Genomic DNA, 57,440 nt, shown 5'->3' with positions numbered 1-57,440 from the left:
GACCGTCGGTGGCCTCGCCGCCGAGATGGGCGTCGCCCAGCCGGTGGCCAGCCGGACCGTCGCCGCCTGCATAGACGACGGGCTGCTGCGCCGGGCGGCGTCCCAGTCCGATGGACGCCGCACCGTGCTCGAACTCACCGAGCACGGCGAGGCCGAACGCAACCGCTTCGCCGCTGAACAGCGAAAGGCGTTCGAGGAGATCACCGCTGCCTGGTCACCGGAGGAGCGGGTTCAGTTCGCACGCCTCCTGGCCCGATACGGGGCCGACGCCACCGCATGGTCCAGGGAAAGGGCCGCGAGCCGCGGCTGAGCGAAGTCGGCGGCGGCGCGTCCGGCATGGGGCTCAGGGGCCGGTCCGGACGTGACGCGGGTGATTCCGTCCATCATGTGGCCCGGTTCCACGCGGGTGACCAAGAACAAGCCCCGCCATACCTCCCGACTCGGGGGTGTGGCGGGGCGTTTGCCGTCGTCGTGGTGTGCCTCGGGACCGCTGGGTGCCGGACCGGACGGTCAGATGGTGTCGAACTCTCCGGCCTTGACGCCCGCGACGAAGGATACGAACGCGTCGGCGGGGATCGTCAGCACCGGCCCGAGCGGGTCCTTCGAGTCGCGGACGGGGACTATGCCGGTGGCGGACGCGTGCGCCGGGGCCCACTCGACGCAGGAACCGCCACTGCCGCTGTAGGAGGACTTGAACCAGAGGAAGGAGGGAGCGTCGGTCATCACAGGGTGCCCTTTCGTGCCTCGTTGATCACGGCCACGGACGGCGCCTGGGAGAGCGCTTCGGCCTGTAGCTGATGGTAGGACCTCACCAGCGGCAGTACGGAAGTGATCTCCCTGTCCAGGTGCCCGTTGGTTTGGGACTCAACGTAGGACATCACGGAGCGGTCGGGCAGGGTCAGCAGGTTCACCAGCCGGTTGAACGGCCGGTGCTCACCCATGGTGTAGGGCGCCAACTGGAGCACGGTGTTGGGCCGTTCGGCGAACTCGATCAGATGGGCCAACTGGCGCTCCATGACCCCGGTGCCTCCGATCACGCGACGGATGCAACTCTCGTCCAGGACCACGATCACCATGGGCGGGACGCGCCGCACCAGTGCCGCTTGGCGTTCCGCCAGGGACTCGACCCGCTCAGCAGCTTGTCCGGGGGTGACCGTGCCCCGCTTCACGTGGCCCTCTTCGATGGCTGTCGCGTACTCCAGCGTCTGGAGCAGTCCGGGAATCACCCCTACGTCGAACAGTCGGATCTCTGCCGCGCGGGCCTCCTGGGCCAGGTACTCCGGAAAGCCTTCCAACAGGCTGCCGTTCCGGATCTCCCCCCAGGCTCGCTCGAACGACTCTGCGGTGCCGGTGAGTCCGAGGGCGGTATCCAGGCTGCGCGAAAAACGGAGAGTCGGCGGCTTGCGGCCGGTTTCCACTGCTGAGATGTGTCTGCCCGAGTAACCGACCAGCTCGGCCAGCTCGTCCTGTAACCAATCGCGTGCCTCGCGTGCGCTGCGCAGGCGTGCGCCGAAGGCCGCTCGTGGGCCGGCTTCGGGGTTCAACTCCTTGCGGTTCACCAAGATGCCCTCCGTTGCTGGAACGTTGAAGACGGCTCGACTCTACGTCAGGCTGAACACCCTTGGTGGTGGAATGGCTACAGAGAGGAGTTGTTGTGTCCGGAGGAAGCGTCCCCCTGAACGGGGAGAGGACAAGGCCTGTTCCGGCCCCCGGAACGCTGATGGTGGACACCAGGCGTGACAGAACGGGGGAGTTCCGCGGGCTCGCCGGCCCGTACTGGTCCTTGCGCCCGGTCAACGGCGGGGCGGAGTGGGAAGCGGACCCGGAGCACGTCCGGGCACTGACGCCGGGCGAACGGCTGCGTGCCGAGAACGCGCGGCAGAACGCCCGGAGCCGTGGCGACGCGCACGCCGCCGTGTTCACCGCCGCTCTCGGTCCCGTCCTGACGCTTGACGGCGGGGCGGCCTCGGGGCGCCGCCACGGATTCGTCGACTGGACCATCGCGCCGAACCGTACGGGCGAGCCGCCCACACTCCACACCTTCCGGTGTACGGCCGAGACCGGCGGCGGGAAGCGGTGCGGCGCGGAATCCCCCACGTCGGATCTGTTCGAGACCGCGAGGGGCTGGACGTTCACCCACGTACGAGACCACCCGGAGCACACGGGCTACGTGGAAGTGACCCAGCGCCCATGGACGCTCCGCGCGGAGAGTGCGTCGTGAGTCCGGCTTTCCGGCACGTCGCACCACGTACCGGCCGGCACGCGACCCCCGGACCCGCCCGGATGGACGACGGCAACGACTGGACGTGGGCGGCATGCTGGGGCTGGTGCGAGCGGTCATGGGTCCGAGTGCTGTGGGTGGGCACGGCTACCACAGAGGGGCACCGGATCGCGGACCTCTACTACTGCGGCTCATGTATCCGCCATATGCATCGCCGAGTTGAGAGCCGACCCTCATGAAGTCCGTTCAGCAGGTGGGATGGTGGCTGTTCGTGTCGGGCGCCACCATCATCGTGTGCCTGGCCGCGCTGTGCTTCCTGATCACTGGTCTGGCCGTGCACGGCTACCTGTAGCCCCCATGAGCCCCGTACCGGCTACCGCATGATCGGCGGCGGACGGTTGGCCGGTGCGGGGAACCGCCCGGCCGTCGGCCCACGGCCGGGCGGGCGGGCGACCAGGGCGTGCAGCCCTCTACCTCGTTGTCGCGGCTCGGGCTCTGTCCCGCTGCTACCTCACCGTTCCCGGATCTACGGGTGCCCGGCCCGCCAGGGGCCCGTCACCGCGAAGGTGGTGCCCGGGTTGTAGCAGTTCACGTACATGGTCCGGCCGTCCGGCGAGAAGGTGACCCCGGCGAACTCGCCCCATTCGGGGTCGTCCGGCGTGCCCACGTTCTGGGCGCCGCGCGCCACGGCGTACACCTCGCCCTTGCGCGTCACCCCGAACACGTGCTGGGCGCCGCCGCCGTCCTCGCAGACCATCAGGCCGCCGCCGGGCGCCAGGCAGATGTTGTCGGGGGACTCCCCGGGCAGCTGGACGTCCGCGTCCGGCCCGAAGACGATCACCAGCGTGAGCCGGCGCCGGTGCGGGTCGTACCGCCACACCTGTCCGAAGTGGTCCGCCGCCGAGCCGGCCGAGCGGTGCGCGAAGCTGGAGACGAAGTAGACGCAGCGGCCGCCCCAGTAGCAGCCCTCCAGCTTCTGCGCGTGGGTGATGCCCCCGGCGCCGAAGTCCTGGAAACGGATGGGCGTCTCCTTGGCCAGCGGGTCCGGCACCGGGACCCATTCGATCCGGTCGAAGGTCGCCCCCGTCTCCTGGACGGTCGACAGGTCGGGCACGCCCGGCACCCGCATCGCCTCCAGCGTGCCGCCCGCGCGCAGCGAGCCGATCCCGCCGCGCGGCTTGTTCGGCAGGAAGCGGTAGAAGAGCCCGAAGGGCTTGTCGAACGCGTCCTCCGTCTCGTACACCGTGCCGTTGCCGGGGTCGATCGCGACCGCCTCGTGCTGGAAGCGGCCCATGGCGGTCAGCGGCACGGCTCCGGTACGGCGCGGATCGGAGCCGTCGACCTCGAAGACGAAACCGTGGTCCTTGGTGTAGCCGTTGGTGCCGGCTCTGTCCTCGGTCTCCTCGCAGGTGAGCCAGGTGCCCCAGGGGGTGGGGCCGCCGGCGCAGTTGACGGCGGTGCCGGCGATGGCGACGCGCTCGCCGAGGACCCGGTCGCGGCCGTCCAGTTCGAGCGCGGTACAGCCGCCCTTGCCCATCGGATCGTAGGTGAGGCCGGGGACGACCGGGACGGGGCGGGGCGCGGTGGCGCGGTTCTCGTGGTTGCGCACGAGGTGCAGCCGGCCGCGGCGGCCGGCGAAGGCGGCCATGCCGTCGTGGTTGCCCGGGACCGGCCCCTCCCCGGAACGGAGCGGGTCACCCTCGCGGGACAGGACCCGGTAGCCGAACCCCTCGGGAAGGTCGAGCAGGCCGTCCGGGTCGGGGACGAGCGGACCGTAGCCGCCGCCGTGGCCGAGCTGTGCGGCGTCGGCGGTGCCCGTGAAGAGCTCCGAGACGGCCCCGCTGAAGGCGATACCCGCGGCGGTCGCGCCGGTGCGGGCGAGGATCTGACGTCGTGTTGCGGACATGAGGCAACTCCCTGCTGGCGGACAGGAGACGTGACCGCATGTGTGTACCACGTGATCCGTGACACGTGAACCACGCGGGCCGTCGCCCGCCTCTGGTGTCGCCGCGCCCGCACCGGGTGTTCGCGTGGGGCCGTGCCCGTACGCCCGGCTTCGTACGGCAGGGGCCCGTACCGCACGGAACCGTGCGGTACGGGCCCCAGGGCCGTGGGTCGGGGCCGGAGCCCGGAGCACCGGAGCCCGGACTCAGGCGAGCGACGCGTCCAGCGTGATCGTCGTTCCCGCGAGCGCCTGGCTGACCGGGCAGTTCGCCTTTGCGTCCTCGGCCGCCTTGGCGAAGCCCGCCGCGTCCAGCCCGGGCACCTCGCCGCGCACGGTGAGGTGGATGCCGGTGATGCCCGTGCCGGGCTGGAAGGTGACCTCGGCCTGGGTGTTCAGCCGGGTCGGCGGGGTGCCGCCCTGGGCGAGCCCGTTGGACAGCGCCATCGAGAAGCAGCTGGAGTGGGCGGCCGCGATCAGCTCCTCGGGGCTGGTCTTCCCGTTCGCCGCCTCCGCCCGGGACGGCCACGAGACCGCCTGGTCGGGGATGCCGGAGGAGTCGAAGGAGACGGTGCCCGTGCCCTGGAGGAGATTGCCCTCCCAGACCGTGTGCGCCTGACGCTTGGTGGCCATGGTGGAACCCTTCTGATCGGTGTGCCCGCCGGCTGCAGGCCGGCGGGCGCTTGCTGGTCGGTCCGTTCGCGTATGCCGCCGGGGCGGGCCCTGCGTGCCGCGTGCCCCCTGAGCCGTACGCGATCAACGAACTCGACGAACCTACTGCGCCACGAGACCCTTCGCGTCACGTGCCAGTGCCGTGAGCCGCGAGATGGCCCGGAAGTATTTCTTCCGGTAGCCGCCGTTCAGCATCTCCTCGCTGAACAGCCGGTCGAACGGCAGCCCGGAGGCGAGCACCGGGACCTCCCGGTCGTACAGCCGGTCGGCCAGGACGACCAGCCGGAGCGCGGTGGACTGGTCCGGCACCGCCGAGACGTCCGTCAGGCAGACGGCCCGGAGCCCGTCCGTCAGCGCCCCGTACCGGCTCGGATGGACCCTGGCCAGATGCTCCAGCAGCCCGGGGAAGTCGTCCAGGCTGGCGCCTTCGGTGGCGTAGGCGGCCTTGGTCACCTGTTCGTCGGAGTACGGGGCCGGGGCCTCGGGCAGCCCTCGGTGGCGGTAGTCCTCGCCGTCGATCCGCAGCGGCCGGAAGTGGGCGGCGAGGCCCTGGATCTCCCGGAGGAAGTCGGCCGCGGCGAACCGGCCCTCGCCGAGCTTGCCGGGCAGGGTGTTGGACGTGGCGGCCAGCGCCACGCCCGCCTCGACCAGCCGGCTGAGCAGGCTGGAGACGAGGACGGTGTCGCCCGGGTCGTCCAGTTCGAACTCGTCGATGCACAGCAGCCGGTGGCCGCTGAGGGTCCGTACGGTCTCCTGGAAGCCGAGCGCGCCCACCAGGTTCGTCAGCTCCACGAACGTGCCGAACGCCTTCAGCTCGGGAGCGGCGGGCGTGGCGTGCCACAGGGACGCCAGCAGGTGCGTCTTGCCGACGCCGTACCCGCCGTCCAGGTAGACGCCGCGCGGGCCGGCGGGCGCCGCGGGCTTCTTGCCGAACCAGCGGCGCATGAGAGGGGCGCGCCCCGAACCGCCGCCTTGGCCCCCGGCGTGCGCCCCGCCGAGCCCGGCCGCGAAGGCGCGCAGGGCCGTGACCGCCTCGGACTGACTCGGCTGGTTCGGGTCGGGGACGTACGTGTCGAAACGTACGGAGTCGAAACGCGGCGGCGGCACCATCTCCGCGACCAGCCGGTCGGCGGGGACGCGCGGCTCACGGGCGCGGAGGGAGGCGGGGGCCGTGGCGGAGACCTGCGGCTGACCGGAGGCGGCGGTGGAGTAGGACACAACTCTTCACTTTAAAGGCCGTGCCAGACTGCTCGGCATGCGACGCCTGTTCCCTGTGACCGACCAGACAGCCTCCGGTGCGGACCGTGAGTGGACGCTCGACGAACTGGCCGAGGCGTACGCCTATCCGGCCTCGGCGAGGCGGGACGACGAGGGGGGAACCGGCGGTGCGGCGGGGACCGGCGGGACGGAGATCGGTGACGTGGCGGGCGGCCGGGGCGCCGCGGCCCCGGCGGGCGGCTGCCGGGCGGCCTGGCTGCGGGCCAACATGGTCGCCAGCCTCGACGGGGCCGCCCACCACGGGGGCCGGTCCGAGCCCCTCTCCTCCGCCGCCGACATGCGGATCTTCGGGATGCTGCGGGGGCTGGCGGACGCCATCGTGGTGGGCGCGGAGACGGTACGGCGGGAGGGCTACCGGCCGGCCCGCGCCCGGGAGGCCCTGGCCGCGCGGCGGAAGGCGGCGGGCCAGGGGCCCGCGCCGGTGATCGCCGTGGTCACCGCGAGCCTGGACCTGGACTTCTCCCTGCCGCTGTTCACCGCCCCCCTCGTCCCGACGATCGTCCTGACCGGTGCCGCGGCGCTCCCGGAACGGGTGCGGGCCGCCGAGAAGGCCGGCGCGGAGGTGATCGTCGCCGGGGACGGGCCGGGCGTCGAGCCCGGCCGCGCCGTGCGCGCGCTGGCCGACCGGGGGCTCGTCCGGCTGCTCACCGAGGGCGGACCGAGGCTGCTCGGCCAGTTCGTGGCGGCCGGGGTGCTGGACGAACTGTGCCTGACCATGTCTCCGACGCTCACTTCCGGGTACGCGCAGCGCATCGCGGGCGGGCCGGCTCTCGCCGTACCCGAACGCTTTGCCCTGGCGGCGCTGCTGGAGGAGGACGGATTCCTGTTCACACGGTACCGGCGAGTGTGACGACCGGTGCGGGCGGGCGTGAGGCGCGCGTGCGTGAGGTACGTGGCCGAAGCGCGGGTGTGAGGCACGCGCGCGAGACGCGTCCGGCGCGCACCGGACGCGCGTCTGACAATCGGTGGAATTCCTCGTTCCGGTTAGCTTCCGCTGGGCAGACTTAACTTCGCAGACCCCGTGCGAGCACGGGGAAGGATGGTTTCCGCACCGGGCCGGACACCGGCCGGCCCGGGTAGCCGAAGGGCGCCCGTCGTGTTCACCAGCGTATTGATGATCGAGAAGCCCCTGACGTCGGAGGACGTGGAGTTCGTCACCACTCTCCACGGCGACGAGACGGTCTCCTTCGTCGTGCTCATGCAGCCCCGCGGCGACCAGGCCGACGTGCTGCTGCGCGCCATCGACGACGTCGCGATCGGGGAGCTGAAGGAGGCCGTCAGGGAGGCGGACGAGCCGGAGGGGGCCGAGGCGAGACAGCCGGCCCGGCTCGCCCTCGAACACTCCCTGACCGCACTGCGCGCGCACGGCTCCGAGGCCACCGGGCAGGTGGTGGAGGAGCATCCGCTGGACCGGCTCAAGGAGGTCGTGGACGAGATCGGGGCGGACGAGGTGATCGTGCTGACCGAACCGCATTACGTGGAGGAGTTCTTCCACCGGGACTGGGCCTCCCGGGCGCGCCACAAGGTGGGCGTACCGGTGCTGAAGCTCTTCGCGCACAACGCATAGGGTGGGTGAGCGTCAGGACCGTGGACCTTTCGGGGCTCCCGGGGGCGGCCCGCCCCCGGGAGCCCCGACCATCGCGCCGCAACGCGCGCTCGCACCGTGGGAGAAGAAACGCATGGCACCGGAACCCGGTATCCCCGCCGCCCTGGAACGGCCGCACTTCATCGGTATCGGCGGCGCCGGAATGTCGGGTATCGCCAAGATCCTCGCCCAGCGCGGAGCCAAGGTGGCGGGAAGCGACGCGAAGGAGTCGGCGACGGCCGAGTCCCTGCGCGCGCTCGGCGCCACCGTGCACATCGGCCACGCGGCGGGGCACCTCGCGGACGACGCCTCGTGCGTGGTCGTCTCCAGCGCCATCCGTCCCGACAACCCCGAGCTGGTCCGGGCGGGCGAGCTGTCCGTGCCGGTCGTCCACCGCTCGGACGCGCTGGCCTCGCTGATGGGGGGCGCGCGGCCGATCGCGGTCGCCGGCACCCACGGCAAGACCACCACGACCTCCATGCTCGCCGTGGCCCTCACCGAGCTGGGCCTGGACCCGTCGTACGCGATCGGCGGCGACCTGGCGGGGCCGGGCACGAACGCCCGGCACGGCGGGGGCGAGATCTTCGTCGCCGAGGCCGACGAGAGCGACCGCAGCTTCCAGAAGTACGACCCCGAGGTCGCGATCGTCCTCAACGTCGAGCTGGACCACCACGCCAACTACGCGTCGATGGAAGAGATCTACGAGTCCTTCGAGGCCTTCGTCGCGAAGATCGTTCCCGGCGGCACGCTGGTGATCTCCGCCGACCAGTCCGGCGCGGTGGAGCTGGCGGAGCGGGTCCGTGGCCGCACCACGGCGAAGGTCGTCACCTACGGGTCGGCCGACGGCGCGGACGTACGCGTCCACAAGGTCACCGCGCGCGGCCTGACCAGCGAGGTCACCATCCTGCTCGACGGACGGCTGCTCACCTTCACCGTCTCCGTGCCCGGCCGGCACTACGCGCTCAACGCGGTCGCGGCCCTGGCCGCCGGGGTCGCGCTCGGCGTCCCGGCGCACAACCTGGCCTCCGCCCTCGGCGCGTACACCGGCGTCAAGCGCCGCCTCCAGCTCAAGGGCGAGACGGCCGGCGTCCAGGTCGTCGACTCCTACGCGCACCACCCGACCGAGATGACCGCCGACCTGGAGGCGATGCGCGCGGCCGCCGCCGACGCCCGGCTGCTGGTGGTCTTCCAGCCGCATCTTTACTCCCGTACGCGGGAGCTGGCCACGGAGATGGGCCAGGCCCTCGCGCTCGCGGACGCCTCGCTGGTGCTGGACATCTACCCGGCCCGCGAGGACCCGATCCCCGGCGTCACCAGCGCCCTGATCACGGACGCCGCCGAGGCCGCGGGAGCCACGGTCACGGCGGTCCACGACAAGGACGCGGTCGCCGACGTGGTGGCGGGAATGGCGCGCCCCGGCGATCTCGTTCTCACCATGGGCGCGGGCGACGTGACGGACCTCGGACCGAGGATCCTGGCCCGCCTCGGCGAAGCAAGTGAGTGACCGAACAAGCGACCGAACGGGCGACCGGCCGGGCGAGCGGGTCGTCGGACCGGCGTGTGGCCGGTCGGCGGCCCGGCGGCGGCTGTAGCGAGCGAGTGTAGGGAGAGCGCATGTCGTACGACATCGAGAAGCCGGACGAGCAGTGGCGCGCGGAGCTGTCCCCCGCGGAGTACCGGGTGCTGCGCGAGGCGGGCACGGAGCCGGCGTTCACCGGTGAGTACACGGACACCAAGACCGAGGGTGTCTACTCCTGCCGCGCCTGTGGCGCCGAACTCTTCCGATCCGGCACGAAGTTCGAGTCGCACTGCGGCTGGCCGTCCTTCTACGACCCGAAGGACTCGGACGCGGTCGAACTGCTGGAGGACCGCTCGCACGGCATGGTGCGGGTGGAGGTCCGCTGCGCGCGCTGCGGCTCGCACCTCGGGCACGTCTTCGAGGGCGAGGGCTACCCGACGCCGACGGACCAGCGGTACTGCATCAACTCGATCTCCCTGCGGCTGACCCCGGACACGCCCTGAGGTGAGAGGCCGGCGGGCCCGGCGGCAGGGGGCCGGCGGCAGGAGCCCGGCTCACGGTGTGCGGAGTTCGTCGTGCGGGGCCCGCGGGACGCGGGCCATGAGCGCCTCGGGGCCGAAGTCCGGTGTCGGCCGCTGTCGGCTTTGACCGCACGCATGGGCGACGGCAGGCTGCGGATCATGACCTTCTTCCGACGCGGGGCGGGCGTCGTCGCCCCTGCCGCCGCCCTCACCACCCCTGTCCTGCTGATCACGGCCCTGCTGAGCGGGTGCTCCGGGAACAGCGCCGAAACGTCCGCCGCGCCCGCCGCCGCCACCGTCTCGACCACGTCGACCGGCCCGGCCCCGGCGTCCTCGTCCCGCGAGCGGGGAACCAAGGCCCTCGCCGACGTCGAGCGCCGGTTCGACGCCCGGCTCGGGGTGTACGTGCTCGACACCGGAACCGGCCGGACGGTGACCTACCGGGCGGACGAACGGTTCGCCCACGCCTCGACGTTCAAGGCGCTCCTCGCCGGAGTCGTGCTGAAGCGCACCTCGGACGCCCGGCTCGACCACACGGTCACCTACAGTGCCGAGGACGTGGAACGCGCCGGGCACACGCCGATCACCTCGCAGCACGTGGACGAGGGCATGACGATCCGCGCCCTCGCCGACGCCACCGTGCGCTACAGCGACAACGCCGCCGCGAACCTTCTCCTGGAGGAACTCGGCGGTCCCGCCGAACTCCAGGCCGCACTCCGCGAGCTGGGCAACAGGACGACGAACATCAACCGATGGGAGCCCGAACTGAACGAGGCGGTCCCCGGCGACGTCCGGGACACCAGCACCTCGCGCGCACTGGGCACCGACCTGCGGCGCTTCGTCCTCGGGGACGTGCTGCCCGAGGACCGGCGTGAGCTCCTCACGGACTGGCTCGTGCGCAACACGACCGGTGACCCCTTCATCCGGGCGGGGGTGCCCGACGGCTGGAAGGTCGGAGACAAGACCGGCAGGGGCGAGTACGGCACGCGCAACGACATCGCGATCGCCTGGCCGCCCGGCCCGGTACACACGCCCGTCCGGTACACACGCCCGTCCGGTACACACGCCCGTCCGGTACACACGCCCGTCCGGTACACACGCCCGTCCGGTACACACGGCGAGGGCACGGCCGGCGAGGAGCCGGCCGTGCCCTCGCGTCGCCACCCCGGGGCGAGGCTCACGCGGCGCCGAGGCTCACCCGGCGGTGTCGAAGCGGGGCCGTTCCCCGAGCAGCGCGCTCAGATCGTGCCCCGGCCGGATCTCCGCCGGCTCGGCGCCCCCGCGGAAGACGACGGCGCCCGCCTCGATGCCGCCCAGCGTCAGCCGGTCCGCCTCGCGCCGCAGCCAGGTGCCCTCCCGCAGGCCCACCACCGGCACGTCGTTCTCCTCCAGGAACTGTTCCAGCCGCTGCGCCCGGGTCTCGCCCATGTGCGCCGTGTCCGGCCTGGCGTCCAGGTAGTGCGGGTTGATCTGGAACGGCACCAGCCCCAGCGCCTCGAACGACGGCGGCTGGACGATGGGCATGTCGTTCGTGGTCCGCAGGGTGGGGCAGGCCATGTTCGTGCCCGCGCTCGACCCCATGTAGAGGGCGCCCGCGCCGGCCCGCTCGCGGATCGCGGCCACCACGTCGTGCGCGTACAGCGCCTTCAGCAGCCGGAAGCTGTTGCCGCCCCCGACGAAGACCGCCCCGGCGTCCCGTATCAGCGCGGCCGGGTCCCCGGCCGTGTGCGCGCCGGTCACCTCGACCCCGAGCGGGGCCAGCGCCTCCGCGACCTGGGCGGTGTAGCCGTCGTGGTCGGCCAGCGCGTACGGCACGAAGACCAGCCGGCGGACACCGCCGAGCGCGTCGTCGATCTCCGCGAGGGCGTGTTCGAGGTAGCCGCGGCCGGGCGCGGTGGAGTTCGAGAGCAGCAGCAGACGCATGGTGGCCTTTCGTCGGCATGGCGGGAGCGGGAAATGAAATGGCGCGGTGCGCGGCGCGCGGTACGCCGGGCGGGGATGTACGGCGCGGTCAGCGTCTGCCCGGAGCGCCGGATCCGCGCGGACGCAGCGGGGTCAGCAGCTTGCCCAGGTCCGCCGCCGCCTGGAGCAGCGGGGCGACCAGGTCCGCCTTACGGGGCCTGAGCGCGTCGAGGGGACCCGCCACGGACAGCGTGCCGACCGCGCGCCTGCCCACCAGCACGGGGGCGGCGAGCGCCGCGGTCTCGGGATCGTACTCACCCTCGGAGTACGCGTAGCCGTTGCGCCGCACCTCGGCGAAGCGTTCCTCCAGCAGGGCGGGATCCGTCAGCGTACGGTCGCTGAACCGCGCCATGGGCCGACCGTACAGCAGTGCCGCCCGGTCACCCGGCGGGAGCATACCGAAGTAGGCCCGGGAGGTCGCCCCGGCGTGGGCCGGGTACAGCTCGCCGGCCAGGCCGTAGATCCGCAGCGGTCCACTCGCCCCGTCCACCGCCGTCACACAGCGCATGTGCACCCCGTCCGGCACGGCGAACAGCGCGCCAACCCCCACCGCCTCCGCCATCGCCCGCAGCGTGGGCCGCACCAGGCTGGCCATGCCGCCGTCCCGCTCCCAGACCCGGGACAGGTGCCAGACGGCGGGACCGAGCCGGTAGCGCCGGGTGCGCGGGTCGGACACCAGGAACCCCCGGTAGGCGAGGGCGGCCAGCAGCCGCTGCGCCACGGACTTGTCCAGGCCGAACTCCGCCGCGACGTCGGAGACTCCCCACTCGGGGTGCTCCCGGTCGAAGGAGAGCAGCAGGCTCAGGACGCGGTCAGCGGTCTGGAGCGGGGGAGGAGCGCCCTGCGCGGGCGTTACGGAAGCACTGTCGGACATACCGGAAGCGTAAACAATCTCGAATATAGAGAAAACATTGCGCTCAGTGCGGCGCGAGGCGGATTCTGGGCCACGTTGGCGTGAAACCACCGCGAACGGGACCCTCTCCGGGCGAGCAGGCGCCTGCACGGCCTCCGTGCTCCTCCGGCGTTCCCGTACCGGTCCGCCCGGCCCGGCTTCGTCCGTCCGATCCGCCCGGCCGGCCGGTGGCGGGTCCGCCCGGTTCGTCGGTCGCCGTACAGGACACCCCCGTACGGGACCGGGACCGGTCCACCGCCGGGCGCGGTCGTGGTGACGCCGGCCGACCGTCGCGCGGAACCCCCCGGCGAGGCGAAGACGCCCCCGGGACGATCTCCGCGCGGCCGTACCCACTGCCCGTCCGGTCGGGCCGCCGCACCGGCCCGACCCCACCGTGAGAGGCACTCTCTTGCTCAAGTACGTCCTCGATGTCATCGAACTCCTCGACCGTCCCCAGACGAGCGGCGAGCTGCTGGCCGAGCACCTGCGCTCCGTACAGGCCGCGGCGGGTGCCGACCCGGCGACGGCGCCGCGCGTCGAGGTCCGTACGGTCACCGGCGACAAGGGCAGCACGGACTTCGTCTCCGTGACCGTGCCCGGCAGGCGGGGACGCGCCAACGGCGGTGACGCGCCGACCCTCGGCATCCTCGGCCGGCTCGGCGGGGTGGGCGCCCGCCCCGAGCGCATCGGACTGGTCTCGGACGCCGACGGCGCGGTGGCCGCGCTCTCCGCCGCCGCGAAGCTGCTCGACATGCACGCCCGCGGCGATGTGCTGGACGGCGATGTGACGCTCTCCACCCACGTGTGCGGCTGGGCGCCGACGCAGCCGCACGATCCCGTACCCTTCATGGATTCCCCCGTGGACACGCTGGTGTGCAACCGCGAGGAGGTCTCCGCCGAGATGGACGCGGTGGTCTCCATCGACACCACCAAGGGCAACCGGCTGCTCAGCCATCGGGGGATCGCCCTGTCGCCGACCATCTGCCAGGGCTGGATCCTGCGGGTCAGCGAGGACCTGCTGTCCGTGCTGGAGACGGTGACGGGCGAGCCCGCGCGTGTCCTGCCCGTCACGACGCAGGACATCACGCCGTACGGCAACGGCGTGCACCACATCAACTCCATCCTGCAGCCGGCCGTCGCCACCACCGCCCCGGTCGTCGGCCTCGCGATCACGGCCGCCACGCCGGTGGCCGGCTGCGCCACCGGTGCCAGCCACGAGACCGACATCGCGGCGGCGGCACGGTTCGCGATCGAGACGGCGAAGGAGTTCGGGCGCGGGGGTGCCCGGTTCCTGGACCGGGAGGAGTTCGACCGCCTGGTGGAGCTGTACGGGCCGATGACCCGACTCCAGGCCCTCGAAGCCTGAACGTGCCGGACCGCCGGGCCCGGTGACCCGCCGGGGCCCGGTGACCCGCCGGACCGGCCCGCCACCACCCTGACCGCCGCCTCTTGACCGCCTCTTGACCGCCCCTGACCGCCCGTGGCCCCGCCCTGATCGCACCGTCCTGCTCCGCGATCGCGTCGTGACCGCACCGTAAGCCCGTGGCCGACCCCCGGCCACGTCCGTCACCCCGTGGCCGCCGCACCGCGCCGTCCCCCTGGCCCACTGGAGTCCCCTTGAACCCGAGAGCCTCGACCAGCCCGTCGAGCACACCGGCCTCGTCCTCCGCGCCGGAGGCGACACCGGCCAGGCATCCCCGGGCCCTCGAACCCATCACGCTGATCATCACGCTCGTGATGTCGGTACTCGGCGCGCTGATCGGCATCGTGCTGATCACCACGCTCGGCGTGTCCCCCAACACGGCGGTGATCGGCGCGCTGATCGCGATGCTGATCGGCCGGATCCCGATCGGCATGCTGACGCGGATGCGCTCCCAGCACCGGCAGAACCTGGTGCAGTCCGCGATCTCGGGTTCCACCTTCGCGGCGGCCAACTCGCTGCTGACGCCCATCGCGGTGCCGTTCGCCCTGGGGCGTACGGACCTGGTCTGGCCCATGCTGGCCGGTGCCGCCATCGGGCTGGCCGTGGACAGCTGGGTGCTGTTCCGGGTGTTCGACTCCAGCCTGCTGCCCGCCAGCAACTCGTGGCCCGCGGGCGTCGCGGCGGCCGAGACCATCAAGGCGGGCGACACCGGCGGGAAGAAGGCGGCGGTGCTCGGCGTCGGCGCGCTCGTCGGCCTGGTCGGGGCGCTGTTCAAGCTCCCCACCAGTGCGGCGGGCGTCGGGTTCCTGGGGAACATCTGGGCGCTGCTGATGTTCGGCATCGGCTTGACAGTCGCCGAGTACGCGCCCGACGTACTGCACACCGACCTCTCCGCCGCCCATGTGCCGCACGGCCTGATGATCGGCGCGGGGCTCGTGGCGCTGGTGCAGGCGCTGCTGCTGATGCGGAACCGCAAGGGCGGCGGCAAGGGTGCCGGAGACGGCGGAGACCGCGGATACGGCGCCGTCCCCGGGGACACGCCCGGCGAGGTCCGGGCCGACGAGCCCGGTCGTACCGTCGGCTCCGAGCGACTGCGCCGCGGCCTGCTGGAGGGCATGGCGCTGTTCCTGGGCGGCGCGGTCGTGGTCGCCGTAGCGGGCGGCGTGGCCGGCGGGCTGTCCGTGCCCGCTCTGATCGGCTGGGTGCTGCTGGCCGCCGTCGCCGCGATCGTGCACCAGCTGATCGTGGGGCTGGCGGCGATGCACTCCGGGTGGTTCCCGGCCTTCGCCGTCACCCTGATCGTGCTGATCGTCGGCCTGGTGCTGCACATCCCGACGGTGCCGCTCGCCCTGCTGGTCGGCTACACCGCCTCCACCGGCCCCGCCTTCGCCGACCTCGGCTACGACTTCAAGGCGGGCTGGCTGCTGCGCCGCGACGCCACGCCGTGGCACGTCTTCGAACTGGACGGGCGGCGCCAGCAGTACCTGGCGCAGCTGGTCGGCTTCGGCGTGGCGCTGGTCGTGGTCGCCCTGGCCTGGAAGTCGTTCTTCTCCGACGGACGCGTGCCGCCGGTCTCCGAGGTGTACGTCACGACGATCAAGACGGGCCTGGACCCCGGCACCATGCAGACGATGCTGCTGTGGGCGATCCCGGGAGCGCTGATCCAGTTCCTGGGCGGCTCCTCCCGCCAGATGGGCGTGCTGCTGGCCACCGGCCTGCTCGTCGCCACTCCGCACGCAGGCTGGATGGTGCTCGGCGCGCTGGTGATCCGCCAGGGCTACACGGTGTGGCGCCGGCGCGGGCTGACTGACCCGGTGGCCCGCAAGAAGTCCGACGAGCAGTCCGAGAACGACCTGTCGCTCGTCGGCGCGGGACTGGTCGCGGGCAGCTCGCTGAACGACGTGGGACAGCTGACGAAGGCGCTGTGACCCGAGGGGCCGGGTACGGAGCCGGGTGGCGGGGCGAGACGACCAGGACCCCGCCCCGCCCCTCCGGTCCGGCTCCGGCCCGCCCGGCCCGCCTCCGGCCGGGCCCGGTCTCCCTGTCCGTCCATCTCCATGACGCCGCGCACGCGCGGCGTACGCGCGACGATTCGAAGGAGAACGCTGTGCACGCCCCTGAAACCCCCGCTCTCGGTCTGGTCACCATCGGCCAGGCGCCCCGTTCCGACCTGCGGCCCGACGCCGAGCCGCTGCTGCCGGGCGTACGGCTGGTCGAGCACGGCGCGCTGGACGACGAGCGGTTCGACGGCGAGGCCGGAAGCGTGACCCGCCGGCGGCTGGCGCCGGAACCGGGGGAGGCCCCGCTCGTCTCCCGGCTGCGCGACGGCGGTTCCGTGGTGCTCGGGCACGCGGCGGTCGTCCCCCGGATGGCCCGGGCCGTCGCCCGCGCCGAGCGTGACGGCGCCGCCGCGACCCTGCTCCTGTGCACCGGCCACTTCCCCGCCGTCGAGGCCACCCGGCCGCTGCTGTTCGCCGAACCGCTGGTGCAGCGGGCCGTCGCGGCCGTCGTCGGCGACGATCCGGTGGGTGTCGTCTGCCCCCATCCCGACCAGGCCGAGGACGTGGCCGGCCGCTGGTCGGACGTCCTGCCCGGCACGGTCCGCGCCGCCGGCGCCGACCCGTACGCGCCCCGGGAGCGCGCCTTGGCGGAGGTGGCCGAGGCGGCCCGCGCGCTGACCGGCGCGGGCAGCTCCTGGCTGGTGCTCGACTGCATCGGCTACACGGAGGAGATGCGGCGCACGGCCGCCCGGGCGGCGGACCGGCCCGTCCTGCTGGCGCGCGCCCTGGCGGTGCGGATGGCGGCCGAGGTGGTGGCGGCCTTCGGCTGACGTGCCGTCAGCTCCTTTGAGCCGCAACGGGTCGCACCACAGCTGATGGCCTCGTACACCCGTCACCCCTGAGAGCCGCCCCCGAAACGTGTTGGTCCCGGCCCGGGCGCCCCGCCTACGATTCCGGTTCGTCGGAGGAGACAAGGGGAGGCGAGGCATCTGTGAGCCGGACCGGCCGGACCCGCCGGGCGGACCAGACCGAGCAGGTCGTCCGCCTGGTCCATGACGTCCTCGGCACGGACGTCGTGGGGGTCTACGCGCACGGCTCCGCCGTGCGGGGCGGCCTGCGCCCGCACAGCGACATCGATGTGCTCGCCGTCGTACGGAGCCGTACGACGGCCGCACTGCGCCGGGCCCTGGTCGACGGCCTGCTGACGCTCTCCGGCGGCGGCGCCGACACCGTCGGCGGGGCGGGCGGCGGCGGGGCGGGCGGCGCGCGGCCCGTCGAACTCACCGTCGTCGTCGCCTCCGACGTACGGCCCTGGCGGTACCCGCCGCTGTGCGAGTTCCAGTACGGGGAGTGGCTGCGTGAGGCGTACGAGCGCGGCGAGACGCCCGCACCGGGGCCCGACCCCGACCTCGCCGTGCTGATCACGGCCGCGCTGCGGGGCGACGCGCCGCTGGCCGGCCCGCCGCCGGCCGAGGTGCTGGACCCCGTACCGCACGACGACCTGCGCCGCGCGGTGGCCGACGGTGTCCCGGAGCTGCTCGCCGAACTCGCCTCCGACACACGGAACGTCCTCCTGACGCTCGCCCGGATCTGGCTGACCCTCACGACCGGCGAGATCCGGCCCAAGGACGCCGCCGCGGACTGGGCGCTCACCCGGCTGCCCGCCGAACACCGGGCGGTGCTGGCCCATGCGCGGGCCGTCTACCTCGGTGCGGAGACGGAGCGCTGGGACGGCCTCCTGCCGCGGGTGCGCGCGCACGCCGCGTACGTCGTCACGGAGATCGAACGGCGGCGACCGCGACCGCGGTGAGCCATGTGTTCCCCGGCCGGGCGCGTTGGCGAACCGTCCTCATTCGTCAGGGTGGTGTGATCCTCCGAAAACGCGGCACGCCCACGCCGCCCCGGCATGGTGCACCAGCATGCGAGGCGTGACGAACCGGAGGGCAGGAAGCCCGGCACAGCGCCCGTACCGGTCAACATGCCGCGCGCCGGGCCGGCTTGACCTGCCAGAGGTCCAGACCGGGAGGCGCTTTCTTTCTTTGCCGAGTGATTCTTGGCATGCCCCTGTCGGGCCGTCAGCATAGGAGCGCGCTACGCGCGTCATCCTCGCCACGGCCACGGATTTCGGGAGACCCCCATGGAACTCCAGCGCCCCACCCCGTCCCGCCGCGCCCTCCTCCGCTCGGGCGCGTACCTCGGTGCCGCCGCCCTCGGACTCGCCGCCACGGCCACCACCGTGCCCGCCCACGCCTCGGACCGCCGTGCCGTCGGCACCGCCCGCCGCGCCGCCGTCGCCTACCCGCCCACCCACTGGATCCCGGCCAGCACCTCCAACTACACGGTGGCCACCCGGCCCACGCAGTACCCGGTCGAATTCGTCGTCGTCCATGTCACCCAGGAGACGTTCCAGGACGCGATGAAGATCTTCCAGAACCCCGCCAAGAAGGTCTCGTCGCACTACATGGTCGCCTCGGCCGACGGTTACGTCGGCCAGTTCGTCCGTGAGAGGGACGTCGCCTGGCACGCGGGCAACTGGGACTACAACACCCGGAGCATCGGGATCGAGCACGAGGGGTGGGTCGACCGGCCCGAGTACTTCACGGACGCGATGTACGCCTCGTCCGCGCGGCTCACGGCCGCCGTGTGCGACAGATACGGCATCCCCAAGGACCGGAAGCACATCATCGCGCACAGCGAGGTGCCGAAGGCCACGCACACCGACCCCGGTCCGCTGTGGGACTGGGACCGTTACATCGCCCTGGTGAACACGGCGACGGCGGGACCGGTGAGACCGTACGCGTGACCGTGGGCGTGGCCGTGCGCGGGGCTGTGTACCCGGCGGACGCGGGGCTCCGGCTCCGCGTCCGCGTCCCCGCACCGCCCCACGCCGCCACCGCCCCGCACCGCGCCCCGCGCTCGTACCGCGTACCGCGCCAGGTCCGATGTCACACCCGGCGACTAACATCGAAGACTCCACGGATGGGAGCCGCCAGGCAGCCGGGGGACAGCGGGGCGGGCGCGCCGGACGTGCGCCGCGTGCGCCGCGCGGACGGACGAGAGACGTAGACGGGTGGAGGCGACGGAGTGAGGTTGTTCCGGAGAGGGCCGAAGCGTGACGGGCGCGACACGCCTCGGGACCCCGCGTTCTCCTTCTTCTCGGTCCACGAGGCGGCCCTGTTCCGCCGCCAGGTGCGGGAGGCGTTCGCCGAACACGGCCTGGAGGTCACGGTCTACGCGGACATGGTGACCGACAGCGCCGGCCGGCAGTTCGGTCTCGGCAATCTCGCCGCCGTCTGTCACAACGACGACCGGGGTCCGCGCGTCTGGGGCGACCTGGCGCGCCGGCACGCCGGCATGGTGCTGCGCACCATGGACGGGCCGTCCGCGCTGGACACGCTGCCGCCCGAGCAGATCCGTGCCCAGCTCTACCCGCGTGTGATCAGCGAGGACGGCCTCGACCCGCAGACCTTCGGCTACGCGCGCAGCGTGGCCCCCGGGCTGTACGAGGTGCTCGCCCTCGACCTGCCGGAGAGCGTCATGATGCTCACCGACGAGGCCCTGGAGCCGCTCGGCGACATCCAGCAGCTGCGCGACCGGGCGCTGGGCAATCTGCGCGACCTGCCGGTGGAAGGGCGCGAGACCGTCAAGGACTCCGGTGGGACACGGTTCGAGGTCGTCCTCGGCGACTCGTTCTACACGGCGAGCCGGGTCCTGGCGCTGGACACCGTCGTACGCCAGGTCACCGGGCAGCGGATCCCGCCCGAAGGGGCGCTCGTCGCGATGCCCTTCCGGCACCAGCTCGCCTTCCACGTCATCCGTGACACGACCATGATCCCCTCGCTGAACGCGATGGCGTCCTTCGCCGCCTCCGGCTACGAGGACACCCCGGGCGCCATCAGCCCGTACGTGTACTGGTGGCGCGGCGGGACGCTCACGCAGCTCAGTGACGAGGACGAGGACGGGGACGGACTGCGGATCGTGGTCGGCGAGGAGTTCCAGGAGCTGCTGGAGCGGCTGGTCGAGGAAGGCCGCTCCGGCTCCTGACCGCGGACGACCCGTCACGAGGCCGAGAAGCCGAGAAGGAGACCACCGTGCCCACACCGTCCACGCCCGGCGCCCCCGGGCCCGCCGCACCGACACCCGCCGCCGCACCGGCATACGCCGACGTGCCGTCGGCCGACGACGCGCCCTTCACCGTGGACGACTACCGCGCCCGGCTGGACCGCGCCGCCCAGCAGGCCGCCGGGGCCGGACTGGCGGGTCTGCTGATCGCCCCCGGGCCCGACCTCGCCCACCTCACCGGCTACCGCCCGACCGCGGACACCGAGCGGCTCACCCTGCTGGTCGTCACCCCCGGCCGGGAGCCGGTGCTGGTGGTGCCCGCCCTGGAGGCACCGGACGCGGCCCGGGCCGTCGGCGCCGGCGCGCTCACCCTGCGCGACTGGACCGACGCCGAGGATCCGTACGCCGCGACGGCCCCGCTGCTCCGGACCGGCGAGCGAGCCACCGGGCCCGCGGCCGGGCCGTCCGGCGAACGCTCCACCGCGCGCTTCGGAGTCAGTGACAACGCGTGGGCGATGCACCTGCTCGCGCTGCAACGGGCGCTGCCGGACACGTCGTACGTGGCGCTGACCGAGGCGCTGCCGATGCTGCGCGCCGTCAAGGACGCCCGGGAACTGGCCAGGCTGGAGGCGGCGGGCGCGGCGGCCGACGCCGTGTACGGAGAAATCCTCGGCGTGCCCTTCGCCGGCCGTCGGGAGAGCGACGTCGCGGCCGATCTCGCCGCCCTGCTCCTGCGGTTCGGCCACTCGCAGGTGGACTTCACCGTCGTCGGCTCCGGCCCCAACGGGGCGAACCCGCACCACGAGGCCGGGGAACGCGTCATCGAGCGGGGCGACATGGTGGTCCTGGACTTCGGCGGCCTCAAGGACGGCTACGGCTCGGACACCACCCGCACGGTCCACGTCGGCGAACCCACCGCCGAGGAGCGACGCGTCCACGAGGTCGTGCGGGCGGCGCAGCAGGCCGGTTTCGAGGCGGTACGTCCCGGAGCCGCCTGCCAGGACGTCGACCGCGCGGCGCGCGGGGTCATCGAGGACGCCGGATACGGCGCGTACTTCATCCACCGCACCGGCCACGGCATCGGCGTCACCACCCATGAGCCGCCGTACATGATCGAGGGCGAGGCACGGCCGTTGGTGCCGGGCATGTGCTTCTCCGTCGAGCCCGGGATCTACCTGCCGGGGCGCTTCGGCGTACGGATCGAGGACATCGTGACGGTCACCGAGGACGGCGGCAGGCGCCTCAACAACACCTCCCGCGAGCTGGCGATCGTGGACTGAGCCGAGGCCGGACCGCACCCCGGCGGTGTCACGTCCGCCGGGGCCGTGGCGTGCGGCGCGGCCGAGCCGTACACGGACCCGATCCCGGTCCGGCCGACCGCGTCCCGGCCGGGCTCAGAGCGACGGGGGACCGGCGGTCTCTGGCGCCGGCCCCAGGACCGCGCAGGACTCCGGCGGCAGCCGCAGCGTCCCGTCGGCGCCGGGCGGGCCGATGGGCTCCCAGGCGGCCAGCACCCGCTCCCGGCCACCGGCCTCCAGCGGGATCCCCACGGACTCGCCGGAGAGGTTCACCGCGACCACGAGATCGCCCCTGCGGTACGCCAGCCAGCGCGCCGCCTCGTCGTACACCACCTTCGTCGCCGCCAGGTCGGGGTCGGTCAGATCCGGTTCCGCGCGGCGCAGGGCGATCAGCTCGCCGTACCACGCCAGCAGTCGCGCGTGCGGCGGGCGCGCGATCTCGGACCGGTCCAGGCACGAGCGGGCCCGGGTCGCGGGGTCCTGCGGGTCGGGGATGTCCTCCGCCGCCCATCCGTGCGCGGCGAACTCCCGTCGCCTGCCGCTCCGTACGGCCTCGGCCAGCACCGGATCGGGGTGGTCGGTGAAGAACTGCCAGGGCGTGGTGGCACCCCACTCCTCCCCCATGAACAGCATGGGGGTGTAGGGACCAGTCAGGACGAGCGCGGCGGCACAGGCGAGCAGGCCGGGGGAGAGGGAGGCGGAGAGCCGGTCGCCGAGCGCGCGGTTGCCGATCTGGTCGTGGGTCTGCGCATAGCCGAGGAAGCGGTGTGCGGGGGCGCTCGCACGGTCGACGGGCCGGCCGTGCGTCCGGCCCCGGAAGGCCGAGTACGTACCGTCGTGGAAGAAGACCCGGGTCAGGGTCTTGGCGAGGGCGGCGAACGGCTCGCGGGCGAAGTCGGCGTAGTAGCCCTGGGATTCACCGGTCAGGGCGGTGTGCAGCGCGTGGTGGAAGTCGTCGTTCCACTGTGCGTGCAGCCCGAGGCCGCCCTGCCCGCGCGGGGTCGTGGTGCGTGGGTCGCAACTGTCCGATTCCGCGATCAGGAAGAGCGGGCGGTCCAGGCCGGCGGAGAGCGCGTCCACGGCGGTGGAGAGCTCTTCGAGGAAGGTCAGCGCGCGGTTGTCGGCGAGGGCGTGCACGGCGTCGAGCCGCAGCCCGTCCAGCCGGTAGTCCCGCAGCCAGGCGAGCGCGCTGTCCAGCAGGTAGGCGCGCACCTCGTCGGAGCCGGGGGCGTCGAGGTTCACGGCGGCGCCCCAGGGCGTGTGGTGCGTGTCGGTGAAGTACGGCCCGAAGCGGGGGAGATGGTTGCCGGCCGGACCGAGGTGGTTGTGCACCACGTCCAGGACGACGCCGAGGCCCAGTTCGTGCGCCGTGTCGACGAACCTCTTGAGTGCTTCCGGGCCGCCGTAGGGTTCGTGGACCGCCCAGAGCGAGACCCCCTCGTACCCCCACCCGTGTATTCCGGGGAAGGGGCACAGCGGCATCAACTCGACATGGGTGACGCCCAGCTCGGCCAGCGGCTCCAGCCGGGCGGCCGCCGCGTCGAGGGTGCCCTCGTGGGTGAACGTGCCGACGTGCAGCTCGTACAGGACCGCACCGGGCAGGTCCCGTCCCTCCCACGGCACGCGCCAGGCGTACGCGGACTGGTCGACGACGGCGCTGGGCCCGTCCGGCCCGTCGGGCTGGCGCCGTGAGCGCGGGTCGGGCAGCACGGGCCCGCCGTCGAGCGCGAAACCGTACCGGGTCCCGTGCCCGGCGGACGCGTCGACGGTCCACCAGCCCGCCCGGCCGGGATCGGCGCGCATGGGGTGGGTGGTGGCCGCGCCGGGGCCCGGGGCCGAGGCCGGGTCGAGATGGAGTACGACGTCGCGTGCCTTCGGTGCCCAGACCTCGAACTGCACGAGCGGTTCCCCCCTTGTCGTCGGCACTGTTCCCCTCATGGTGACAAGAGAGACGGCCGGGGGCCCGGTGATCACGGCGAATGGGGTGGAACGGGTGCCGGGGCGGTACGGACCCGGCCCGCCGTTCCCGGTGGGGGCGGGAGCGGAGGGCCGGGCGGTGCGGGGGCCGGGACGTACGGGACCTCCCGGCGGAGGCGACTCCGTACGGCGCGGACGGATCCGTGTACGGATGGATCCCTTGACGGTCGGGCGTCGGAACGGTCAGGTGACGGTGCAGACCGGCGTCGAGGCGGTGTCCGGCGGGCCGCCCGACGCCACGTAGCCGAAGGTGGCCGAGGCGCCGGGCGCCAGCGAGCCGTTCGAGTCGGCGTTGTGGACCATCACCTGCTGGCCGCCGTAGGTGGCGTTGCCGTTCCAGAGGCTGTCGACCTTCTGCCCGTTCGGCAGGGCGAACTCGACCATCCAGCCGAGGATCGGGTGGGTGCTGGTGTTCTTCACCGTGATCTGGGTCTGGTAGCCGCCCGTCCAGGAACCGACGGTCGTGCGGGTGGCGGTGCAGGTGCCCGTGGGGTCGGTGGGCGGGTCGGTCGGCGTCGTACCGGGCTCACCGACACCCGTCACCTCGCCCTTGCCACCGTCGAAGACCACGTCGGAGCAGCTGTAGAACGTCTCGTTGCTGTCCGAACGCTGCCACACCATGTAGATGATGTGGCGGCCGCTCTTGTTGCCGGGCAGCTTGCCGGTCCACTTGTAGGCGCCTTCCACGGAGCCCACCGGACCGGTGACGGACGGGTGGTCGACGGTCAGGAACGGCTGCGACTCCAGGTCGTCCCACTTGAAGGTGGCGGTGGGGTTGAAGCCGTCCTTCGTGACGTACACGTAGAACCAACCGGGGTGTGCGGCCCAGGCGTTGTACGAGAAGTCGAGGGACGCGCCGGACGTGAGGTGGGTGAGGGGCCAGTCGTTCCGGTTCTTGTTGAACCCGGAGAAGGTCGGGTTCCCGCCGCTGCACAGCTGACCGTCGGGGATGAACCCCTTGGTGCGGCCCGCCCCGTCGGAGCGCAGCACGGAGAACCAGTTGTAGAGCGGGGTGGTACCGCTCTCGGCGACGGCGGCCTTGCAGGCGGGGTTGATCGGCTTGATCTCACCGGTGCTGGTGAGGCCGTCGCGCCAGCACATGAACGTACGGCTGGCGGGCTGCATGGGGGTGCCGTGCGCGGAGGACGGTTCGCTGCCGGTGACGACGAGCAGCAGGGCGGGGAAGAGGGCGAGGAGGGAGAGGAGTGCGACTCTGTGCGGGCGTAACCACCGCAGCGGGGTCCGTGGGGGGCGTGTCATCGCGCGATCCCTTCGAGCGGGTATGACAGCTGGCGGAATGGGAGCGCTCCCATTGCGGAACGTAGCGCTGCGGCCGGATGCTGTAAACGCCTGCGGAAGGATTTGTTGAGGGAAGGTTCCGGGAGGCTTGCCCTGGTCGTCTGGACACCCCGGGCCCGTGCGACGGACAATCAGTTGTGTGACCTCCTCCTTCGAGTCCCCGGCCTGTCCCGCGCGGCTTTCGGACGCCGAACGCGACCGAGCCCTGGCGGTGCTCAGGGAAGGCGCGGCGCAGGGCAAGCTGTCGCACGACACCTTCCTGCGCCGGATGGACCTGGTGCTGGCGGCGCGCAGGGCCGACGAGCTGAAGCTGCTCACCGCCGACCTGGAGACGGAAAACCCGTGGTCCCGCCGGGTGTTCGGCACGGTGCGGCGGATGTCGTCGTTCTCGCAGCGGATGCGCAGGGTGTGGCAGGCCGAGCGGCTGCCGAAGCTGCTGCTGCCCGAGATAGGCGCGTATCCGCTGCGGATCGGCCGTGACTCGGTGAACGGTCTGCGGCTCAGCCATGACACGGTCTCGCGGCTGCACGCCGAACTGGCCCTGCAGGGCGGTCAGTGGGTCCTGCGCGACCTGGGTTCGACGAACGGTACGACGGTCAACGGCCGACGGGTGATCACGACGGCGGTGGTGCGGGACGGGGACACGGTGAGCTTCGGCCAGATGAGCTTCCGGCTCGCCACCCACCCTTCGGAGGCGGCGCGCCGGCACCTGGGCGCCTGAACTCCGCCCGGGTTCCCGGACCTTTGGCATTCCGCCGCGGGTGACGGCACCGTTGTCGTGCCCGCGTGCGCGGACACCACGACCGTCCGCCGCGCCGGCGGCTCCCCGTCACTCCGCGCGGCTCAGCAGTGCCACCGGCCGGTCCGTGAACAGCTTCGCCACCGCCACCGGTCCGCCCCCCTCGTACGTCCGCCCCGGTGACGCCAGCGCGTCCTCCCACCGGCCCGGCGGCAGCACCAGCTCCGTCGCTCCCCAGCCGCCCGCCTCCGCGAGCCGCAGCGGCAGCCGCGTCACCGCCGTGATCACCTCGCCCCTCCGGCAGAACGCCAGGCAGTGTTCCGCCGCCGGCCCCGTCGCGTGCAGCGGGGAGTACGTGCCCGACTCGCCGAAGGCCCGGGGCCGCCGCGCGCGCAGCGCCAGCGCCGCCGTCGTCACCACCGTCTTCTCGTCGGGCGGCCCGAGCCGGAACGGCTGCCGGTTGTCCGGGTCCACCAGCGCGAAGTACTCCCGCTCCGTGCCCTGGTAGAGGTCCGGCACGCCCGGCATCGTCAGGTGCACCAACGCGGCCCCCAGCGCGCTCGCGCGGGCGTACGGACCGAGCGCGCGGCTGAGCTCCGCGACCGTCCGCCGTCCCGCGCCCGCCGGCCCCGCCGCCACGAAGTCGGTCACCGCCCGCTCGTACAGCGGATCCGGCTCCGTCCAGCTCGTGTGCAGCCCCGCCTCCCGTACGGCCTTCAGCAGCGCGGGCACCATACGGGCGCCGTCCGGCGTGGCGGCCTCCCCGCTCGGCGTGAACCCGACGGCCGTCTGCCAGGCCTGCCACGCCAGGTGCGGATCCGGCGCCACCGTCCTCGCCACCCGCTCCAGGAACCGGTCCCAGCGGTCCGGGCACTGCGACAGCACGGCGATCGCGGCCCGGACGTCCGCGCTGCGCTTGGTGTCGTGCGTGGTCAGTACCGTGCCCGTGGCGGGCCAGTCGCGCGCCAGCCGGGCACAGAACGCGTGGAACCGCTCCGGGCTCACCGCCGGCAGCCCCGGGTCCCCGCCGACCTCGTTCGCGCTGATCAGCGGCGTGTAGCGGTAGAACGCCGTGTCCTCCACGGACTTGGCGCGCAGGGCCGAGGCGGTCTGGGCGAAGCGCGCGCAGAAGGCGGCGTGCGCGGGGCCGTCGCCGAGCCTGCCGAGCGCCAGGTCCCGCACCACGTCCACGGCCCGTGCCTCCCGCGCCACCGTGAACGCGGCCTTCGCCTGCCGGACGGCGTCCTCCGGGACCGCCGCCTCCGCCGCCTTCGGGCAGGGCCCGCCCGCCGTCGTGTACGGACGGTAGACGGGCACCCGGACCAGCAGCTCCTGGATCGCCGTGCGCAGCGCCCAGGGCGCGTGGTCGCGCAGCGCCGGGTCGGCGGCGCAGATCCGCCGTGCCGTACGGACCAGGAAGTCGGTCTCGGCGGCGAGTTCGTGGATGACGACCTTGTACGCGGCCCTGCGGACCGTGCCCTCCCAGTAGCCGCCCCGGTCGCCGGGCGGCCCGGCCGTCTCCCGGTAGCGCCGCTCCAGCTCCGACGCGCCCGCCGGGTCGGTGAACACCCCGTCGATGTGGCGCAGCGCGTCGTAACCGGTCGTACCGGCGACGGGCCAGCCGGCGGGCAGGGGTTCGTCGTCGGCCAGGATCTTCTCCACGACGATCCAGCAGCCCCCGTCCGCCGGCGGGCGCGCCACGCTCGCGTCCGCCGCCGCGCCCTTCACCGCCCGGTCCGCCGCCGAGCTCGTCGCCTCGTGCAGCCGCCGCAGGTACGCCTCCGGGTCGGCGAGCCCGTCCGGATGGTCGACGCGCAGGCCCTGGACGACACCGTCCCCCACCAGTTCGAGGATCTTGGCATGGGTGGCGGCGAAGACGTCCGGCTCCTCCACCCGGACCGCGATCAGGTCGGAGATGGTGAAGAAGCGGCGGTAGTTGAGTTCCGTACGGGCCAGCCGCCACCAGGCCAGCCGGTAGTGCTGCGCGTCGAGCAGCGCGGGCAACGGCAGGTCCTCGGTGCCGGGGGCGAGCGGGTAGGACTGCTCGCCGTGGTGGAGCAGGCCGTTCCTGACGCGCAACGCGCCCAGTTCGTCCCCGATGGGCGAGGGCAGGACCGGCAGCAGCAGCTTGCCGTCGCCGCCCGCCCAGTCGATGTCGAACCAGTGGGCGTACGGCGAGCCCGGGCCCTCGCGCAGCACCTCCCACAAGGCGTTGTTGTACCGGGGGGCGGCCGCCATGTGGTTGGGCACGATGTCGAGGACGAGCCCGAGCCCGTGCTCCCGGGCGGTCGCGGCCAGCCGGCGCAGTCCCTCCTCGCCGCCCAGCTCGGCCCGCACCCGGGAGTGGTCCGTGACGTCGTAGCCGTGCGTCGATCCGGGTACCGCCTCCAGGACCGGCGACAGGTGCAGGTGCGAGATCCCGAGGGCGGCGAGATACGGCACCGCTTTTCCGGCGGCCGAGAACGGGAAGTCCGGCTGGAGCTGGAGCCTGTAGGTCGCGGTGGGCGTCATACGATCGTACGTACCCAGCCGGGCGCCGAGTGTGTCACCGGCCCCCGCGGCCGGCAGGGCGGCCGGACCGTGTCTGGTGGCGGCCGGCCCTGCCCGGGGCTACGCCGGGCGCATCAGTACCGTCATGCTGCGGCCGGTCATCTTCAGTCGCTCGCCCCCGTCCGCCTTCTCGCCCTGCCCCGGGGGGACCCCCTCCGGCCGGGCCGTGTCCACCACGACCTGCCATTCGTGGCCGATGTCCGCCGGGACCACGAACTCCAGCTCCTCCGCGCTCGCGTTGAACATCAGCAGGAAGGAGTCGTCCGAGATCCGCTCCCCGCGCGGCCCCGGCTCCGAGATCGCCTGGCCGTTCAGGAAGACCGTCATGGCGTTGGCGTGCGCGGCCTGCCAGTCCTGCTGTCTCATCACCTCGCCCTCCGGGGTGAACCACGAGATGTCCGACAGGTCGTCGTGCGTCCCCTCCACCGGACGCCCGTGGAAGAAGCGGCGCCGCCGGAAGACCGGATGGTCGCGGCGCAGCCAGACCATCGCCTGGGTGAAGGCCAGCATGCCGTGGTCGCTCCCCGAGCCCGGTTCGGGCCAGCGGACCCAGGAGACCTCGTTGTCCTGGCAGTACGCGTTGTTGTTGCCGTTCTGCGAGCGGGCGAACTCGTCCCCGTGGCTGATCATCGGCACGCCCTGGGAGAGCATCAGCGTCGCCATGAAGTTGCGCATCTGGCGATCGCGCAGCTCCAGGATCCCCGGATCCTCGGTCGGGCCCTCCGCCCCGCAGTTCCAGGACCGGTTGTGGCTCTCGCCGTCCCGGTTGCCCTCGCTGTTGGCGTCGTTGTGCTTGTCGTTGTACGAGACGAGGTCGTGCAGGGTGAAGCCGTCGTGGCAGGTGGTGAAGTTGATGGAGGCGAGCGGACGCCGCCCGTCGTCCTGGTACAGATCGGACGAGCCGGTCAGCCGGGACGCGAACTCCGCCAGGGTCCTGGGCTCGCCGCGCCACAGATCGCGCACGGTGTCGCGGTACTTGCCGTTCCACTCGGTCCACAGCGGCGGGAAGTTCCCCACCTGGTAGCCGCCCTCGCCCACGTCCCAGGGCTCCGCGATCAGCTTCACCTGGCTGACGACGGGGTCCTGCTGCACGAGGTCGAAGAACGACGACAGCCGGTCCACCTCGTGGAACTGGCGGGCCAGCGTCGCGGCCAGGTCGAAGCGGAAGCCGTCGACGTGCATCTCGGTCACCCAGTACCGCAGCGAGTCCATGATCAGCTGGAGGACGTGCGGGCTGCGCATCAGCAGCGAGTTGCCGGTCCCCGTCGTGTCCATGTAATAGCGCGGATTCTCCGCCAGCCGGTAGTACTGCACGTTGTCCAGGCCCCGGAAGGAGAGCGTCGGACCGAGGTGGTTGCCCTCGGCCGTGTGGTTGTAGACGACGTCGAGAATGACCTCGATGCCCGCCCGGTGCAGCGCCCGGACGGCTTGTTTGAACTCCAGGACCTGCTCGCCCCGGTCGCCCCAGGACGCGTACGCGTTGTGCGGGGCGAAGAACCCGATCGTGTTGTAGCCCCAGTAGTTGCTGAGTCCGGCGTCCACCAACCGGTGGTCGTTGACGAACTGGTGTACGGGCATCAGTTCCAGGGCGGTGACGCCCAGCTCCGTCAGGTGTTCGATCACCGCCGGGTGGGCGAGCCCCGCGTACGTGCCGCGCAGCTCGTCGGGCAGGGCCGGATGGAGCATCGTCAGGCCCTTCACGTGTGCCTCGTAGAGCACCGTTCGGTGGTAGTCCGTCCGCGGCAGCCGGTCGTCCCCCCAGTCGAAGTACGGATTGACGACGACCGACGTCATCGTATGGGGGGCCGAGTCGAGGTCGTTGCGGGAATCCGGCTTGCCGAAGTGGTAGCCGTAGACCGACTCGCCCCACTCGATGGAGCCACTGATCGCACGGGCGTACGGATCGAGGAGCAGCTTGGCGGAGTTGCAGCGGTGGCCGCGCTCCGGCTCGTAGGGGCCGTGCACCCGGAAGCCGTACCGCTGGCCCGGCATGATGCCCGGCAGGTAGGCGTGGCGTACGAAGGCGTCCGTCTCGCGCAGCTCCACCGCCGTTTCTGAACCGTCGTCGTGCAGCAGGCACAACTCGATTCGGTGCGCGACCTCTGAGTAGACCGCGAAGTTGGTGCCGGCGCCGTCGTAGGTGGCGCCGAGGGGATATGTCTGTCCCGGCCAGACCTGCATAGATATGACTCTTCCACTTCTGATCCGGGTGCTGCGGGGGTCTTGGCCCAGATCTTCCCCGAAAGTGGGGCGCTCACCTAGGAACCCGGTGGGGTTCTTGGCCGCTTCTCGGCCGTCCCGGGTGGATGGCGAGGGCCCGTCCGGCGTATAGGGTCAACCGTGGGGGTCAACGTCGCGCATCAGCGCGTCGCTCGGTCCAGGGAGCCGGGATCAGCGGTTCTGTACGGGTACGAGGCTCGGAACGTATCGGGCGCAACTTGTGCGAATCGCCTCACTTCGGTGGAACTGGGCGCCAGGAACGAGCCTCTTGATCAAGGGACTTGAGGAGGAAGCCGGTGCATGAGGCTGCACCTCCTCCGGTCGGCGGAGTACTCTTCCTTGATCGTTGAAGGGGTGGGAAGGCGGTGCGCGGGTGAGCTCGGGAGGGCTGGAGCTGCCCCCTGGTGACGCAGGTCATGCGGGGGAGGCCGGCGACATCCCGCCCGGAACGGTCTCCCTCGCGCGACCGATGGAGATCGGGGCGGAACTGGACTGGGGCGCGGACGCCTGGGCGGAGGTCCGTACGCGCGCGCAGCGGGCCGGACGGGCCTACATCTGGCTGAATCTGGTGGAGCAGCGGCTGCGCGCGGTCGTCGCCGCCGTGCTGCGGCCGATCTACGAGCCGGTCAACGGCGAGGAGTGGGTGGTCGCCGCCGCCGGGCCCGCCGGGCAGGAGTGGGTCCAGCGCGCCGTCGCCGTCCGGGAGGTGTCGCGACGCAAGGGCTATCTGCTCGACCCGGCGGACGACAACGTCCTCAGCTTCCTGACCCTCCCGCAGCTGCGGGAGCTGATGGTCCAGCACTGGCCCTGCTTCGAACCCTATTTCGACGACCGGCGGGACGTGGAGCTGGCGCTGGACGAGCTCGAGGTCGCGCGCAACGTCGTCTCCCGCAACCGCGCGCTCTCCGAGACGGTCCTGGCCCAGGCGGAGCGGGCCGCCGCGCGGCTGCTGGAGATCCTCGGCGGCGGCAGCGGGGTACCGGCGGGCGCGCGGCTGAGCGTGGACGCGGTGGAGGACCTGGTCGGCGACCGGTACGCGGACGTGGTCTCCGTCCATCCCGACCGGGTCAGGCTGCAACGGCAGATCCCGGCGGAGGACCTCTTCGGCGGGGCGCGTCGGGTGGACGCCATCGGCATCGGGCTGAACCTGCTGGTGCAGAACTTCTCCGGGCGGCGGCTGATCCGGCTCGCGGAGTCCGGCTGCCGCATACGGCTGCTGTTCCTCAACCCGGCGAGCAGCGCGGTCCGCCGCCGGGAGCGGGAACTGGGGCTCAAGAAGGGGGAGCTGAGCCGAACGGTGGAGATGAACATCCTTCACATGCGGCGGGTGCGCTCCAGACTGCGTGATCCGGGTGCCTTCGAGATCCATGTCTTCGACGAGACCCCGCGCTTCACCGCCTATCTCGTGGACGGCGACGGCGCGGACGGCCTCGCCGTCGTCCAGTCGTATCTGCGCCGGGCGCGCGGGATGGAGGCGCCCGTGCTGGTCCTGCGGGGCGGCGGGCGTGGTGTGGTGCGGTCGGGGCAGGAGCCGGAGAACGGACTCTTCCAGACGTACCGCGAGGAGTTCGACTCCGTCTGGACGGACTCCCGGCCGGTGTCCTGACGCGGGAGCGGGGGCTCCTGACGAGGATTCGGCGGGCGGCGGCCCGTGCGGCGGGCCAGGCGGCGTTGTCAGTGGCGCGTGGCAGGGTTGTGTCGGTCGGGGGAAGCACCACCGCCGGTCCGTCGAGGCACCGGCGCACGAGGGGAGGGGTCATCATGACGTGGCACGGTGAACCGCTGGCCGGGTTCGACCTGGAGACGACCGGCACGGATCCGCTCGAGGCGCGGATCGTCTCGGCTGCGGTGATCGAGGTCCGGGGCGACGAGGTGATCCGGCGGCGGAGCTGGCTCGCCGATCCCGGGGTCCGCATCCCCGAGCAGGCGTCCGCGGTGCACGGCATCAGCAGCGAACGGGCGGCGGCGGAGGGGCGCCCGGCGCGGGAGGTGGCCGGCGAGATCGCCGGTGTCCTGGCCGGGTGCTGGGCGCGCGGGGTGCCGGTCGTGGCGTACAACGCGCCGTTCGACCTGACGCTGCTCGCCGCCGAGCTGCGGCGGCACGGCCTGCCGCCGCTCGACCGGGTCGGCCCGGTGATCGACCCGTACACGATCGACCGCGCCGTCGACCGCTACCGACGGGGCAAGCGCACGCTGGAGGCGGTCTGCGGGGAGTACGGGGTGGTGCTGGACGCGGCCCACGACGCCGCCGCGGACGCCCTGGCGGCGGTCCGGGTGGCCGTGGCGATAGCCGGGCGCCATGCCTCGGTGGCCGCGCTGGCGCCGCCGGAGCTGCATGAGCGTCAGATCCGGTGGTACGCGGACTGGGCGGCGGACTTCCAGAGCTTCCTGCGCCGCAAGGGGAACGCGGACGCGGTGGTCGACGCGGTGTGGCCGCTCAGGGCGGTGGCGCCGGCGAACGCGTCGTGAGGCGAGGACCGCGCGGTGACCGTCGCCGCGACCGCGTGGCCGATGGTGCCGGGGGCGGGTCAGAACGGGTGCCAGCGGACCTCCGGGTCCTCGGCGCGCAGGGAGGCGACGCGGCGGCGGAACTCGGCGAGCGCCTTCGGGTTGACCGGTGCGTGCTGGGCGACCCAGGCGCAGCTGGCCGTCTCCCGGGCACCGCGCAGGACCGGGCAGCCCGGCCAGTCGCGCACGTCCCAGCCGTAGACCTCGGTGAAGGTGTCGTACGCCTCGGCGGGCAGCCCGTAGCGGTCGCGGGAGAGGGCCATGACGACCAGGTCGTGCTCGCGGAAGTCCACGGAGAAGGTCTCCAGGTCGACCAGGACGGGTCCGTCCGGTCCGACCTGGACGTTGCGCGGCAGCGCGTCGCCGTGGATCGGGCCCGGCGGCAGGTGCGGGGCGAGCGCGGTGGCGGCCTTCGCGAAGCCGTCCCTGCGCCCGCGCAGGTACTCCGCGTCGGCCGGGTCGATCGCGTCGCCGGCGATCCGCAGCCAGCGTTCGACCCCGCCCAGCAGTTCGCGGCGGGGCAGGTCGAACGAGGGCGCGGGCAGCGCGTGGACCAGCCGCAGCAGCGATGCCAGGTCCCGCGGTCCGGCGGGGCGTACGGCGTCCGGCAGCCGGTGCCAGAGCGTGACCGGATGCCCGGCCGCGATCCGTGGACCGGGCTCCGCCGCGCGTACGGCCGGGACTCCGCACTCCGCGAGCCACGACGCGACCGCGACCTCGCGCCGGGCGCGGTCCAGCAGTTCGGGGTGGTCCGCGGCGTCCCGGCCGACCTTGACGACCAGGCCGTCCGCCTGGAAGACGGCGTTCTCGCCGAGGGCCAGCAGTTCCGCCCCCGCCGGCAGTCCCGCCTCCGCCATGACCTGCCGCGCCCGTGCCTCGTCCATCGCCCGCCCGCTCTTGTCCTCCGACCGCCGCGCGTGTCCTCGGACAGGCGCGCGGGGATCCCGTACGGATCCGCACAGAGTGTCGCATCCGCCCGGAGGCCGTGCCGCGGCCCGTCCCGCCGCCGCTGGGGACGGGACGCCAAATAAGTTGCACGAGACGTCTCGTCTCGCCTACGGTCGGGCCATGACCGCAGCCACCAAGCCCGCGCACATCGCCATGTTCTCCATCGCCGCCCACGGCCATGTGAACCCCAGCCTCGAAGTGATCCGGGAGCTGGTCGACCGGGGGCACCGCGTGAGCTACGCGATCCCCGCCGTCTTCGCCGAGAAGATCGCGGCCACCGGCGCCCGGCCGGTGACCTACACCTCCGTCCTGCCGACCCCCGACGACGATCCCTCCGCCTGGGGCACGGAACTCATCGACAACGTGGAGCCGTTCCTGACCGACGCGATCCAGGCCTTGCCGCAGCTCGCCGCGGCGTTCGAGGACGACCGTCCGGACCTCGTCCTCGGCGACACCACCTCCTTCCCGGCGCGCGTCCTCGCCCACCGCTGGGACGTGCCGTTCATCCAGTTCTCGACGCACATGGTCGCCTGGGAGGGATACGAGGAGGAGGTCGGCGAACCGATGACGGCCCAGCTCATGTCGACCGAACGCGGTCGCGCCTACCGGGCCCGATTCGCGCGCTGGCTGACGGAGAACGGCATGGACCACATGGACCAGGACCGGTTCACCGGCCGGCCCGACCACTCCCTCGTACTGATCCCGAAGGTCCTGCAGTACAAGGCGGACCAGGTGGACGAATCCGTGTACACCTTCGTCGGCGCCTGCCTGCCCCGGCGCGAACGGCGGGCGCGGTGGCAACGGCCCGCCGGGGCGGAGAAGGTGCTGCTGGTCTCGCTCGGTTCCGCGTTCACCAAGCAGCCCGCGTTCTACCGGACCTGCGCCGAGGCGTTCGGCGACCTGCCGGGCTGGCACGTGGTGCTCCAGATCGGCGCCCATGTGGACGAGGCCGAACTCGGGCCCGTACCCGCCAACGTGGAGGTGCGTCACTGGGTGCCGCAGGTATCCGTCCTCGAACAGGCCGACGCCTTCATCACCCACGCGGGCGCGGGCGGCAGCAAGGAGGGCCTGGCGACGGCCACCCCGATGGTCGCCGTCCCGCAGGCCGCCGACCAGTTCGGGAACGCGGACACGCTGGTCGGGCTGGGAGTGGCGCGGCGCGTCGACCTGGCGGACGCGACCCCCGAGACGCTGCGTGCCGCGGTCCTGGCCCTGGCCGAGGATCCCGACGTGGCCCGCAGGCTCGCGGAGATCAGCGCCGGCATGGAACGGGAGGGCGGCACCGCGCGCGCGGCGGACCTGATCGAGGCGGCCCTGCCGGTGGCCTGACCGTGCCTGACCCGGAGCCGGACACCGCCAACGGGTTTCGGGAGCGACCGGCCCGGGGGACGATCGTTCATGAGACGGCCGCCGTGCTCGCCCCCACGGAGCGCGGCGGCCGTCGCCCCGCGCCTATCGTGTGCCCATGACCACGACGTATGCGGCGCTGCTGCGCGGAATCAATGTCGGCGGCCACAAACGCGTCCCGATGGCCGACCTCCGCACGCTGCTCACCGGACTCGGGCACGGCGATGTCCGTACGTACCTCCAGAGCGGCAACGCCGTCTTCACCAGTGCCGTGGACGACGAGGAGGAGCTGGCCGCGGGTCTGGAACGCGCCGTCGAAGAGCGGTTCGGCTTCTCCGTGGACTGCCTGGTGCGCGGCGGCCCCTACCTGCGGGCCGTGGCCGGCGCCTGTCCCTTTCCCGCGGCCGGGCTGGAGGGCCGACAGCTCCACCTCACGTTCCTGTCCGAACAGGTGGCGCCCGAACGGCTGGCGGCACTCGACCCGGAGACGTACCGCCCGGACGAGGTCCGGATCGGCGACCGCGTGCTCTACCTGTACACCCCCGGCGGAGTCGGCCGCTCCAAGCTCGCCGAGGCCCTGAGCAGGCCCGCCCTGGTCAAGGGCGCCACGGCCACCAGCCGCAACTGGAACACCGTCGTCAAGCTGGTGGAGCTGACCCGTGGCCGACCGTAGGTCCGTGGTCTCCGCCGCCATCGAGGCCGAGCTGCGGCTGCTCGACCCGGCGGTCCGCTCGTCCCCGGAACTCCTGGCGGAACTGCTGCACCCGGACTTCCGGGAGTACGGAGTGTCCGGCCGGGAGTGGGACCGGGACGCGATCATCGCCCGGTCGACTGAGGCGGCCACGTCAGGCCGGGCGGGCCAGTTCCAGGGGGCTCGGGGCGGTGATCGCCTCGTCGTAGCGGCGCAGGAGGAGGCGCGCCAGTTCCGGGGCCGCGCCCAGGACCCCGGCCAGGACGTCCGCGCCGGCCCGCCGCGCGCCGCGAGCGATGCGGTCCGGGAGCAAGCCGGGGGCGATGACGTACGGGGCGACCGCCACGCGCGCCGCGCCCGCCGCGCGCAGCTCGCGCACCGCGTCCTCGGTGCGCGGAAGGGATGCGGAGGCGAACGCGGGCCGCACGGCGCACCAACCGGTGTGCCGCCACTCCCGCGCGATTTCAGCGATCACCGCGATCGCCTCCGGGTCGGAGGAGCCCGCCGAGGCCAGCACGACCCCGGTCGAGGCCCGGTCGCCGGGCGCCACCCCGGCCTCGTACAGCCGCCGTTCCAGAGCGGCCGTCAGCAGGGGCGCCGGGCCGAGGACCGCCGCCTGCCGGACCACCAGGCGCGGATGGCGGGCCGACGCCTCGCGCAGGACCGCCGGGATGTCCGTCTTGGCGTGGAACGCCCGCGTCAGCAGCAGCGGCAGCGCGATCACCTCCCGTACGCCGGTCCGCGCCAGCCGGTCGAGCAGCCGCTCCACCGACGGGGCGTCGAAGTCCAGGAACCCCGTCTCCACGCGCACCCCGGGCCGCAGCGACCGCAGCCGCCCGGCCAGGGCACGCACGGTCGCCGCGTGGCGGGGGTCCCGGCTGCCGTGCGCGACGACCAGCAGGACCGGCGGCGGGGCGAGGGGGCCCGGAAGACGGACCGGACGGGGCAGGAGCACGCGGATCAGCTCTTCACCAGCAGACCGCGGCCGCGCAGGACCCGCCGCTCCAGCGGGCTGAAGATCAGCAGGTCGATGGCGATACCGACGACGAGGATCAGGAAGATGGCGAGGAACACCATCGACATGCTGCTGGCGGTCCGGCCGTTCTCCAGCAACTGACCGAGGCCCACCCCGAGCTCCGGCGACGACGCGATGATCTCCGCGGCCATCAGCGAACGCCACGAGAACGCCCAGCCCTGCTTGAGCCCCGACAGATAGCCGGGCAGCGCGGCGGGCAGCACGATGTGCCAGGTGCCCCGCAGCCCGGTCGCGCCCAGCGTGCGCCCGGCGCGCAGGAACAGCGGCGGCACCTGGTCCACGCCGGAGACCAGGCCGTTGGCGATCGACGGGACCGCGCCGAGCAGGATCACCGCGTACATCATGGAGTCGTTCAGGCCCAGCCAGATCACGGCGGGCGGCACCCAGGCCACCGACGGCAGCGACTGGAGACCGGACAGGATCGGGCCGATGGCCGCGCGGACGACCTTGACCCGGGCCACCAGCAGCCCCAGCGGGGTGCCGATCGCCAGCGCCAGCAGGAAGCCCAGCAGGCCGCGCGAGACGCTGGTCCAGATGTAGTCGACCAGCGTGCCCTGGAGCCAGGCGTCGGACACCTCGCCCCACACCGCGCCCGGCGACGGCAGCTTGTAGCTGTCGGTGACCTTCGCCCAGACCAGCAACTGCCACACCAGCAGCACCAGCACGACCGCGACGGCCGGGGGCAGCACCTTCTCGACGAGGGTCTGGCGCAGCGGGGCGCGCCGGGGGGTGACGCTGTCGAGCGCGTCGAGACCGGCGCCGAGTCCGGCCAGTTCGCGCTCCCGCGCCACGTCGTCCGTTCCGGAGGACGCCTCGGGAGCCGTCACGGAGGACGCCCCGGGAGCCGTCCCGGCGGCCGTGCCGGGGTACGCTCCGGGGCCCGTCCCGGCGGGCCCCGCCGGCTCCTTCTCCTTCTGCGACGTCGTGTCAGTGCTGGCCATGGCGGCGGATCTCCCCACGAAGTTCCTCGGTGATCTCGACGGACAGCTCCGCCACGGCGGCGTCCTCGATACGGCGCGGCTGCGGGATGTCCACCCGCCACTCACGGGCCACCCGCCCGGGCCGCGACGACAGCAGGACGACACGCTCGGCGAGCCGTACCGCCTCCCGCACGTTGTGCGTGACGAACAGCACCGACACCTCGGTCTCCCGCCAGATCCGGGTCAGCTCCTCGTGCAGCACGTCCCGGGTGATGGCGTCGAGCGCCGCGAACGGCTCGTCCATCAGCAGCAGCCGGCTGTCCTGCGCCAGCGCGCGCGCCAGCGCGACCCGCTGGCGCATGCCGCCGGACAGTTCGTGCACCCGCTTGCCGTACGCGCCCTCCAGCCGGACGAGTTCCAGCAGCCGTTCCGCCTCGGGGCGCCGGTCCTGCTTGGACACCCCGCGCAGCCGCAGCGCCAGTTCGACGTTCCTGCCCGCGGTCAGCCACGGGAAGAGCGCGTGCTCCTGGAACATCAGCGCGGGCCGGCCGTCGGTCTCGATGGATCCGGCGGACGGCGCGTCGAGCCCGGCCACCAGGTTCAGCAGCGTGGACTTGCCGCACCCGGACGCGCCCAGGAGCGTCACGAACTCGCCCGGCGCCACGTCGAGCGTGATGTCGTCCAGCACGAGCTGCTGTCCGTTGGGCGTGGGAAAGGACTTCGAGACGTGGGCGATCCGGGCGGCGTGGTCCACCGCCGGAGCGCCCGCGGCGGCCTTGGCGAGGGTGGACGCCATGGTCGTCACCTCCTGTTACTTCGCGCCGAGACCGGCGTCGGAGACTGCGGGCCTGCCCTCGTCCTTGAGGACCTTGTTCAGCGGCTTCAGGTCGTAGATCCCCTTCAGGTTCGGCTTCTCGAGCAGTCCCGCCTGCACCGCGTGGTCGGCCTCGGCCTGGAGCGTCGTGGCCAGCGGGTCGTCGGTGAACTGGATCGACTTCCAGGCCGGGTCGAGCACCTCCGGCGGCAGCGCCTTGCCGCTGAGCGTCTTCAGCGCCTTGTTGGCGGACTCCTTGGCCCGGTCCGGGTTGTCGTGGATGTAGGCGTTGGCCTTCAGCGAACCGCGCAGCACGGCCTCGACCACGTCCGGGTGCTCCTTCAGGAACGTCTGCGACACGATGATGTTCGTGATCACGAACTTCTTGTCCGGCCACAGCGAGGACTCGTCCAGGATCTCCTTGGCGCCCTCCGCGACCAGCTTGGACGCGGTCGGCTCCGGCACCCACGCGCCGTCGATGGACCCGGACTTGTAGGCGTCCGGAGTGATCTTGTTGTCCGTGCGGACGACCGAGACATCGCCCTTGCCGGACTGCGCGTCGACCTTCCAGCCCTTCTCGGCGATCCAGTTGAGGAACGCCACGTCCTGCGTGTTGCCCAGCTGCGGGGTGGCGATCCTCTTGCCCTTGACGTCGTCCAGCGTCTTGATCTTCTTGGGGTTGACGACGAGCTTCACCCCGCCCGAGGCGGCCCCGCCGATGATGCGCAGGCTGTTGCCGTCCGTCTGCGTGTAGCCGTTGATGGCGGGGGAGGGGCCGATGAAACCGATGTCGATGCTGCGCCCGTTGAGGGCCTCGATCTCGGAGGGGCCGGCGTTGAAGGTCGTGGTGGACAGCTTCGTACCGCCCAGTTCCTTCTGGAAGATGCCCTGCTGCACGCCGACCAGGGCGGTGGCGTGGGTGAGGTTCGGGAAGTAGCCGATCCTCACCGTGTCGGCCGAGAGCGCCTTGCCGGCCGCGGCGGGTCCTGGCCGGTCCTCGCTCTTGTCCGCCTGGGAGCCGTAGCCGCAGGAAGTCAGGACGACGGCGAGCAGGGGCAGCGCGGCGAGCGTGGCGCGGCGGCGGCGCGCGGTGGTGCGGATCGCAGACACGGGAGGGGGTCCTCTCGGTGACCCGGTGCTCACGCCCCGCGGGTACGGGGCGTGGCCGGGAGTTCGGCAGGTCTTCGCCGGTACGGGGCGTACCGGTCGTACGGATCGAACAGGTGGGGCCGGTGGGGCACACGGGCGCGCATGCGGTGCGCGTACGTCAACGCGCACATCGCGCCACCCCGCCCGTCCCCGCGCCGAGGGCGCCGCTGCCCACCCGGCCGCCCTCCTTGGCGAAGGTCGCGTACACGTCGTCGTAGGCGTCGTACGCGTCGGCGCGCACGTCCGCGTTCGGCGCGGCGCACGGTTCGGCGGCCATCAGAAGTCCCAGCCCTCGTCGTCGGGCAGCCGCCGGGCGGCCTTGGTCGCGTCGGCCGCCGCCGCGAAGGCGTCTCCCGCCATGCCCGCGGTCAGTGTCGTCCCGTCCACGGGGTCGATGAGCAGGAAGGATCCGGTGCGGCGCGAGTCCGCGTACGGGTCCAGGGCGAGCGGCTCGGCCGTCCTGACCACCACCCGGCCGATGTCGTTGGCGACGAGTTCGCCGGGGGAGGGGTGCTGGGACAGGTCCGCCAGGGTCAGCCGGGACGGGATCTCCTTGACGATCGCCTTGACCGTACGGGTGGTGTGCTTGAGCAGCACCCGCTGGCCCACGGTGAGCGGCTGGTCCGCGACATGGCAGACGGTCGCCTCGACGTCCCGCGTGGTGGCGGGCGCGTGCGCCGTGGGCGCGATCAGGTCGCCGCGCGAGACGTCGAGGTCGTCGCCGAGCCGTACGGTCACGGACTGCGGTGCCCAGGCGGCGTCCACGGAGGTGTCCGCGCCCAGCCCGGCGCCGAGCGCGTCGATGGCCTCGATGGTGCTGGTGCGGCCCGAGGGCAGGACGGTCACGGGATCGCCCACGCGCAGCACACCGGAGGCGATCTGTCCCGCGTAGCCCCGGTAGTCGGGGTGCTCGGCGGTCTGCGGGCGGATGACGTACTGGACGGGGAAGCGCGCCGGGCAGTCGGTCAGGTCGTGGCTGACCGGCACGGTCTCCAGGTGCTCCAGCACGGTCGGGCCGCCGTACCAGTCCATGTGCGCGGACGGCTCCACCACGTTGTCACCGGCCAGCGCGGAGATCGGGATGGCCGTGATCTCCGGGACGCCGAGGGAGGCCGCGTACGCGGTGAACTCCTCGGCGATGGAGGCGAACACGGGCTCGGCGTAGTCGACCAGGTCCATCTTGTTGACGGCGAGCACCACGTGCGGGACGCGCAGCAGGGCGGCGACCGCCGCGTGCCGGCGGGTCTGCTCGACCACGCCGTTGCGGGCGTCCACCAGGACGACGGCCAGCTCGGCGGTGGAGGCGCCGGTGACCATGTTCCGGGTGTACTGCACATGGCCCGGGGTGTCGGCCAGGATGAACCGCCGCCGGGGCGTGGCGAAGTAGCGGTAGGCGACATCGATGGTGATGCCCTGCTCCCGCTCGGCACGCAGCCCGTCGGTGAGCAGTGCCAGGTCCGGCGCCTCCTGGCCCCGGCTGCGGGAGGCGTGCTCGACGGCCTCCAGCTGGTCGGCCAGCACCGACTTCGAGTCGTGCAGCAGCCGGCCCACCAGGGTCGACTTGCCGTCGTCGACGCTGCCGGCGGTCGCGAACCGGAGCAGGGTCGTCTCGGACAGCCGACCCGCGAACTCGGCGGCCCGGTCGGTGACCTGCTCGGTGGTCCGGCCGGCGGCCCGGGTCCGGTCCTGGCCCTGGTCCTGTCCGTCCTGTCCCCGGACACGGCCCGCCGCCGGTGCCGGGCCGGGGGCCGGTGCCGGGGCGTGGGCCGTGGCCGCGGCGTCCGCACCCGTGCGGGCCGAGTGGGCCCCGTGCGCCCCGGAACTCGTACCTGTGCTCGTCATGGCTAGAAGTACCCCTCGCGCTTGCGGTCTTCCATCGCGGCCTCGGACAGCTTGTCGTCCGCGCGGGTCGCGCCCCGCTCCGTCAGCCGGGAGGCGGCGATCTCGGTGATCACCGCGTCGAGTGTGGTGGCGTCGGAGTCCACGGCGCCCGTGCAGGACATGTCGCCGACCGTGCGGTAGCGGACCAGGCGCCGCTCCACGGGCTCGGAATCCTTCGGCCCGCCCCAGTCGCCGGCCGTCAGCCACATCCCGTTCCGGCGGAACACCGCGCGCTCGTGCGCGAAGTAGATCTCCGGCAGGGTGATCCCCTCGCGGGCGATGTACTGCCACACGTCCAGCTCGGTCCAGTTGGAGAGCGGGAAGACCCGGACGTGCTCGCCGGGGGCGTGCCGGCCGTTGTAGAGCTGCCACAGCTCGGGCCGCTGCCGGCGCGGGTCCCACTGCGAGAACTCGTCCCGCAGCGAGAACACCCGCTCCTTGGCGCGCGCCTTCTCCTCGTCGCGCCGGCCGCCGCCGAAGACCGCGTCGAACCGCTCGGCCTGGATCTTCTCGGTCAGCGGAACCGTCTGCAGCGGGTTACGGGTGCCGTCGGGGCGCTCGCGCAGCTTCCCCGCGTCGATGTACTCCTGGACGGACGCGACGTGCAGCCGCAGGCCGTGCTCGGCCACGGTGCGGTCGCGGTACTCGATCACCTCGGGGAAGTTGTGTCCGGTGTCCACGTGCAGCAGCGAGAACGGCACCGGCGCGGGCGCGAACGCCTTCAGCGCCAGGTGCAGCATGACGATGGAGTCCTTGCCGCCGGAGAAGAGGATCACCGGCCGCTCGAACTCGCCCGCCACCTCGCGGAAGATGTGCACGGCCTCGGACTCCAGCGCGTCCAGGTGGGTCAGCGCCCAGGGCGCGGACGCGTCCCCGGCGCTCCCGGCGTTCCTGGTGCCGTCGGCGCCGCCGGTGACGGTGGTGACGGTCGTGGTCACGCGAGACCCCTTTCGATGAGCAGTGCGTGGAGTGCGGCGGCGGACTCCTGGACGGTCTGGGTGTGCGACTCGATCCGCAGGTCGGGGGAGTCCGGCTCCTCGTACGGGTCGTCCACCCCGGTGAGCCCGGTCAGCTCGCCCGCGGCCTGCTTCGCGTACAGCCCCTTCACGTCCCGTACGGAGCACACCTCGACGGGCGTGGCCACGTGCACCTCCAGATAGCCGGTGCCCTTCTCCTGGTGGCGCTTGCGCACGGCTTCCCTGCTGTCCGCGTACGGCGCGATCACCGGCACCAGCGCCTTGACGCCGTTGGCCGCGAGCAGCTCGGCGACGAAGCCGACGCGCTGCACGTTGGTGTCCCGGTCGGCGCGGCCGAAGCCGAGGCCGGCGGAGAGGAACGCGCGGATCTCGTCGCCGTCGAGCACCTCCACCCGGTGTCCGTCGGCGCGGAGCCGGCCGGCCAGCTCGCCCGCGATGGTCGTCTTGCCCGCGCTGGGCAGCCCGGTGAGCCAGACCGTGGCGCCCAGCTCCGTCACGTCAGTCGTGCTCAACCGTTCCTCCTGGTCCCGTTCCTGATCGCCCGTCGGCCGACCGTCCGCCGGCCGTCGGGTGCCGGACGGGCGGCCGACAGCCGGTCCGCCGTCATCCGTGCAGCCCGCACTCGGTCTTGGCCCGGCCCGCCCAGCGCCCGGCGCGGGCGTCCTCGCCCGCCAGGACCCGGCGGGTGCAGGGAGCGCAGCCGACCGAGGCGTAGCCGTCGTCGAGCAGCGGATTGGTCAGCACACCGTGCTCGGCCACGTAGGCGTCCACGTCGTCCTGAGTCCACCGGGCGATGGGGGAGACCTTGACCTTGCCGCGCCGCTCGTCCCAGCCCACGACGGGGGTGTCCGCCCGGGTCGGGGACTCGTCCCGGCGCAGGCCCGTGGCGTACGCCGCGTACCGGGTCAGGCCCTCTTCCAGAGGCTTGACCTTGCGCAGGGCGCAGCACAGGTCGGGGTCGCGGTCGTGCAGCTCGGGGCCGTACTCGGCGTCCTGTTCGGCGACGCTCTGCCGCGGGGTGAGCGTGATGACACGGACGTCCATCACGGCGTCCACGGCGTCGCGGGTGCCGATGGTCTCCGGGAAGTGGTAGCCGGTGTCGAGGAAGACCACGTCGACCCCGGGCATGGCCCGGGAGGCGAGGTGGGCGACCACCGCGTCCTCCATGGAGGAGGTGACGCAGAATCGTTTCCCGAAGGTGTCCGCGGCCCAGGTGAGGATCTCCAGGGCCGTGGCCTCCTCGAGCTCCCGGCCCATCCGCTCGGCGAGCGCCCGGGGATCGTCGGTTTCCGGCAGTGCCGTCATGTCTCTTCCCCTCCGTCAGGTCGCTGAAGTCCGCGGGTGAGGAGCCCGAGGAACGTCAACGTGAAGGCACGGTTGCACCCCGCGCATTCCCAGGCGCCACGGCCCTGTTCGCCCGGCCGGAGGTCCTCGTCGCCGCAGTAGGGGCAGTAGAAGGGAGCAGCGCGCTCACTCACGACAGGGCCTCCTCGGAAGCGCGTGCCGCCCAGGCGGCGAACCGCTCGCCCTCCTCGCGCTCCTTGCCGAAGCGGCCCAGCACCCGCTCGATGTAGTCGGGCAGTTCGTCGGCGGTGACCTTCAGGCCGCGGACCTTGCGTCCGAAACCGGCCTCGAGACCCAGCGCGCCGCCCAGGTGCACCTGGTAGCCCTCCACCTGCTCGCCGGCGGAGTTCATCATCAGCTGGCCCTTGAGACCGATGTCCGCCACCTGGATACGGGCGCAGGCGTTGGGGCAGCCGTTGATGTTGATGGTGATCGGCTCGTCGAAGTCGGGGATCCGGCGCTCCAGTTCGTCGATCAGCGTCGAGCCGCGCTGCTTGGTCTCCACGATCGCCAGCTTGCAGAACTCGATCCCGGTGCAGGCCATCGTGCCCCGCCGGAACGGCGACGGCGTGACCCGCAGGTCCAGCGCCTCCAGCCCCGCCACGAGCGAGTCGACCCGGTCCTCCGCCACATCGAGGACGATCATCTTCTGCTCGGCCGTGGTACGCAGCCGGCCCGAGCCGTGCTCCTCGGCCAGCTCGGCGATCTTCGCCAGGGTCGCGCCGTCCACCCGGCCGACGCGCGGGGCGAAGCCCACGTAGAACCGGCCGTCCCGCTGCCGGTGCACGCCGACGTGGTCGCGCCAGCGCTCCACCGGCTGCTCCGGGGCGGGGCCGTCGATCAGCGGGCGCTTCAGGTACTCGTCCTCGAGGACCCGCCGGAACTTCTCCGGGCCCCAGTCGGCGAGCAGGAACTTCAGCCGGGCGCGGTTGCGCAGCCGGCGGTAGCCGTAGTCACGGAAGATCGAGATGACACCGGTGAAGACATCGGGCACCTCGTCCAGCGGCACCCAGGCCCCCAGACGCTGCCCGATCTTGGGGTTGGTGGACAGTCCGCCACCGACCCAGAGGTCGAAACCGGGGCCGTGCTCGGGGTGGCGCACCCCCACGAACGCGACGTCGTTGATCTCGTGCGCCACGTCCAGCAGCGGCGATCCGGAGATCGCACTCTTGAACTTGCGCGGCAGGTTCGAGAACTCGGGACTGCCGATGATCCGGCGGTGGATCTCCTCGATCGCCGGGGTGCCGTCGATGATCTCGTCCTCGGCGACCCCGGCCACCGGGGAACCGAGGATCACGCGCGGGGTGTCACCGCACGCCTCGGTGGTGGACAGGCCCACGGCCTCCAGCCGCCGCCAGATCTCCGGCACGTCCTCGATCCGGATCCAGTGGTACTGGACGTTCTGCCGGTCGGTGATGTCGGCGGTGCCCCGCGCGAACTCCTGCGAGATCTCGCCGATGACGCGCAGCTGCTCCGTGGTCAGCCGGCCGCCGTCGACGCGCACCCGCAGCATGAAGAACTTGTCGTCCAGCTCCTCCGGCTCCAGGACCGCGGTCTTGCCACCGTCGATCCCGGGCTTGCGCTGCGTGTACAGGCCCCACCAGCGCATCCGTCCGCGCAGGTCGTTGGGGTCGATGGAGTCGAAGCCCGCCTTGGAGTAGATCGTCTCGATGCGTGTCCGCACATTGAGACCGTCGTCGTCCTTCTTGAACTGTTCATTGCCGTTGAGCGGAGTGAAGTGCCCCACGGCCCACTGGCCCTCGCCGCGGTGACGGCTCACTTTGCGGCGGGGCGTGGGGGTGGACGGCTTTTCCGGGGTGGCGGCCATGACGGTTACGTCCTTCGAGACATGCAGGAGGGCACTCTGAAACGCACACGCGCGCGGATGCGCGGCGGTGCGCGGAATCATGAGCGGAAAGAGGTGGAGAGCAGGGAAAAGAGCAGGGGAGCGCGGCGGTGCTGGGACTCTCAGCCCGCCGGACAGATGGCGCTGGACATACGGCCGAGGTCGACGTGGCGTCGACTCACCAAGGCAATCCCAGCTCTGGACATGACGAAAGCGTGTCACGCGGATCTCGGGGCAGTCCACTACTATCCAGAATATGGACTACATCGTCTTGCAATGCGGGATTTGTGGCCCTCGTCACGGGCTGTCGAGGTTTCACGCGCCAGCGGGCCGGCCGACCCGCCCGGTTTCGTCATTTCGCGATGTCAGGACGTCAGGAATATAGGAGCTTTCCAGAGCGCCCCCCTATCTTCTTCCCCATGGCTGAACGCGACGACTTCACCACGGAACGCGACGGGATGTCCCGGCGGGGCGTCATCAAGGCGGGGGTGACCGGCGCGGGCGCCGCCGCGCTCGCGCTGCCCGGCGGCCCGAGCGCCGCCTTACCCCGGCCGGCCCGCGCCGCCGCGTCCCTCCTCGACGCGCCGGCGGGAACCCGCACCCTCACCTTCACCGCCGGCACCAACGCCTCCGTGTCCGCGTCCCCGGCCGGGGAGAGGCTGGTCCTGGAGGTCCAGGGAGTGCTCTGGGCGCTGCCGCGCGAGGGCGGCGCCGCGACCGCGCTGACCCGGCCCGGTCTGGAACCCGCCCGGGTGGCCTGGTCACCGGACAGGAGGCTGATCGCCGTCTGCGCCTACCAGGGCGGCGGATTCCACCTGTGGACGATGGCGCCCGACGGCTCCGGACTGCGCCAGCTCACCTCGGGTCCGTGGGACGACCGCGGTGTGACCTGGTCCCCGGACGGCACCCGGCTCGCCTTCGCCTCCGAACGGGGCGGGGACGCCGTGGCGGGGAGCGCGTACGGCATCTGGACGGTCGACGTGCGGTCCGGCGCGCTGACCCGGCTCACCGGGGCGCGGGGAACCGAGGACTACGACCCGGCCTGGCACCCCGACGGCCGGACGGTCTGGTTCGTACGGTCCACCGGCCAGGGCGGCCGCACCCTCGCCTCCGTACCCGCGCGCGGCGGCGCGGTCACCGTGGAGCGGACCCTGACCGAGGGCGCGCTGCTCTGCCCCGCGATCGCCGCCGACGGCCGCGTGGCGTACGTCCAGCTCCCCGATGTCGCCCCGCGCACCACCGCGGCGAGCTGCGTCCTCATGGTGGACGGCGAGCCGGTGACCGACGAGGGCGAGGAGGTCTCGCCGACACCACCGTCCTGGACGGCCGACGGCGAGCTGTTCTACGTCGCCGACGGGCGGCTACGGGTCCGACGCCCCGTCCGGGCGTCACACACCGCCGCGCCCGCGGCCGGGAAGGAGACCATGACCCCGACGGGACAGGCGGCGACCGCCCAGGTGGCCGCGCCGGTGGCCGCCCCGGGGACCGCGGGCTGGTCCGCCGCGCGGGAGATCCCCTTCACCGCCTCCCTGGACGTGCCCCGGCCCGCCTACCGGCGCAAGCGCCACGACTTCGACTCGACCGAGGCCCGCCCGGTCCGCGGCATCCATCTGCCCGCACTCTCGCCCGACGGCACGTCGGTCGCCTTCGCCGCGCTCAACGCGCTGTGGGTGATGCCGCTCGGCGGGCGCCCCCGCAAGCTGCGCCAGGCGGCCCCCGCCGGCTATGTCCAGATGCCGTCCTGGGCGCCGGACGGGCGCAGCGTGCTCTACGCCTACGAGGACCTCGGCCAGGGCCACAGCCTGATCGGCGTGCGCAGGCACCGGCTCGACGACGGCACCGAGGAGGTCCTGTCGGCGGGCGGACGCGCCAACCCCGTGCTCTCGCCGGACGGCCGCCGTCTCGCCTGCCAGGACACCACCGGCGATCTCCTCGTCCGCGACCTCGCCACCGGCGCGGAGAAGGTACTGGTCACCCCGCTCGGCGCCAACGGCCTGCCGGGCGCGCCCAGCTGGTCGCCCGACGGACGGTACCTCGCCTTCTGCGACCGCAACCGGCTCAACCAGCGCTTCCGCGAGGGCTACAACCTCATCCGGGTGGTCGACACCCGTACCGGCCGGTCGCGCGCGTACCAGCCCCAGCCGCACGCCTCGCTGTCCGACCGCCGCAACAGCGGCCCGGTCTGGTCCCCGGACGGGACGTCGATGGCCTTCGTCATGGAGTCCGCCCTGTGGGTGCTGCCGGTCCGGCCCGACGGCGCGCCCGCCGGGGAGCCGCGCCGCGTCACCGACGAGATGGCCGACCACCCCTCCTGGTCCGGCGACTCGCGCACCCTGCTGTACCTGTCCGGCGGCGAGCTCCGGCTGATCCGCGCGGACGGCACCGGGCGGCGCACCGTGCCCGTACCGCTGGAGTACGGCCGCCGGCCGGCGCCCCGGTCCCGGGTCCGGGTGCACGCGGGCCGACTCTGGGACGGCACCGGCGAAACCGTCCACGAGGACGTCGACCTCGTCCTGGAAGGCAACCGGATCGCGGCCGTGGAGGACCACCGGCCGGGACCGGCGCGGCGGGGCGAGCGGCTGATCGACGCGTCCCGGTCCACCGTCCTGCCCGGCCTGTGGGACTCCCACACCCATCCCTACCAGGACGTCTACGGCGGCCGTCAGACGAGCCTGATGCTCGCCTACGGCATCACCACCCATGTCTCCCTCGGCGGCTTCGCGTACGAGGCGGTCCGGATCAGGGAGTCCGTGACGGCCGGCCGGATGACCGGGCCCCGGCTCCTGATGACCGGCGAGCTGACCGACGGCGCCCGCGTCGCCTACAGCATGGGCCGGGCGCACCGCACCCGCGACGGGGTACGGCGCACCCTGCGCCGGGCGGTCGCCCTCGACTACGACTTCGTCAAGACGTACGTGCGCGCGCCCGGCTGGACCATGCGGGAGGCGGCCCGTACCGCGCACGAGGAACTCGGCGTCGCGTGCGGGAGCCACCTGCTGTCACCGGGCGTCAATACCGGCCAGGACCTGACCACACACCTCCAGGCCACCCAGCGCTCGGAGTACGGACGCGCCCTCTCACCCACCGGACAGTCCTACCAGGACGTGCACGAGACCTACCGCGACGGTGACTTCCGGCTCATCATGACGCCGTTCGCCGCGCTCTCCCTGCTGGGCGCCGATCCCGCGCTCGCCGACGACGCCAGGGTGACCACGCTGATGCCGCCCTGGGACACGGCCGCCGTGCGCGACGCGGCCTCGGCCCCGCCGCCCCCGGCCGTCGCGGCGGCCCTCGCGGAGGAGACCGCCCTCTACCGCGGCCTGCTCGCGGCGGGCGGCACGCTCGTCCTGGGCACCGACGCGCCGCTGGTCCCCGTCGGGCTCCACCTGCACCTGGCACTGCGCGCGCTGCACGACATCGGCAAGCTGTCGGTGGCCCGAACCCTGCGCACGGTGACGGCGGTCCCGGCCCAGGTGTTCGGTGTCGGCGACGACCTGGGGACGCTGGAGCCGGGCAAGCTCGCCGACCTGACCGTGGTCGACGGCAACCCGTTCGAGGACTTCGGCGATCTCGTCCGTACGGCCTGGGTGATGCGGGACGGGGTCGTCCACCGCCAGGAGGACCTGGTGGCGGCCTTCACCGACCGCGCGGCGGGTCGCGGCCGGGCGGCCGACCGGGAACGCGACCAGGAACATCAGGAACGTGACGACTGGCTCGACGTGGGCCGTCGGCTGCGTGCCGAGGGCTGCTGCGCGGAACCGCTCCTCACCTGAGTGGGGTGCGGGGCCGCGGCTCGGGGCCGTCCGGCCCGAAGGGCTCCGGACACGGTTCCGTCGGCCCGGGGAGTCCTGGCGGCCGGGAGGGCTACGCCTCCTCCTCTTCGGTCTTCGTGTCGTAGAGCGTGAAGCCCCGGCTCAGGTAGTTGTCCATGGCGTGCGGCCCGTCCTTGGAGCAGGTGTGCAGCCAGACCCGCTTCGTCGGGAGCCTGCCCGGCCACCGACCGGCCAGGTCCCAGGCGCGGGCCGCGCCGTACGACAGCAGATGGCCGCCGATGCGGCGGCCGCGGAAGGAGGGGAGCAGGCCGAAGTACACGATCTCCACCGTGCCGTCGTCCTCGCCCGCCAGTTCGAGGTAACCGGCCGGAGTGCCCTTCTCGTACGCCACCCACGTCTCGGTGCCCGGCCGGGAGACGATGTCCCGCCACCGCTCGGCCGACAGCGGCAGCCGGTCGGTCCAGCCGACGTCGGCGCCGACGGCCGTGTACAGGAACCGGCTGAACTCGGGCGAGGGCACCTCGGCCCGGACGATCCGCACCTCGCCGTCGGGCCGCGCGGCGGGGCGCAGACCGCCGGGCGAGGTCTGTTCCAGGTACCAGGTGGTGACAGTGTTGCTCATGGGGCACAGCGAACCACAGCGGTCCCCGGCCCCCGAACGAGGGCCGGGCACCTCACCGGGGGGCGCGAGTGCGGGGTGTGCCCGGAGCCGAGCCCCGCCAGGTCACCGGCCGCGCCCGGCGCCCCGTCAGGCCCCCGCTCTCCCCCCCGGGCCCCGCTCCGTCAGGCCACCGCTCTCCGTGGGCCGCTCGTCGGGCCCCGCCCCGTCAGGCCACCGGCCGCGCCCGGTCCACCACCGAGGCCAGGTCCAGGCTGTGCGGCAGCGTGCCGAAGGCCGCGCCCCAGTCCTTGCCGAGCCGCGACGCGCAGAACGCGTCCGCCACCTCCGCGGGGGCCCACCGCACCAGCAGCGAGCCCTGGAGCACCAGCGCCATCCGCTCCACCAGCCGGCGCGCCCGGGCCTCGATACCGTCCAGGTCGGCCAGTTCGGTCAGCAGGTCCTTGATCGCCGCGTCCAGCCGGTGATCGGCGCCGCGCGCGGCACCCACCTCCTGGAGGAACGCGTTCAGCGCCGCGGGTTCCCGCTGGAGCGCGCGCAGCACGTCCAGCGCCTGCACATTGCCCGCCCCCTCCCAGATCGAGTTCAGCGGCGACTCGCGCAGCAGCCTCGGCATGCCGGACTCCTCCACGTAGCCGTTGCCGCCCAGGCACTCCAGCGCCTCGACGGCCACCGGAGTGCACCGCTTCGTCACCCAGTACTTGGCGGCGGGCACCGCCAGCCGCAGGAACGCCCGCTCCTCCGCCGCGCCCTCGTCCCCGTTCTGGACGTGGTCGTACGCGGCGGCCAGCCGCAGGGCCAGCGTCGTCGCCGCCTCGGACTCCAGCGCCAGGTCCGCCAGGACGTTGCGCATCAGCGGCTTGTCGATCAGCTCGCCGCCGAACGCGCCGCGGTACGTGGCGTGGTGCACCGCCTGCGCCACCGACTGGCGCATCAGCGCGGCCGAGCCCGCCACGCAGTCCAGCCGGGTCGCCGCCACCATCTCGATGATGGTGCGCACCCCGCGACCCTCCTCGCCGACCCGGCGTGCCCACGTGTCGTCGAACTCGATCTCGCCGGAGGCGTTGGACCGGTTGCCCAGCTTGTCCTTGAGCCGCTGGATCCGGAACACGTTGCGCGTTCCGTCCGCCAGCACGCGCGGCACGAGGAAGCACGTCAGCCCGCCCGGCGCCTGCGCCAGCACCAGGAAGCCGTCGCACATCGGCGCGGAGCAGAACCACTTGTGACCGGTCAGCAGGTACTCGCCCGCCGCGTCCAGCGGCCGGGCGCCCGTGGTGTTGGCGCGCACGTCGCTGCCGCCCTGCTTCTCCGTCATGCCCATCCCGAAGAGCACGCCGGTCTTCTCCGCGGCGGGCCGCAGCCCCGGCTCGTACCGGTGGGAGGTCAGCCGCGGTTCCCACTCGGCCGCCAGCCCGGGATCCGCGCGCAGCGCGGGCACCGCCGCGTGCGTCATCGAGACCGGACAGCCGTTCCCGGCCTCCGCCTGCGTCCAGATCATGAAGCCGGCCGCGCGGCGGAGGTGGCCCCCCGGGCGCCCCCAGGCGTCGGTCAGCCCCGCCGAGACCGCGCCGTCCAGCAGCCGGTGCCAGGCGGGATGGAAGGAGACCTCGTCGATCCGGTTGCCGTACCGGTCGTGCGTGCGCAGCTCGGGCGGATGCTCATTGGCCAGTGCGCCCCACTCCTGGACCTCGGCCGACCCGGCGGCCCGGCCGAGCGCCGTCAGCTCCGCCCGGGTCTCGTCGAGGAGGGCGGGCGCGCTGTGCCGCGCGACGCCTTCGGAGAGGGCCCGGTCGGTGGCGAAGATGTCGTACCCCACCAGGGGCGGAACCTGATTGGTCACTGTGTGGGTGCTCGCTGCCATGCCGATACGGTAAAGAGGTGCAGGCAGCAAAAGAAACACCCGAGCGGCCGTCCGGCCGCCTCCACCGGGCGCGAGTCCTCTACCGCAACGTCTCGAAGCGCGGGCTGGCCTGGCTGCTGCTCAAAGACACCGTCAACTCGTGCATCGAATACCGCATTCTGGGACTCGCCGCGGAGGCGGCGTTCTTCACCCTTTTGTCCCTGCCGCCCCTGCTGCTCGGTCTGATCGGGCTGCTCGGCTACGTGGACGAGTGGACGAGCACCACCACGGTCGCCTCCATCGAGAAGAACATCCTCGCGGCGTCCGGCACGGTCCTCTCCGCGCGCGGCGTCGACGAGATCGCCAAACCCCTGCTGACGTCCATCACCCAGGGCGGCCGGCCCGATGTGATCTCCCTCGGCTTCGCCATCGCGCTCTGGTCGGGCTCCCGGGCGGTCAACGTCTTCGTGGACACCATCACCGTCATGTACGGGCTCGACGGCCGGCGCGGCATCGTCGCGACCCGGCTGCTGGCCTTCTTCCTGTTCATCGTGGCGTTGCTGATCGGGGCCGTGGTGCTGCCGCTGGCGGTGGTGGGACCGGACCGGCTCGTGGCGGTGCTGCCCTGGGGCACCGAGGTCGCCTCCGTCCTGTACTGGCCGGTGGTGATCCTGCTGTCGGTGGCCTTCCTGACCACGCTCTACCACGTGTCCGTCCCCGTGAGGTCCCGCTGGATCGAGGACATGCCGGGCGCGTTGATCGCGCTGGCGATGTGGGTGCTGGGCAGCTTCCTGCTCCGCATCTACCTGACGAGCACCGTCGAGGGCCCCACCATCTACGGCTCCCTGGCCGCGCCCATCGCCGTGTTGCTCTGGATCGGGGTCTCCGCGTTCGCCGTGCTGGTGGGCGCGGCGGTGAACGCGGCGATCGACCGGGTCTGGCCGTCGGTCGCCACGGCCGCCGCCCGCGCGGCCAACGAACGGCTGCGCGCGGCCCACGCGGCGGAACTGGTGGCGCGCGCCGTCGCCACGGCCGAGAACCAGGACGACGACGTGACGGACCCGGATATGCCGTCGGAGTTCCCGGAGCGGTGGTCCAACTTCCTGCCGCCGGACGACGTGGTGTCGAGGGTGCGCTCGCGGCTGCCGGGGATATGGGACAGCGGGGCGCACAAGGCGCTGAAGGAGCCGAAGGACCTGAAGAAACCGAAGGACGTGAAGGAACCGAAGGAGCCGGGGACGGGCAAGGGGGACGACGAGGGACGCGGGGGAAAGGGCGAGGGGACGAACGCGTAGGCCCGCGGTCGGCCGGGCGGATTAGCCTCACTCTTGTGTACGAGGAACGGACCTCGCGGGTCGACGGCGCGGTCGTGTGGACGCGGACCGTCGAGCCGCGAACCCCGGGGGCGGCCCCGGCCGGGGGCACGGGCGGCGCGGCCCCGGTCCATCCGGTGCTGCCCGACGGATGCATGGACCTGCTCTGGATCGGGGGCGGGCTCCTGGTCGCGGGCCCGGACACCCGCGCGTACGTGCCGCCGCGCGAACTGGCGGGCGCGCACTGCGCCGGCGTGCGGTTCGCGCCGGGGACCGCGCCCGCGTTCCTCGGCGTACCGGCCCACGAACTGCGCGACCGGCGGGTGGCACTCGCCGATCTGTGGTCCCCGGCCGAGGTGCGGCCGCTCGTCGCGCGGCTGGAGTCCGCGGCGGACCCGGCGACCGCGCTGGAGTCCGTGGCGCTGACGGCGGCGAAGCGCCGGCGGCCGGCCGGGACCGCCCCGCCCGACCGCGTGGTGCGGGCGGTGGTCGACTCGCTCGACGGGGGCCGTACGGTCGCGGCGACCGCCGACGCGGTCGGGCTGGGCGCCAGGCAGCTGCACCGCCGCTGCCTGGACGCGTTCGGCTACGGTCCCAAGACGCTGGCGCGGGTGCTGCGGCTGCAACGCGCGCTGGCGTTCGTACGCGCCGGTGAGCCCTTCGCGGTGGCCGCGCTCGCGGCGGGCTGCGCCGACCAGGCGCATCTGGCGCGCGAGACGCGCGACCTGGCCGGGCTCACGCTGACGGCCTACGCGGCGCTGGCGAAGAGCGAGACGGCGCAGCCGTCGGGGTCGAGCACCACCGCGTAGCGCTGGCCCCAGACGGCGTCCCACGGTTCCAGGTGCCCCCGGTACCCGGCGGCGGTCAGCCGCTCGTACGTGGCGTCCACGGCGGCGGGGCCGTCGCAGACGAAGGCGAGCCCGAGGCGTTCGCCGCCCGTGGGGCGGCTCCAGGCGGGATCGTAGGAGCGGACGGTCTCCTCCGTGTCCCACAGCACGCGCAGACCGCTGGGCAGGGTCGCCTCCGCGTGCGGGGCGGTGTCGGCGTCGGCCGGTACGTCCAGGCCGAGCAGCCGGTAGAAGGCGAGGGAGGCGGCCATGTCGGAGACGACGAGGCCGACGGCGTCGAGCCGGGGCGCGGCCGAGGCGGCCGAGGGGTCCGTGGGACGAGCGGAGTGGCTGGTCGTGTTCATGGGCCCACCGTACGAGCGGCGCGGCGGGCGGGTCTTGAACGAATCGGACAACGGGCCGCCCCGTCCCCCGTCCGCCGACGCACACGACGGGCCACGCGCACTCGGTGCGTGGCCCGTCGGTGGTGTCCGGGCAGCGCTGCTGCCGGTCTCGCGGGTGCGGCCGTATCGGGTGCGGCCGTGCGGAGTCGCTTAGAAGACGCTCACGCCGTACGCGTTGAGGGCCTCCACCACCGGCTGGAAGAACGTGGTGCCGCCGGAGGAGCAGTTGCCGCTGCCGCCCGAGGTCAGACCCAGCGCGGTGCTGCCCGAGAACAGGGGGCCGCCGCTGTCGCCCGGCTCGGCGCAGACGTTGGTCTGGATCAGGCCGGAGACGATGTCGCCGCCGCCGTAGTTGACCGTCGCGTTGAGGCCGGTGACCGTACCGCTGTGCAGGCCGGTGGTCGAGCCGCTGCGCCGCACGCTCTGGCCCACGGACGGGTTGGCGGCGGAGGTGATGTCCTGGTACGAGCCGTTGTAGAGGGAGACCCGGCCGTCCGCGGCGGCGGAGCTGGAGTGGCGGATCAGCCCGTAGTCGTTGCCCGGGAAGCTGGAACCGGCGCGGGAGCCGAGCACCGTGCTGTTCGAGGAGTTGGTGTACCAGGTGGCGCCGATCTCCGTGCAGTGCCCGGCGGTCAGCGCGTAGTACGTGCTGCCGCTGCGGACGTTGAAGCCGAGGGAGCACCGGCCGCCACCCGCGTAGATGGCCTGGCCGCCGGCGATGAGCTTGTTGAACGTGCCCTCGGTGTGCTTGATCGTGACGCCCGCCGTGCTGTTGTCCGCGACGGACTCCTTGATCTCGGCTATCTCGGCGTCGGAGACCGAGCTGTCGACGGTGACGACGACCTTGCCGGACGCCTTGTCCGTGTACCACGCCGTACCGGCGATGTCGGCACCGCGGATCGCGGAGTCGGCCTGGGCCAGCTGGACGGCGGTGACCGCGGGGGCGACGGGCGCCGGCTGGGCGACGGCGGACGGGGCGGCAAGCGCGACGGCGGTCACCAGACCGGACGTGACGGCGAGGAGCCGTGCGCGTCTGGACACCGCGCCGAGGGGGGAGAAGCGCTTGATGGTCACAAGTCCTCCATAGGTGGGGGAGACGGACGGCCCGTTGGGTGAGCGGGCCACCGGGCGCGACGGTCCACGGCCAGCGATTTTGAACGTGGACTGTCAATCGCGCTTGACCGAATCTTTGAATCCCGTTGGCACTCGCGCAAGGTTGACTTCCGGACCTGTGAGGCGGGTGGTCGGTCTGTGGCTCGCGGGGCTGCCGGACCGGCGGCCGAAGGCGGGCAGGGGGCACGGACGGGATGGCCCACGGGGCGGTGAATGCCGGTTCGCTCGTACGCTGTCGCAAATCTTTGCGCGTAGAGTGTGGCGGTCGGTGAGTGCCCGTCAGTAGCTGGATAAAGCCGTAAATGTGCCGCCAGGTGTGCCCGGTGACGTCATTCGGCCAGGCGGGAAGGCGTCACGAACACACATGGATTCACCGTGGGTGTGGGGCGGGTGACGCTGGGGATTCGCTGTCGTGGTGAACGGGGTCCGGTTGTGCGGGGATTCGGGGAGCGCCGCTGCCCGATTGGGTGGCGTACCACCGAAATGCGCACGGTGTGATCTTGGCCTGAAGTGATCGGTGGGGTGGTCTCGGAGGGGCGGAAACGCGCCTGACGGCAGATGAATTCGGCCGGAGACGCGGTCTTGCGGGCAGCCGGAGGCGCGTTCCGTCAGGGGGCGACGCTTCGTTTTCGACGGGCGACGCGGGCGGTGCCCGTACGGCGCGAGCGCGAATGGCGCCGGCGCGAGCGCACGTGTGGCGCGCACCGCGGTACGCGGTACGCGCCACGGTGAACGGCCCAGGGCCGACGGGGAGCGGCCGTCGGCGGCGCTCGTCGGCCCCGGGCCGCTCGGAGCCTTACCGCGCCTCGACCGCCTCGTAGACCGCCTCGATGAGCGCCAGCTTCCGCGGGTCGTCGGCGATGTGCGGGCCCATGCGGTTCATCACGTATCCGATGGCGATGCCCGCCTCCGGGTCCGCGAGGCCGAAGGAGCCGCCGAAGCCGTCGTGTCCGAACGCCCGGGGGTTGGGGCCGTACGAGCCGTTCGGGCCGCTCAGCCAGAGGCCCAGCGCGATCTCCGTGTCATGGGCGAGGCCCGCGCCCAGCACCAGGTCCTGGCCGGCGCCCTGGCCTTCCCGGATCCGCTCGACGGTCTCGGCGGACAGGACCCGGTGCGCGCCCAGGCGGCCGTGCCCGGCGTAGATCCCGTACAGCGCGGCGACCGCGCGCGCCGTGCCGTGGCCGTTGACGGCGGGCAGTTCGGCCGCGCGCCAGGCCGGGGTGACGGCGTCGGCGGCGACGGTGGGCGGATTGGCCAGGGCCGCCACGGCCACCGGGGGGAACCGCGCGATCATCGCGGCCTGTTCGCTGTCCGGGACGGCCGGCGGGGGCACCAGCTCGGCGGCGCGTGCCGCCTCCTCCTCCGGCAGGCCGATCGTGAAGTCGATCCCCAGGGGGCCGGTCACCTCCCGGCGCACGAACTCCCCGGGTAGCAGGCCCGTCACGCGCCTGACCACCTCGCCGACCAGGAAGCCGTACGTCAGTACGTGGTACCCGGACCGGGTGCCCGGTTCCCACCAGGGTTCCGTGGCCGCGAGCCGGGACGTCGTCAGCTCCCAGTCGTACAACTGCTCCAGGCTGTGCGGCTCGCGCAGTCCGGCCAGGCCCGCACGGTGCGAGAGCAGCTCCCCGACCCGTATGGACTCCTTCCCGGCGGCGGCGAACTCCGGCCAGTACGCGGCCACCGGCGCGTCCGGGTCGAGCAGCCCCCGGTCGATCAGCAGATGGGCGCAGAGGGCGGTCGGTCCCTTGGTCGTGGACCACACGTTGACCACGGTGTTCCGCTGCCAGGGCCGGGTACGCGCGCCGTCGGCCCAGCCGCCCCACAGGTCCACGACACGCTCCCCGCCCACAGTGACGGTGAGGGCGGCGCCCAGTTCGTCCCGTTCCAGGAAGTTCCGCTCGAAGGCGGTGTGTACGGCCGCGAACCG

The 57,440-nt window shown here is 72.8% G+C and carries 48 protein-coding genes and 3 pseudogenes (2 of these 51 cut by a window edge); 23 read left to right on the top strand and 28 right to left on the bottom strand.

Going from position 1 to position 57,440, the window contains the following annotated elements:
- On the top strand, positions 1-310 hold the 3' portion of the coding sequence (locus IG02_RS0125250) for a MarR family winged helix-turn-helix transcriptional regulator (protein WP_030752491.1). The gene continues 158 nt to the left of window position 1, outside the view; the window shows 310 of its 468 coding nt (coding positions 159-468); its start codon lies beyond the left edge, outside the window; it ends in the stop codon at positions 308-310.
- Positions 311-510: 200 nt separating this feature from the next.
- Here IG02_RS0125250 and IG02_RS0125245 read toward each other — a convergent pair whose 3' ends face one another.
- Together IG02_RS0125245 and IG02_RS0125240 are read right to left on the bottom strand one after the other, a co-directional pair.
- Complete coding sequence (locus tag IG02_RS0125245) at positions 511-723, bottom strand: DUF397 domain-containing protein (protein ID WP_078854792.1); 213 nt, start codon at positions 721-723, stop codon at positions 511-513.
- On the bottom strand, positions 723-1,562 hold the full coding sequence (locus tag IG02_RS0125240; RefSeq protein WP_037804149.1) for a helix-turn-helix domain-containing protein: 840 nt from the start codon (positions 1,560-1,562) through the stop codon (positions 723-725). Before IG02_RS0125240 ends, IG02_RS0125245 begins: the two co-directional genes overlap by 1 nt.
- A 158-nt stretch (positions 1,563-1,720) precedes the next feature.
- Here IG02_RS0125240 and IG02_RS0125235 point away from each other — a divergent pair.
- Positions 1,721-1,903: pseudogene (locus IG02_RS0125235) on the top strand (hypothetical protein); the annotation flags it as partial.
- Positions 1,904-2,747: 844 nt separating this feature from the next.
- Here the strand turns inward: IG02_RS0125235 and IG02_RS0125225 are convergent.
- From IG02_RS0125225 to zapE, 3 genes are all read right to left on the bottom strand, one after another.
- Positions 2,748-4,127, bottom strand: a complete 1,380-nt coding sequence (locus IG02_RS0125225) for an alkaline phosphatase PhoX (RefSeq protein ID WP_030752485.1) — start codon at positions 4,125-4,127, stop codon at positions 2,748-2,750.
- A gap of 243 nt (positions 4,128-4,370) precedes the next feature.
- Positions 4,371-4,796, bottom strand: coding sequence for an OsmC family protein (locus IG02_RS0125220; RefSeq protein WP_030752484.1), 426 nt, complete (start codon positions 4,794-4,796; stop codon positions 4,371-4,373).
- A gap of 141 nt (positions 4,797-4,937) precedes the next feature.
- Positions 4,938-6,053, bottom strand: coding sequence for a cell division protein ZapE (zapE, locus tag IG02_RS0125215; protein ID WP_030752481.1), 1,116 nt, complete (start codon positions 6,051-6,053; stop codon positions 4,938-4,940).
- Between the two features lie 37 nt (positions 6,054-6,090).
- Between zapE and IG02_RS0125210 the strand changes: the two genes are divergently transcribed.
- The 5 genes and pseudogenes from IG02_RS0125210 to bla form a co-directional block, all read left to right on the top strand.
- On the top strand, positions 6,091-6,963 hold the full coding sequence (locus IG02_RS0125210; RefSeq protein ID WP_030752479.1) for a pyrimidine reductase family protein: 873 nt from the start codon (positions 6,091-6,093) through the stop codon (positions 6,961-6,963).
- Positions 6,964-7,209: 246 nt separating this feature from the next.
- Complete coding sequence (locus IG02_RS0125205; protein WP_037804146.1) at positions 7,210-7,680, top strand: hypothetical protein; 471 nt, start codon at positions 7,210-7,212, stop codon at positions 7,678-7,680.
- A 112-nt stretch (positions 7,681-7,792) separates the two neighbouring features.
- Positions 7,793-9,202 carry a UDP-N-acetylmuramate--L-alanine ligase gene (murC, locus tag IG02_RS0125200; RefSeq protein ID WP_030752473.1) on the top strand — a complete coding sequence of 470 codons (1,410 nt, stop codon included), beginning with the start codon at positions 7,793-7,795 and terminating at the stop codon, positions 9,200-9,202.
- Positions 9,203-9,312: 110 nt separating this feature from the next.
- Positions 9,313-9,720, top strand: coding sequence for a peptide-methionine (R)-S-oxide reductase MsrB (gene msrB, locus IG02_RS0125195; protein ID WP_030752470.1), 408 nt, complete (start codon positions 9,313-9,315; stop codon positions 9,718-9,720).
- A 153-nt stretch (positions 9,721-9,873) separates the two neighbouring features.
- A pseudogene (gene bla, locus IG02_RS38455) lies at positions 9,874-10,698 on the top strand (class A beta-lactamase); the annotation flags it as partial.
- 234 nt (positions 10,699-10,932) lie between these two features.
- Here the strand turns inward: bla and pepE are convergent.
- Both pepE and IG02_RS0125180 read right to left on the bottom strand, forming a co-directional pair.
- The gene (gene pepE, locus IG02_RS0125185; protein ID WP_030752464.1) at positions 10,933-11,661 is read right to left on the bottom strand and encodes a dipeptidase PepE; all 729 of its coding nucleotides are present in this window, start codon (positions 11,659-11,661) and stop codon (positions 10,933-10,935) included.
- Positions 11,662-11,749: 88 nt separating this feature from the next.
- The gene (locus IG02_RS0125180) at positions 11,750-12,574 is read right to left on the bottom strand and encodes an IclR family transcriptional regulator (RefSeq protein WP_030752461.1); all 825 of its coding nucleotides are present in this window, start codon (positions 12,572-12,574) and stop codon (positions 11,750-11,752) included.
- 427 nt (positions 12,575-13,001) lie between these two features.
- Here IG02_RS0125180 and IG02_RS0125175 point away from each other — a divergent pair, with 427 nt between their 5' ends.
- The 7 genes from IG02_RS0125175 (at position 13,002) to IG02_RS0125145 (ending at position 21,357) form a co-directional block, all read left to right on the top strand.
- A complete protein-coding gene (locus tag IG02_RS0125175) occupies positions 13,002-13,958 on the top strand; it encodes a DUF1177 domain-containing protein (protein ID WP_030752458.1) in 957 nt (318 codons plus the stop codon).
- Between the two features lie 371 nt (positions 13,959-14,329).
- A complete protein-coding gene (locus tag IG02_RS0125170; RefSeq protein WP_420707791.1) occupies positions 14,330-15,943 on the top strand; it encodes an OPT family oligopeptide transporter in 1,614 nt (537 codons plus the stop codon).
- A 179-nt stretch (positions 15,944-16,122) separates the two neighbouring features.
- Positions 16,123-16,845 carry an AroM family protein gene (locus IG02_RS0125165; protein ID WP_030752453.1) on the top strand — a complete coding sequence of 241 codons (723 nt, stop codon included), beginning with the start codon at positions 16,123-16,125 and terminating at the stop codon, positions 16,843-16,845.
- 161 nt (positions 16,846-17,006) lie between these two features.
- The gene (locus tag IG02_RS0125160) at positions 17,007-17,825 is read left to right on the top strand and encodes an aminoglycoside nucleotidyltransferase ANT9 (protein ID WP_037804144.1); all 819 of its coding nucleotides are present in this window, start codon (positions 17,007-17,009) and stop codon (positions 17,823-17,825) included.
- 327 nt (positions 17,826-18,152) lie between these two features.
- Positions 18,153-18,818, top strand: coding sequence for an N-acetylmuramoyl-L-alanine amidase (locus tag IG02_RS0125155; protein ID WP_030752447.1), 666 nt, complete (start codon positions 18,153-18,155; stop codon positions 18,816-18,818).
- Positions 18,819-19,099: 281 nt separating this feature from the next.
- Entirely contained in the window at positions 19,100-20,059 is a 960-nt protein-coding gene (locus tag IG02_RS0125150; RefSeq protein ID WP_030752444.1) for a hypothetical protein, read from the top strand.
- A 122-nt stretch (positions 20,060-20,181) separates the two neighbouring features.
- Entirely contained in the window at positions 20,182-21,357 is a 1,176-nt protein-coding gene (locus tag IG02_RS0125145) for an aminopeptidase P family protein (RefSeq protein WP_030752441.1), read from the top strand.
- 114 nt (positions 21,358-21,471) lie between these two features.
- Here the strand turns inward: IG02_RS0125145 and treZ are convergent, their stop codons facing one another.
- Positions 21,472-23,274, bottom strand: coding sequence for a malto-oligosyltrehalose trehalohydrolase (gene treZ / locus IG02_RS0125140; RefSeq protein WP_051765700.1), 1,803 nt, complete (start codon positions 23,272-23,274; stop codon positions 21,472-21,474).
- Positions 23,275-23,535: 261 nt separating this feature from the next.
- The gene (locus IG02_RS0125135) at positions 23,536-24,612 is read right to left on the bottom strand and encodes a lytic polysaccharide monooxygenase (protein WP_030752435.1); all 1,077 of its coding nucleotides are present in this window, start codon (positions 24,610-24,612) and stop codon (positions 23,536-23,538) included.
- 178 nt (positions 24,613-24,790) lie between these two features.
- Here IG02_RS0125135 and IG02_RS0125130 point away from each other — a divergent pair, with 178 nt between their 5' ends.
- Positions 24,791-25,372, top strand: a complete 582-nt coding sequence (locus IG02_RS0125130) for a DUF1707 and FHA domain-containing protein (protein ID WP_030752432.1) — start codon at positions 24,791-24,793, stop codon at positions 25,370-25,372.
- A gap of 108 nt (positions 25,373-25,480) precedes the next feature.
- Here IG02_RS0125130 and treY read toward each other — a convergent pair whose 3' ends face one another.
- Together treY and glgX are read right to left on the bottom strand one after the other, a co-directional pair.
- Positions 25,481-27,901: a malto-oligosyltrehalose synthase gene (gene treY / locus IG02_RS0125125; protein WP_030752429.1), complete on the bottom strand. Its 2,421-nt coding sequence runs from the start codon at positions 27,899-27,901 to the stop codon at positions 25,481-25,483.
- Between the two features lie 99 nt (positions 27,902-28,000).
- Complete coding sequence (gene glgX / locus IG02_RS0125120) at positions 28,001-30,121, bottom strand: glycogen debranching protein GlgX (RefSeq protein ID WP_030752426.1); 2,121 nt, start codon at positions 30,119-30,121, stop codon at positions 28,001-28,003.
- Positions 30,122-30,533: 412 nt separating this feature from the next.
- Here glgX and IG02_RS0125115 point away from each other — a divergent pair, with 412 nt between their 5' ends.
- Complete coding sequence (locus IG02_RS0125115) at positions 30,534-31,766, top strand: SAV2148 family HEPN domain-containing protein (protein WP_037804142.1); 1,233 nt, start codon at positions 30,534-30,536, stop codon at positions 31,764-31,766.
- A gap of 155 nt (positions 31,767-31,921) precedes the next feature.
- Entirely contained in the window at positions 31,922-32,629 is a 708-nt protein-coding gene (locus tag IG02_RS0125110; RefSeq protein WP_030752420.1) for a 3'-5' exonuclease, read from the top strand.
- 59 nt (positions 32,630-32,688) lie between these two features.
- On the opposite strand, the gene IG02_RS0125105 is transcribed toward IG02_RS0125110, so the two are convergent.
- Positions 32,689-33,552: an aminoglycoside phosphotransferase family protein gene (locus IG02_RS0125105; protein WP_030752417.1), complete on the bottom strand. Its 864-nt coding sequence runs from the start codon at positions 33,550-33,552 to the stop codon at positions 32,689-32,691.
- A gap of 184 nt (positions 33,553-33,736) precedes the next feature.
- Here IG02_RS0125105 and mgt point away from each other — a divergent pair, with 184 nt between their 5' ends.
- The 3 genes and pseudogenes from mgt to IG02_RS39810 form a co-directional block, all read left to right on the top strand.
- Positions 33,737-34,945, top strand: a complete 1,209-nt coding sequence (mgt, locus tag IG02_RS0125100) for a macrolide-inactivating glycosyltransferase (protein ID WP_030752414.1) — start codon at positions 33,737-33,739, stop codon at positions 34,943-34,945.
- A 136-nt stretch (positions 34,946-35,081) separates the two neighbouring features.
- Complete coding sequence (locus IG02_RS0125095) at positions 35,082-35,636, top strand: DUF1697 domain-containing protein (RefSeq protein ID WP_030752411.1); 555 nt, start codon at positions 35,082-35,084, stop codon at positions 35,634-35,636.
- Positions 35,623-35,766: pseudogene (locus IG02_RS39810) on the top strand (DUF4440 domain-containing protein); the annotation flags it as partial. The gene IG02_RS0125095 and the pseudogene IG02_RS39810, both read left to right, overlap by 14 nt.
- A gap of 42 nt (positions 35,767-35,808) precedes the next feature.
- Here the strand turns inward: IG02_RS39810 and IG02_RS0125090 are convergent.
- The 11 genes from IG02_RS0125090 to IG02_RS43685 all read right to left on the bottom strand — a co-directional run bounded on the left by IG02_RS0125090 (position 35,809) and on the right by IG02_RS43685 (position 45,827).
- Positions 35,809-36,609: a sirohydrochlorin chelatase gene (locus tag IG02_RS0125090; protein ID WP_234314902.1), complete on the bottom strand. Its 801-nt coding sequence runs from the start codon at positions 36,607-36,609 to the stop codon at positions 35,809-35,811.
- A 5-nt stretch (positions 36,610-36,614) separates the two neighbouring features.
- Positions 36,615-37,631, bottom strand: coding sequence for an ABC transporter permease (locus tag IG02_RS0125085; protein WP_078854791.1), 1,017 nt, complete (start codon positions 37,629-37,631; stop codon positions 36,615-36,617).
- Positions 37,618-38,415, bottom strand: a complete 798-nt coding sequence (locus IG02_RS0125080) for an ABC transporter ATP-binding protein (protein ID WP_078854790.1) — start codon at positions 38,413-38,415, stop codon at positions 37,618-37,620. The genes IG02_RS0125085 and IG02_RS0125080 overlap by 14 nt, the downstream gene beginning before the upstream one ends.
- Positions 38,416-38,421: 6 nt before the next feature.
- Positions 38,422-39,534, bottom strand: coding sequence for an aliphatic sulfonate ABC transporter substrate-binding protein (locus tag IG02_RS0125075; protein ID WP_030752399.1), 1,113 nt, complete (start codon positions 39,532-39,534; stop codon positions 38,422-38,424).
- A 157-nt stretch (positions 39,535-39,691) separates the two neighbouring features.
- Positions 39,692-39,850: a hypothetical protein gene (locus IG02_RS40955; RefSeq protein WP_107055692.1), complete on the bottom strand. Its 159-nt coding sequence runs from the start codon at positions 39,848-39,850 to the stop codon at positions 39,692-39,694.
- On the bottom strand, positions 39,850-41,415 hold the full coding sequence (locus IG02_RS0125065; RefSeq protein ID WP_234314901.1) for a sulfate adenylyltransferase subunit 1: 1,566 nt from the start codon (positions 41,413-41,415) through the stop codon (positions 39,850-39,852). The genes IG02_RS40955 and IG02_RS0125065 overlap by 1 nt, the downstream gene beginning before the upstream one ends.
- 2 nt (positions 41,416-41,417) lie before the next feature.
- Positions 41,418-42,392: a sulfate adenylyltransferase subunit CysD gene (gene cysD, locus IG02_RS0125060; RefSeq protein ID WP_030752392.1), complete on the bottom strand. Its 975-nt coding sequence runs from the start codon at positions 42,390-42,392 to the stop codon at positions 41,418-41,420.
- Positions 42,389-42,943: an adenylyl-sulfate kinase gene (cysC, locus tag IG02_RS0125055; RefSeq protein WP_030752389.1), complete on the bottom strand. Its 555-nt coding sequence runs from the start codon at positions 42,941-42,943 to the stop codon at positions 42,389-42,391. Before cysC ends, cysD begins: the two co-directional genes overlap by 4 nt.
- Positions 42,944-43,034: 91 nt before the next feature.
- A complete protein-coding gene (locus tag IG02_RS0125050; protein ID WP_030752386.1) occupies positions 43,035-43,736 on the bottom strand; it encodes a phosphoadenylyl-sulfate reductase in 702 nt (233 codons plus the stop codon).
- A 169-nt stretch (positions 43,737-43,905) separates the two neighbouring features.
- Positions 43,906-45,603, bottom strand: coding sequence for a nitrite/sulfite reductase (locus IG02_RS0125045; RefSeq protein WP_030752383.1), 1,698 nt, complete (start codon positions 45,601-45,603; stop codon positions 43,906-43,908).
- Positions 45,604-45,743: 140 nt separating this feature from the next.
- Entirely contained in the window at positions 45,744-45,827 is an 84-nt protein-coding gene (locus IG02_RS43685) for a putative leader peptide (RefSeq protein ID WP_309471194.1), read from the bottom strand.
- 213 nt (positions 45,828-46,040) lie between these two features.
- Here IG02_RS43685 and IG02_RS0125040 point away from each other — a divergent pair, with 213 nt between their 5' ends.
- On the top strand, positions 46,041-49,394 hold the full coding sequence (locus tag IG02_RS0125040) for an amidohydrolase family protein (RefSeq protein WP_030752380.1): 3,354 nt from the start codon (positions 46,041-46,043) through the stop codon (positions 49,392-49,394).
- A gap of 91 nt (positions 49,395-49,485) precedes the next feature.
- Here the strand turns inward: IG02_RS0125040 and IG02_RS0125035 are convergent, their stop codons facing one another.
- Together IG02_RS0125035 and IG02_RS0125030 are read right to left on the bottom strand one after the other, a co-directional pair.
- Positions 49,486-50,016: a GNAT family N-acetyltransferase gene (locus tag IG02_RS0125035; RefSeq protein ID WP_030752377.1), complete on the bottom strand. Its 531-nt coding sequence runs from the start codon at positions 50,014-50,016 to the stop codon at positions 49,486-49,488.
- 205 nt (positions 50,017-50,221) lie between these two features.
- Positions 50,222-51,874 (bottom strand): acyl-CoA dehydrogenase family protein, encoded by a 1,653-nt coding sequence (locus IG02_RS0125030; RefSeq protein ID WP_030752373.1) that lies wholly within the window; start codon positions 51,872-51,874, stop codon positions 50,222-50,224.
- A 17-nt stretch (positions 51,875-51,891) separates the two neighbouring features.
- Between IG02_RS0125030 and IG02_RS0125025 the strand changes: the two genes are divergently transcribed.
- Positions 51,892-53,148, top strand: a complete 1,257-nt coding sequence (locus IG02_RS0125025) for a YihY/virulence factor BrkB family protein (protein WP_051765698.1) — start codon at positions 51,892-51,894, stop codon at positions 53,146-53,148.
- A gap of 35 nt (positions 53,149-53,183) precedes the next feature.
- Positions 53,184-53,975, top strand: a complete 792-nt coding sequence (locus IG02_RS0125020; RefSeq protein WP_030752370.1) for a helix-turn-helix domain-containing protein — start codon at positions 53,184-53,186, stop codon at positions 53,973-53,975.
- Here the strand turns inward: IG02_RS0125020 and IG02_RS0125015 are convergent.
- From IG02_RS0125015 to IG02_RS0125005, 3 genes are all read right to left on the bottom strand, one after another.
- Complete coding sequence (locus tag IG02_RS0125015; protein WP_051765696.1) at positions 53,915-54,358, bottom strand: VOC family protein; 444 nt, start codon at positions 54,356-54,358, stop codon at positions 53,915-53,917. The genes IG02_RS0125020 and IG02_RS0125015 overlap by 61 nt on opposite strands.
- Positions 54,359-54,547: 189 nt before the next feature.
- Positions 54,548-55,471 carry a S1 family peptidase gene (locus tag IG02_RS0125010; RefSeq protein WP_030752365.1) on the bottom strand — a complete coding sequence of 308 codons (924 nt, stop codon included), beginning with the start codon at positions 55,469-55,471 and terminating at the stop codon, positions 54,548-54,550.
- Between the two features lie 835 nt (positions 55,472-56,306).
- A protein-coding gene (locus IG02_RS0125005; protein ID WP_051765694.1) for a serine hydrolase domain-containing protein crosses the window boundary here: on the bottom strand, positions 56,307-57,440 show its 3' portion. Its footprint extends 57 nt past the window's final position; only the last 1,134 of its 1,191 coding nucleotides appear in the window; its start codon lies off the right edge, out of view — the gene reads right to left on this strand; the stop codon is at positions 56,307-56,309.

Source organism: Streptomyces sp. NRRL F-5135 (assembly GCF_000719775.1).
Classification (GTDB): Bacteria; Actinomycetota; Actinomycetes; order Streptomycetales; family Streptomycetaceae; genus Streptomyces; species Streptomyces hebeiensis.
Note: the sequence above shows the minus strand (reverse complement) of the source record. Positions and strands in the feature narration are given on the sequence as shown.

What these genes read in the sequence shown, in the direction of transcription:
- IG02_RS0125245 (WP_078854792.1), bottom strand. Translation starts at nt 723, where the DNA reads ATGACCGACGCTCCCTCCTTCCTCTGGTTCAAGTCCTCCTACAGCGGC.
- IG02_RS0125225 (WP_030752485.1), bottom strand. Translation starts at nt 4,127, where the DNA reads ATGTCCGCAACACGACGTCAGATCCTCGCCCGCACCGGCGCGACCGCC.
- IG02_RS0125220 (WP_030752484.1), bottom strand. Translation starts at nt 4,796, where the DNA reads ATGGCCACCAAGCGTCAGGCGCACACGGTCTGGGAGGGCAATCTCCTC.
- IG02_RS0125210 (WP_030752479.1), top strand. Translation starts at nt 6,091, where the DNA reads ATGCGACGCCTGTTCCCTGTGACCGACCAGACAGCCTCCGGTGCGGAC.
- murC (WP_030752473.1), top strand. Translation starts at nt 7,793, where the DNA reads ATGGCACCGGAACCCGGTATCCCCGCCGCCCTGGAACGGCCGCACTTC.
- msrB (WP_030752470.1), top strand. Translation starts at nt 9,313, where the DNA reads ATGTCGTACGACATCGAGAAGCCGGACGAGCAGTGGCGCGCGGAGCTG.
- pepE (WP_030752464.1), bottom strand. Translation starts at nt 11,661, where the DNA reads ATGCGTCTGCTGCTGCTCTCGAACTCCACCGCGCCCGGCCGCGGCTAC.
- IG02_RS0125180 (WP_030752461.1), bottom strand. Translation starts at nt 12,574, where the DNA reads ATGTCCGACAGTGCTTCCGTAACGCCCGCGCAGGGCGCTCCTCCCCCG.
- IG02_RS0125170 (WP_420707791.1), top strand. Translation starts at nt 14,330, where the DNA reads ATGTCGGTACTCGGCGCGCTGATCGGCATCGTGCTGATCACCACGCTC.
- IG02_RS0125155 (WP_030752447.1), top strand. Translation starts at nt 18,153, where the DNA reads ATGGAACTCCAGCGCCCCACCCCGTCCCGCCGCGCCCTCCTCCGCTCG.
- IG02_RS0125135 (WP_030752435.1), bottom strand. Translation starts at nt 24,612, where the DNA reads ATGACACGCCCCCCACGGACCCCGCTGCGGTGGTTACGCCCGCACAGA.
- treY (WP_030752429.1), bottom strand. Translation starts at nt 27,901, where the DNA reads ATGACGCCCACCGCGACCTACAGGCTCCAGCTCCAGCCGGACTTCCCG.
- glgX (WP_030752426.1), bottom strand. Translation starts at nt 30,121, where the DNA reads ATGCAGGTCTGGCCGGGACAGACATATCCCCTCGGCGCCACCTACGAC.
- IG02_RS0125110 (WP_030752420.1), top strand. Translation starts at nt 31,922, where the DNA reads ATGACGTGGCACGGTGAACCGCTGGCCGGGTTCGACCTGGAGACGACC.
- IG02_RS0125105 (WP_030752417.1), bottom strand. Translation starts at nt 33,552, where the DNA reads ATGGACGAGGCACGGGCGCGGCAGGTCATGGCGGAGGCGGGACTGCCG.
- mgt (WP_030752414.1), top strand. Translation starts at nt 33,737, where the DNA reads ATGACCGCAGCCACCAAGCCCGCGCACATCGCCATGTTCTCCATCGCC.
- IG02_RS0125095 (WP_030752411.1), top strand. Translation starts at nt 35,082, where the DNA reads ATGACCACGACGTATGCGGCGCTGCTGCGCGGAATCAATGTCGGCGGC.
- IG02_RS0125085 (WP_078854791.1), bottom strand. Translation starts at nt 37,631, where the DNA reads ATGGCCAGCACTGACACGACGTCGCAGAAGGAGAAGGAGCCGGCGGGG.
- IG02_RS40955 (WP_107055692.1), bottom strand. Translation starts at nt 39,850, where the DNA reads ATGGCCGCCGAACCGTGCGCCGCGCCGAACGCGGACGTGCGCGCCGAC.
- IG02_RS0125065 (WP_234314901.1), bottom strand. Translation starts at nt 41,415, where the DNA reads ATGACGAGCACAGGTACGAGTTCCGGGGCGCACGGGGCCCACTCGGCC.
- IG02_RS0125050 (WP_030752386.1), bottom strand. Translation starts at nt 43,736, where the DNA reads ATGACGGCACTGCCGGAAACCGACGATCCCCGGGCGCTCGCCGAGCGG.
- IG02_RS0125045 (WP_030752383.1), bottom strand. Translation starts at nt 45,603, where the DNA reads ATGGCCGCCACCCCGGAAAAGCCGTCCACCCCCACGCCCCGCCGCAAA.
- IG02_RS43685 (WP_309471194.1), bottom strand. Translation starts at nt 45,827, where the DNA reads ATGTCCAGAGCTGGGATTGCCTTGGTGAGTCGACGCCACGTCGACCTC.
- IG02_RS0125040 (WP_030752380.1), top strand. Translation starts at nt 46,041, where the DNA reads ATGGCTGAACGCGACGACTTCACCACGGAACGCGACGGGATGTCCCGG.
- IG02_RS0125035 (WP_030752377.1), bottom strand. Translation starts at nt 50,016, where the DNA reads ATGAGCAACACTGTCACCACCTGGTACCTGGAACAGACCTCGCCCGGC.
- IG02_RS0125030 (WP_030752373.1), bottom strand. Translation starts at nt 51,874, where the DNA reads ATGGCAGCGAGCACCCACACAGTGACCAATCAGGTTCCGCCCCTGGTG.
- IG02_RS0125015 (WP_051765696.1), bottom strand. Translation starts at nt 54,358, where the DNA reads ATGAACACGACCAGCCACTCCGCTCGTCCCACGGACCCCTCGGCCGCC.